Annotated in this window: 55 protein-coding genes and 1 pseudogene (2 of these 56 cut by a window edge); 38 read left to right on the top strand and 18 right to left on the bottom strand. The window is 64.8% G+C overall.

The genetic code is table 11. From position 1 onward, the window contains the following. The 5 genes from MTR72_RS31540 to MTR72_RS31560 all read left to right on the top strand — a co-directional run. Nucleotides 1-228, top strand: partial view of a potassium transporter Kup gene (locus tag MTR72_RS31540; protein WP_280964541.1) — the 3' portion only. Its footprint begins 1,671 nt before the window's first position; 228 of the gene's 1,899 nt are visible here — the last part of the coding sequence; its start codon lies beyond the left edge, outside the window; its stop codon occupies nt 226-228. Nucleotides 229-371: 143 nt separating this feature from the next. Continuing rightward, complete coding sequence (locus MTR72_RS31545) at nt 372-2,300, top strand: potassium transporter Kup (RefSeq protein WP_280964540.1); 1,929 nt, start codon at nt 372-374, stop codon at nt 2,298-2,300. 160 nt (nt 2,301-2,460) lie between these two features. After that, on the top strand, nt 2,461-2,787 hold the full coding sequence (locus MTR72_RS31550; RefSeq protein ID WP_280964539.1) for a rhodanese-like domain-containing protein: 327 nt from the start codon (nt 2,461-2,463) through the stop codon (nt 2,785-2,787). Between the two features lie 7 nt (nt 2,788-2,794). Beyond that, nucleotides 2,795-3,976 (top strand): aminotransferase, encoded by a 1,182-nt coding sequence (locus tag MTR72_RS31555; protein WP_280964538.1) that lies wholly within the window; start codon nt 2,795-2,797, stop codon nt 3,974-3,976. 5 nt (nt 3,977-3,981) lie between these two features. Then, nucleotides 3,982-5,094 (top strand): polyamine ABC transporter substrate-binding protein, encoded by a 1,113-nt coding sequence (locus tag MTR72_RS31560; RefSeq protein WP_341511761.1) that lies wholly within the window; start codon nt 3,982-3,984, stop codon nt 5,092-5,094. A 585-nt stretch (nt 5,095-5,679) separates the two neighbouring features. On the opposite strand, the gene MTR72_RS31565 is transcribed toward MTR72_RS31560, so the two are convergent. From MTR72_RS31565 to MTR72_RS31590, 6 genes are all read right to left on the bottom strand, one after another. Continuing rightward, nucleotides 5,680-6,612, bottom strand: a complete 933-nt coding sequence (locus tag MTR72_RS31565; RefSeq protein WP_280964536.1) for a lipid A biosynthesis lauroyl acyltransferase — start codon at nt 6,610-6,612, stop codon at nt 5,680-5,682. A gap of 8 nt (nt 6,613-6,620) precedes the next feature. Continuing rightward, the gene (locus tag MTR72_RS31570) at nt 6,621-7,898 is read right to left on the bottom strand and encodes a beta-ketoacyl-ACP synthase (protein WP_280964535.1); all 1,278 of its coding nucleotides are present in this window, start codon (nt 7,896-7,898) and stop codon (nt 6,621-6,623) included. Nucleotides 7,899-7,994: 96 nt separating this feature from the next. After that, the gene (locus tag MTR72_RS31575) at nt 7,995-9,203 is read right to left on the bottom strand and encodes a beta-ketoacyl-ACP synthase (protein ID WP_280964534.1); all 1,209 of its coding nucleotides are present in this window, start codon (nt 9,201-9,203) and stop codon (nt 7,995-7,997) included. Beyond that, on the bottom strand, nt 9,200-9,670 hold the full coding sequence (locus tag MTR72_RS31580) for a 3-hydroxyacyl-ACP dehydratase FabZ family protein (protein ID WP_280964533.1): 471 nt from the start codon (nt 9,668-9,670) through the stop codon (nt 9,200-9,202). Before MTR72_RS31580 ends, MTR72_RS31575 begins: the two co-directional genes overlap by 4 nt. Nucleotides 9,671-9,680: 10 nt before the next feature. Continuing rightward, nucleotides 9,681-9,968: an acyl carrier protein gene (locus MTR72_RS31585; RefSeq protein WP_007592476.1), complete on the bottom strand. Its 288-nt coding sequence runs from the start codon at nt 9,966-9,968 to the stop codon at nt 9,681-9,683. Nucleotides 9,969-10,194: 226 nt separating this feature from the next. Next, nucleotides 10,195-10,539, bottom strand: a complete 345-nt coding sequence (locus MTR72_RS31590) for a hypothetical protein (RefSeq protein ID WP_280964532.1) — start codon at nt 10,537-10,539, stop codon at nt 10,195-10,197. A 319-nt stretch (nt 10,540-10,858) separates the two neighbouring features. Here MTR72_RS31590 and MTR72_RS31595 point away from each other — a divergent pair, with 319 nt between their 5' ends. Further along, a complete protein-coding gene (locus MTR72_RS31595; protein ID WP_280971015.1) occupies nt 10,859-11,482 on the top strand; it encodes a ParB-like protein in 624 nt (207 codons plus the stop codon). A 90-nt stretch (nt 11,483-11,572) separates the two neighbouring features. Further along, nucleotides 11,573-13,276, top strand: coding sequence for a hypothetical protein (locus tag MTR72_RS31600; protein ID WP_280964531.1), 1,704 nt, complete (start codon nt 11,573-11,575; stop codon nt 13,274-13,276). A gap of 5 nt (nt 13,277-13,281) precedes the next feature. On the opposite strand, the gene MTR72_RS31605 is transcribed toward MTR72_RS31600, so the two are convergent. From MTR72_RS31605 to MTR72_RS31615, 3 genes are all read right to left on the bottom strand, one after another. Next, nucleotides 13,282-13,761, bottom strand: a complete 480-nt coding sequence (locus tag MTR72_RS31605; RefSeq protein WP_280964530.1) for an MgtC/SapB family protein — start codon at nt 13,759-13,761, stop codon at nt 13,282-13,284. Continuing rightward, nucleotides 13,758-14,333, bottom strand: a complete 576-nt coding sequence (locus MTR72_RS31610) for a peroxidase-related enzyme (protein WP_280964529.1) — start codon at nt 14,331-14,333, stop codon at nt 13,758-13,760. Before MTR72_RS31610 ends, MTR72_RS31605 begins: the two co-directional genes overlap by 4 nt. 271 nt (nt 14,334-14,604) lie before the next feature. Further along, the gene (locus tag MTR72_RS31615; RefSeq protein WP_280964528.1) at nt 14,605-16,344 is read right to left on the bottom strand and encodes an ATP-binding protein; all 1,740 of its coding nucleotides are present in this window, start codon (nt 16,342-16,344) and stop codon (nt 14,605-14,607) included. Between the two features lie 433 nt (nt 16,345-16,777). On the opposite strand from MTR72_RS31615, the gene MTR72_RS31620 reads away from it, so the two are divergent. Further along, the gene (locus MTR72_RS31620; RefSeq protein WP_280964527.1) at nt 16,778-17,746 is read left to right on the top strand and encodes a catechol 2,3-dioxygenase; all 969 of its coding nucleotides are present in this window, start codon (nt 16,778-16,780) and stop codon (nt 17,744-17,746) included. On the opposite strand, the gene MTR72_RS31625 is transcribed toward MTR72_RS31620, so the two are convergent. Next, nucleotides 17,743-21,270, bottom strand: coding sequence for a molybdopterin cofactor-binding domain-containing protein (locus MTR72_RS31625; protein WP_280964526.1), 3,528 nt, complete (start codon nt 21,268-21,270; stop codon nt 17,743-17,745). The genes MTR72_RS31620 and MTR72_RS31625 overlap by 4 nt on opposite strands. Then, nucleotides 21,270-21,752 carry a (2Fe-2S)-binding protein gene (locus tag MTR72_RS31630; protein ID WP_280964525.1) on the bottom strand — a complete coding sequence of 161 codons (483 nt, stop codon included), beginning with the start codon at nt 21,750-21,752 and terminating at the stop codon, nt 21,270-21,272. Before MTR72_RS31630 ends, MTR72_RS31625 begins: the two co-directional genes overlap by 1 nt. 254 nt (nt 21,753-22,006) lie before the next feature. Between MTR72_RS31630 and MTR72_RS31635 the strand changes: the two genes are divergently transcribed. From MTR72_RS31635 to MTR72_RS31670, 8 genes are all read left to right on the top strand, one after another. After that, on the top strand, nt 22,007-23,464 hold the full coding sequence (locus MTR72_RS31635) for a 6-hydroxynicotinate reductase (protein WP_280964524.1): 1,458 nt from the start codon (nt 22,007-22,009) through the stop codon (nt 23,462-23,464). Next, the gene (locus MTR72_RS31640) at nt 23,461-24,357 is read left to right on the top strand and encodes a UPF0280 family protein (RefSeq protein ID WP_280964523.1); all 897 of its coding nucleotides are present in this window, start codon (nt 23,461-23,463) and stop codon (nt 24,355-24,357) included. The genes MTR72_RS31635 and MTR72_RS31640 overlap by 4 nt, the downstream gene beginning before the upstream one ends. 15 nt (nt 24,358-24,372) lie before the next feature. Next, on the top strand, nt 24,373-24,957 hold the full coding sequence (locus MTR72_RS31645; protein ID WP_280964522.1) for an amino acid synthesis family protein: 585 nt from the start codon (nt 24,373-24,375) through the stop codon (nt 24,955-24,957). A gap of 21 nt (nt 24,958-24,978) precedes the next feature. Further along, a complete protein-coding gene (locus tag MTR72_RS31650) occupies nt 24,979-26,184 on the top strand; it encodes an ABC transporter substrate-binding protein (protein ID WP_280964521.1) in 1,206 nt (401 codons plus the stop codon). A 199-nt stretch (nt 26,185-26,383) separates the two neighbouring features. Beyond that, complete coding sequence (locus MTR72_RS31655; RefSeq protein WP_280971014.1) at nt 26,384-28,273, top strand: ABC transporter permease; 1,890 nt, start codon at nt 26,384-26,386, stop codon at nt 28,271-28,273. Beyond that, nucleotides 28,270-29,061: an ABC transporter ATP-binding protein gene (locus MTR72_RS31660; protein WP_280964520.1), complete on the top strand. Its 792-nt coding sequence runs from the start codon at nt 28,270-28,272 to the stop codon at nt 29,059-29,061. Before MTR72_RS31655 ends, MTR72_RS31660 begins: the two co-directional genes overlap by 4 nt. Beyond that, nucleotides 29,058-29,762 carry an ABC transporter ATP-binding protein gene (locus tag MTR72_RS31665; protein ID WP_280964519.1) on the top strand — a complete coding sequence of 235 codons (705 nt, stop codon included), beginning with the start codon at nt 29,058-29,060 and terminating at the stop codon, nt 29,760-29,762. Before MTR72_RS31660 ends, MTR72_RS31665 begins: the two co-directional genes overlap by 4 nt. Before the next feature lie 13 nt (nt 29,763-29,775). Next, nucleotides 29,776-30,231 (top strand): MarR family winged helix-turn-helix transcriptional regulator, encoded by a 456-nt coding sequence (locus MTR72_RS31670; RefSeq protein WP_280964518.1) that lies wholly within the window; start codon nt 29,776-29,778, stop codon nt 30,229-30,231. Between the two features lie 164 nt (nt 30,232-30,395). Here MTR72_RS31670 and MTR72_RS31675 read toward each other — a convergent pair whose 3' ends face one another. Next, complete coding sequence (locus MTR72_RS31675; protein WP_341511762.1) at nt 30,396-31,592, bottom strand: amidohydrolase family protein; 1,197 nt, start codon at nt 31,590-31,592, stop codon at nt 30,396-30,398. A 158-nt stretch (nt 31,593-31,750) separates the two neighbouring features. Here MTR72_RS31675 and MTR72_RS31680 point away from each other — a divergent pair, with 158 nt between their 5' ends. The 8 genes from MTR72_RS31680 (at nt 31,751) to MTR72_RS31715 (ending at nt 35,687) form a co-directional block, all read left to right on the top strand. After that, entirely contained in the window at nt 31,751-32,524 is a 774-nt protein-coding gene (locus MTR72_RS31680) for a ferredoxin--NADP reductase (RefSeq protein ID WP_280964516.1), read from the top strand. A 106-nt stretch (nt 32,525-32,630) separates the two neighbouring features. Next, on the top strand, nt 32,631-32,957 hold the full coding sequence (locus MTR72_RS31685) for a hypothetical protein (protein ID WP_280964515.1): 327 nt from the start codon (nt 32,631-32,633) through the stop codon (nt 32,955-32,957). Between the two features lie 113 nt (nt 32,958-33,070). Then, entirely contained in the window at nt 33,071-34,345 is a 1,275-nt protein-coding gene (locus tag MTR72_RS31690; protein ID WP_280964514.1) for a cytochrome P450 family protein, read from the top strand. A 150-nt stretch (nt 34,346-34,495) separates the two neighbouring features. Beyond that, nucleotides 34,496-34,681, top strand: coding sequence for a hypothetical protein (locus MTR72_RS31695; RefSeq protein WP_280964513.1), 186 nt, complete (start codon nt 34,496-34,498; stop codon nt 34,679-34,681). Between the two features lie 14 nt (nt 34,682-34,695). Continuing rightward, a complete protein-coding gene (locus tag MTR72_RS31700; protein WP_280964512.1) occupies nt 34,696-34,896 on the top strand; it encodes a hypothetical protein in 201 nt (66 codons plus the stop codon). A gap of 3 nt (nt 34,897-34,899) precedes the next feature. Then, nucleotides 34,900-35,127 carry a hypothetical protein gene (locus tag MTR72_RS31705; protein WP_280964511.1) on the top strand — a complete coding sequence of 76 codons (228 nt, stop codon included), beginning with the start codon at nt 34,900-34,902 and terminating at the stop codon, nt 35,125-35,127. Nucleotides 35,128-35,144: 17 nt separating this feature from the next. Then, the gene (locus MTR72_RS31710; protein ID WP_280964510.1) at nt 35,145-35,408 is read left to right on the top strand and encodes a hypothetical protein; all 264 of its coding nucleotides are present in this window, start codon (nt 35,145-35,147) and stop codon (nt 35,406-35,408) included. Nucleotides 35,409-35,441: 33 nt separating this feature from the next. Further along, nucleotides 35,442-35,687: a hypothetical protein gene (locus MTR72_RS31715; RefSeq protein ID WP_280964509.1), complete on the top strand. Its 246-nt coding sequence runs from the start codon at nt 35,442-35,444 to the stop codon at nt 35,685-35,687. Between the two features lie 44 nt (nt 35,688-35,731). Here MTR72_RS31715 and MTR72_RS31720 read toward each other — a convergent pair whose 3' ends face one another. Further along, entirely contained in the window at nt 35,732-36,976 is a 1,245-nt protein-coding gene (locus MTR72_RS31720) for a DUF763 domain-containing protein (protein ID WP_280964508.1), read from the bottom strand. Between the two features lie 127 nt (nt 36,977-37,103). On the opposite strand from MTR72_RS31720, the gene MTR72_RS31725 reads away from it, so the two are divergent. After that, nucleotides 37,104-38,246 (top strand): mechanosensitive ion channel family protein, encoded by a 1,143-nt coding sequence (locus tag MTR72_RS31725; protein ID WP_280964507.1) that lies wholly within the window; start codon nt 37,104-37,106, stop codon nt 38,244-38,246. Between the two features lie 14 nt (nt 38,247-38,260). Here MTR72_RS31725 and MTR72_RS31730 read toward each other — a convergent pair whose 3' ends face one another. Both MTR72_RS31730 and MTR72_RS31735 read right to left on the bottom strand, forming a co-directional pair. Then, on the bottom strand, nt 38,261-39,067 hold the full coding sequence (locus tag MTR72_RS31730) for an ABC transporter substrate-binding protein (RefSeq protein WP_280964506.1): 807 nt from the start codon (nt 39,065-39,067) through the stop codon (nt 38,261-38,263). Between the two features lie 13 nt (nt 39,068-39,080). Beyond that, complete coding sequence (locus MTR72_RS31735) at nt 39,081-40,058, bottom strand: tripartite tricarboxylate transporter substrate binding protein (RefSeq protein WP_280964505.1); 978 nt, start codon at nt 40,056-40,058, stop codon at nt 39,081-39,083. A 118-nt stretch (nt 40,059-40,176) separates the two neighbouring features. On the opposite strand from MTR72_RS31735, the gene MTR72_RS31740 reads away from it, so the two are divergent. From MTR72_RS31740 to MTR72_RS31775, 8 genes are all read left to right on the top strand, one after another. Continuing rightward, nucleotides 40,177-40,887 (top strand): TetR/AcrR family transcriptional regulator, encoded by a 711-nt coding sequence (locus tag MTR72_RS31740; RefSeq protein WP_280964504.1) that lies wholly within the window; start codon nt 40,177-40,179, stop codon nt 40,885-40,887. A gap of 72 nt (nt 40,888-40,959) precedes the next feature. Next, the gene (locus tag MTR72_RS31745; RefSeq protein WP_280964503.1) at nt 40,960-41,916 is read left to right on the top strand and encodes an amidohydrolase family protein; all 957 of its coding nucleotides are present in this window, start codon (nt 40,960-40,962) and stop codon (nt 41,914-41,916) included. After that, nucleotides 41,916-42,800 carry an amidohydrolase family protein gene (locus tag MTR72_RS31750; RefSeq protein WP_280964502.1) on the top strand — a complete coding sequence of 295 codons (885 nt, stop codon included), beginning with the start codon at nt 41,916-41,918 and terminating at the stop codon, nt 42,798-42,800. The genes MTR72_RS31745 and MTR72_RS31750 overlap by 1 nt, the downstream gene beginning before the upstream one ends. Beyond that, nucleotides 42,797-44,101, top strand: coding sequence for a C4-dicarboxylate transporter DctA (gene dctA / locus MTR72_RS31755; protein ID WP_280964501.1), 1,305 nt, complete (start codon nt 42,797-42,799; stop codon nt 44,099-44,101). The genes MTR72_RS31750 and dctA overlap by 4 nt, the downstream gene beginning before the upstream one ends. Nucleotides 44,102-44,165: 64 nt before the next feature. After that, a complete protein-coding gene (locus MTR72_RS31760) occupies nt 44,166-44,879 on the top strand; it encodes a PIG-L deacetylase family protein (protein ID WP_280964500.1) in 714 nt (237 codons plus the stop codon). Next, the gene (locus MTR72_RS31765; protein ID WP_280964499.1) at nt 44,876-45,559 is read left to right on the top strand and encodes a 4-carboxy-4-hydroxy-2-oxoadipate aldolase/oxaloacetate decarboxylase; all 684 of its coding nucleotides are present in this window, start codon (nt 44,876-44,878) and stop codon (nt 45,557-45,559) included. The genes MTR72_RS31760 and MTR72_RS31765 overlap by 4 nt, the downstream gene beginning before the upstream one ends. A 30-nt stretch (nt 45,560-45,589) precedes the next feature. After that, complete coding sequence (locus tag MTR72_RS31770) at nt 45,590-46,459, top strand: hypothetical protein (RefSeq protein WP_341511763.1); 870 nt, start codon at nt 45,590-45,592, stop codon at nt 46,457-46,459. Then, complete coding sequence (locus MTR72_RS31775; RefSeq protein ID WP_445819651.1) at nt 46,459-47,379, top strand: DUF1932 domain-containing protein; 921 nt, start codon at nt 46,459-46,461, stop codon at nt 47,377-47,379. The genes MTR72_RS31770 and MTR72_RS31775 overlap by 1 nt, the downstream gene beginning before the upstream one ends. A 32-nt stretch (nt 47,380-47,411) precedes the next feature. On the opposite strand, the gene MTR72_RS31780 is transcribed toward MTR72_RS31775, so the two are convergent. Together MTR72_RS31780 and MTR72_RS31785 are read right to left on the bottom strand one after the other, a co-directional pair. Next, on the bottom strand, nt 47,412-48,617 hold the full coding sequence (locus MTR72_RS31780; protein ID WP_280964497.1) for an amidohydrolase family protein: 1,206 nt from the start codon (nt 48,615-48,617) through the stop codon (nt 47,412-47,414). Nucleotides 48,618-48,689: 72 nt separating this feature from the next. Beyond that, on the bottom strand, nt 48,690-49,946 hold the full coding sequence (locus MTR72_RS31785; RefSeq protein ID WP_280964496.1) for an amidohydrolase family protein: 1,257 nt from the start codon (nt 49,944-49,946) through the stop codon (nt 48,690-48,692). A 99-nt stretch (nt 49,947-50,045) separates the two neighbouring features. On the opposite strand from MTR72_RS31785, the pseudogene MTR72_RS31790 reads away from it, so the two are divergent. Together MTR72_RS31790 and MTR72_RS31795 are read left to right on the top strand one after the other, a co-directional pair. Then, a pseudogene (locus tag MTR72_RS31790) lies at nt 50,046-50,195 on the top strand (amidohydrolase family protein); the annotation flags it as partial. A 113-nt stretch (nt 50,196-50,308) separates the two neighbouring features. Next, nucleotides 50,309-51,217, top strand: coding sequence for an amino acid ABC transporter substrate-binding protein (locus MTR72_RS31795; RefSeq protein ID WP_280964495.1), 909 nt, complete (start codon nt 50,309-50,311; stop codon nt 51,215-51,217). Nucleotides 51,218-51,227: 10 nt separating this feature from the next. Here MTR72_RS31795 and MTR72_RS31800 read toward each other — a convergent pair whose 3' ends face one another. Beyond that, nucleotides 51,228-52,454 carry an MFS transporter gene (locus tag MTR72_RS31800; RefSeq protein ID WP_280964494.1) on the bottom strand — a complete coding sequence of 409 codons (1,227 nt, stop codon included), beginning with the start codon at nt 52,452-52,454 and terminating at the stop codon, nt 51,228-51,230. A gap of 91 nt (nt 52,455-52,545) precedes the next feature. Here MTR72_RS31800 and MTR72_RS31805 point away from each other — a divergent pair, with 91 nt between their 5' ends. The 3 genes in view from MTR72_RS31805 to MTR72_RS31815 are tightly spaced (at most 2 nt apart) and all read left to right on the top strand, a layout consistent with a single transcriptional unit that may run on beyond the window. Then, nucleotides 52,546-53,019: a MarR family winged helix-turn-helix transcriptional regulator gene (locus MTR72_RS31805; RefSeq protein WP_280971012.1), complete on the top strand. Its 474-nt coding sequence runs from the start codon at nt 52,546-52,548 to the stop codon at nt 53,017-53,019. A gap of 2 nt (nt 53,020-53,021) precedes the next feature. Next, nucleotides 53,022-55,073, top strand: a complete 2,052-nt coding sequence (locus MTR72_RS31810) for an FUSC family protein (protein WP_280964493.1) — start codon at nt 53,022-53,024, stop codon at nt 55,071-55,073. Next, on the top strand, nt 55,070-55,217 hold the 5' portion of the coding sequence (locus MTR72_RS31815; RefSeq protein ID WP_280964492.1) for a DUF1656 domain-containing protein. It continues 59 nt past the right edge of the window; 148 of the gene's 207 nt are visible here — the first part of the coding sequence; its start codon is at nt 55,070-55,072; the stop codon falls past the right edge of the window. Before MTR72_RS31810 ends, MTR72_RS31815 begins: the two co-directional genes overlap by 4 nt.

Raw genomic sequence — 55,217 nt, forward strand, 5'->3', positions numbered from 1 at the left:
GTGCCCAAGGCTCTGGCGATCGCCCGCAAGCAGGGCTGGCAATTCGACATCATGTCGACGTCGTTCTTCGTGTCGCGCCGGTCACTGAAAGCCTCGGCGCAATCCGGCATGCCGCTCTGGCAGGACCATATGTTCATCGCGCTGAGTCGGTCCGCCAATGATGCGACCGACTATTTCCAAATTCCCACCGGCCGAGTGGTTGAAGTCGGCACGCAGGTCACTATTTGAACGCGATTGGCGGACTTATGCGATTTTTGCATGGCGAGGGCCCAAAATCGGGCTAGGCCATGCCGGCAGCGCAGGACTATAAGCCGCGCGCTCTCTTCCGCCATTGTGCAGTGAAGCATTTTTAGAGGCCACCAGTCTCTCCCATGACCAGTGACGTAGCAGTTCCCGCCCCGGCGACGGTGGCGGCCAATGGGCATGGCGAGGCCCATACCACCGCAGGGTTCGGCGCGCTGACGCTTGGCGGCATCGGCGTCGTCTATGGCGATATCGGCACCAGCCCGCTCTACGCGTTTCGCGAGGCGGTCATGGTGGCCTCGGGCGTGGAAGGGGCGCCCACGACCGCCGCTGTGCTCGGCGTGGTCTCGCTGATCCTGTGGGCGCTCATCGTCGTGGTGACGCTCAAATACGTCGTGATCCTGCTCCGCGCCGACAACAATGGCGAGGGCGGTACGCTTGCCCTGATGGCGCTGGCACAGCGCGCGGTCGGCACCCGCGGAGCGACGATCGTCCTGCTTGGCATCATTTCCGGCGCCCTGTTCTATGGCGATGCCGTGATCACGCCGGCGGTCTCGGTGCTATCGGCGATCGAAGGCATGAAGGACGTCACCTTGACGTTCGAGCCTTACATCGTCCCGCTGACCGTGGTGATCCTGCTCGGTCTGTTCGCCGTGCAATCGCACGGCACTGCCCGCGTCGCGGCGTTTTTCGGGCCGGTGATGTGCGTCTGGTTTGCGGTGATCGCGGTCGCAGCGGTCGGTCCGATCATCCAGCAGCCGCAGGTGCTGTACGCGCTGAACCCGCTCTACGCAGTGTCCTTCATGCTCCACCACGGCATCATCGGCTTCGTCACGCTGGGCGCGGTGTTCCTGGCGGTCACGGGCGCCGAGGCGCTCTACGCCGACCTCGGCCATTTCGGCAAGCGGCCGATCCAGACCGCCTGGCTGTTCATCGTGCTGCCGTCGCTGGCGCTGAACTATCTGGGGCAGGGGGCGCTGGTCCTGGATGATCCCGGGGCGATCGTGAGCCCGTTCTTCCAGTTGTTTCCGCAAGGCTGGTTCCGCGGGAGCATGGTCGTGCTGGCCACCATGGCGACCGTCATCGCGAGCCAAGCCGTCATCACCGGCGCCTATTCGCTGACGCGCCAGGCGATCCAGCTCGGGCTTTTGCCGCGATTTGAAATTCGTCATACCTCTGAGGCCCATTCCGGCCAGATCTTCATTCCGCGCATCAACCAGCTTCTGCTTGTCGCCGTGATGCTGATGGTGCTCCTGTTCCGCTCCTCCAGCGCACTGGCCTCTGCCTATGGCATCGCCGTCACCGGCACCATGGTGGTCACAGCGATGATGGGCTTTGTCGTGATCTGGAAGGTCTGGAGGTGGTCGCCGCTCGCCGCGGCCGCGCTGATCGCCCCCTTCCTCTTCCTCGACCTGACCTTCCTGACCGCGAACCTGCTCAAGGTGTTCGAGGGCGGCTGGGTGCCGCTGGCGCTCGGCTCGCTGATGATCCTCTTGATGTACACGTGGCGGCGCGGCAGCCGGCTGCTGTTCGACAAGTCGCGCAAGCTCGAATTTCCGCTCGCCGACCTCGTGGCGATGCTGGAGAAGCGGCCACCCCAGCGCGTGCCCGGAACCGCCGTATTCCTGACCAGCGACCCGCTCAGCGCGCCGACGGCGCTCATGCATAGTCTGAAGCACTACAAAGTGCTGCATGAGAAGAATGTCATTCTCACCATCGAAACCGCGCAGACCCCGCGCATCGATCCGGCCGAGCGCGTCAAGCTGGAGCAGATCAGCCCGACCTTCTCCAAGGTGACGCTGAAGTTCGGCTTCATGGAATCGCCCAACGTGCCGAAGGCGCTGGCGATCGCCCGCAAGCTCGGCTGGCAATTCGACATCATGTCAACCTCGTTCTTCCTGTCGCGCCGGGCGCTCAAGCCTGCCGCCCATTCCGGCATGCCGCGCTGGCAGGACCGGCTGTTCATCTCGCTCAGCCGCTCGGCCAACGACGCCACCGATTATTTCCAGATCCCCAGCGGCCGCGTGGTCGAGGTCGGAACGCAGGTGACGATCTGAGGCGCCCGTTCCGAAAGCTGCGCTTCAAGTCCGTGCGATTTAGCTTTAACTTGCAGGGCATCGCTCAAGCCTTTGTAGCGCTTGATTTTCGTGAGCCGAGAGGCGAGGTTGCCGCCGCCGGGATCGCTTTCCGGCGCGCGCTCGGACGTTGGAGGATGATTTGTCAAACCAGGTACAGGATCTCACCCCGGACGAGGTCTCCAAGGGTGTTTCGGAAGGGCGCTATCTGCTCGTCGACGTGCGCGAGCCCAACGAGGTCGCCGCTGAAGCCTATCCCTACGGCGTCGTGGTACCGCTCTCGACCTTCGACCCCAAGGCGATTCCCGATCCCCAAGGCAAAGAGGTCGTGTTCGCCTGCCGCTCCGGCAAGCGCTCGGTGACGGCCTCGCTGGCGGCGCAGGCGGCCGGCCTTGCCTACGACAAGCATCTGGCCGGCGGCATCCTCGGCTGGAAGGCGGCGGGTCTTCCCACCAAGGTCGGTGGCTGACCCCGTAATGACGACCAAGAGCTCCTCGCTGAACAAGGTCTTCGCCGACCTTCCCGTCACCATCTTCGAGGCGATGTCGCAGGCCGCACGCGACAATGCCGCCATCAATCTCGGCCAGGGCTTTCCCGACGATCCGGGTCCCGAGGACATCCGCCGCGCCGCGGCCGATGCCTCGCTCAACGGCTACAACCAGTATCCGTCGATGATGGGCATCCCGGAGCTGCGCCAGGCCATCGCGACGCATTACGGCCATTGGCACGGCCTCAAGCTCGATCCGATGAGCGAGGTGATGGTGACCTCCGGCGGCACCGAGGCCCTGACCTCAGCCATCCTGTCCGTGGTTCAGCCCGGCGATGAGGTCGTCTGCTTCCAGCCGGTCTATGATTCCTACTTGCCGATCATCCGCCAGGCCGGCGGTGTTCCGCGCCTCGTGCGGCTCGAGCCGCCGGGCTGGCGACTGAATGAGGACATGCTGAAAAGCGTCTTCAATTCAAAGACCAAGGCGGTGCTCTTCAACAATCCGCTGAATCCGTCCGCGGTGGTTTATCCACGCGAAGACCTCGAGCTGCTTGCCCGCTACTGCCAGGAGTTCGACGTCATCGCGATCTGCGACGAGGTCTGGGAGCACGTCACTTTCGACGAGCACAAGCACATCCCGCTGATCACCATCCCCGGCATGCGCGAGCGCACCATCAAGGTCGGCTCGGCCGGCAAGATCTTCTCGCTGACCGGCTGGAAGATCGGCTTCGTCTGCGCCGCGCCGCCGCTGCTCCGCGTTGCGGCCAAGGTGCATCAGTTCCTCACCTTCACCACCGCGCCGAACCTCCAGGCCGCCGTCGCCTACGGCCTCGGCAAGCCGGACGAGTACTTCCTGTCGATGCGCAAGGACCTGACGCGCAGCAGGGACCGCCTGACCAGGGGCCTGGAGAGCCTCGGCTTCCCCGTGCTGAAGTCGCAAGGCACCTACTTCCTCACCGTCGACCTCTCGCCGCTCGGGCTGAACGAGAGCGACGCCGAGTTCTGCTGGCGGATCGTCAGGGACTACAAGGTGGCGGCGATCCCGGTGTCGGCCTTCTACGAGCAAGACCCGGTGACTTCGGTGGTGCGTTTCTGCTTTGCCAAGAAGGACCAGACGCTCGACACCGCACTGGAGCGGCTGTCGGACGCGGTGCGCCGGCGCAAGGGTTAGATGAGATGACGAACGTCAGCCGCTCGGGGCTCTGCTTTGGTTTGGCCATCGCCGCAGCGCTGACGCTGCTCTCCCGGCCCTCGGTGGCCGAGGAGCGCGTCGTCAACTTCTACAACTGGTCCAACTACATGGCGCCGGGTGTCCTTGAAGACTTCACCAAAGAGACCGGCATCAAGGTGGTCTACGACACCTTCGACGCCAACGAGACGCTGGAGACGCGCCTGATGGCCGGCAAGTCCGGCTACGACGTCGTGGTGCCGACCGCCTATTTCCTGCAGCGCCAGATCAAGGCGAACATCTTCCAGAAGCTCGACAAGTCGAAGCTGCCGAACCTCGCCAACGCCTGGCCCTTCGTGACGCAGCACCTTGCGACCTACGATCCCGGCAACGTCTACGCTGCCAACTACATGTGGGGCACGACGGGCATCGGCTACAACGTCGCCAAGGTGAAGGCGATCTTGGGAGCGGACGCGAAGATCGATAGCTGGGACATCGTCTTCAAGCCGGAGAACCTCGCCAAGTTCAAAGACTGCGGCGTGCACATGCTCGACTCCGCCGACGACATCTTCCCGGCGGCGCTGAACTATCTCGGGCTCGATCCGAACTCGACCAAGCAGCCTGACCTCGAGAAGGCCGCGGACGTCGTAGCAAAGGTCCGCCCCTCCGTACGCAAGTTTCACTCGTCGGAATATCTGAGCGCGCTTGCGACCGGCGAGATCTGCCTGGTGGTCGGCTGGTCCGGCGACATCATGCAGGCGCGCGCCCGCGCCACTGAAGCCAAGAGCGGCATCGAAATCGGCTACGCCATCCCGAAGGAGGGCGCGCAGATGTTCTTCGACAATCTGGCGATCCCCGCGGATGCCAAGAACGTTGGGGAAGCCTACGAGCTGATCAACCATCTCTACCGCCCGGATGTCGCGGCGAAGAACTCGGACTTCCTGTCCTACGCGAGCGGCAACCTTGCCAGCCAGAAGCTGGTCGATCCGAAGATCCTGAACGACCGGAACATCTATCCGGACGAAGCGACGCTCGCAAAACTCTTCGTCATCACCGCCCGCGAACCCGCCACCCAGCGCATCATCAACCGGCTCTGGACCAAGGTGAAGACGGGAAGGTAGAGGGGGCCGCGATCCTTCCGGGGATCAACCCGGCAACTCAATTCCGTAAAACAACCCCATGCAAAGTAGAACCGCTACCGGCGCGTTGCCGGCGGTGACGGTGCTTAAGTCGGGATGCGGTTTGGTTTAATCGCCCCGCAGGCGCAAAAAACCTGAAGCACTTCGCAGGACGAGCCTGATGTCATCAGCCTCTGCTCGTTTGACTTGTCGGGCAAAACACCGGCAAAATTGCATCGTGGCAATGAGGGTCAATACCGCTCTCGATGCGTCAGGAGGGGCAAGCGGCTTCCTAACCCTCGCGGTCATGCCCCGCGACCCGGCTACGCCAAGGCTTCGCCGGGGTTTCGGTCTAGGGGCGCCGAAGCTTTAGCGTAGGCGGCAGGCGGGGCATCCAGTACGCCGCGGCTTCTCCGTATTCGTCGGCACCTCTGGAATACTGGATCGCCCGACCAAGTCGGGCGATGACAGTTGGGTGTTTGGCGCGCATCTGCCTCCACATCGTCATTGCGAGCGAAGCGAAGCAATCCAGAATCTCTCCGCGGAGGCAGACTGGATTGCTTCGATTCGCTCGCAATGACGGAGTAACTACCGCCATCTCCGGTGCAGCCACAGCCACTGCTCCGGATGCTCGCGCACCCAGCCTTCGACCACGCTCGTGATCGCCTGCGTCGTGCCCTGGATGTCGATCTTGCCGTCGGCGTCGCGCACCGGCTGGATCTCTTCGGTCAGCTCGCCGCGAAAGCGGCCACCGGGAAGGCGGATGATGCGCACGCCGTGGATGGGGCATTCGACCTGGCGCAAAAGCCGCGCCAGCATCGGATTGGCGCGGGTCTTGCGGCCGAAGAAAGTGACCTCAACGCCGGCGGTCAGATACTGGTCGATCAGCATGGCGACGTGCTTGCCGTCCTTCAGCGCCTGCGCAAGGCGGAGCGGCGCGTCGCGCCCCGCAGGGATCAGGGTGCCCATGTTGACCTGGCGCATCTGCTGGATGATGCGATCGGCGGAGGCGATGTTCGGCCGGCGGTAGAGGATCGCGGTGTCCAGCCCGTGCGCGACGGCGGCGAGTGCCGGCAGTTCCCAGTTGGCAAGATGCGCGGCGAAGATCAGCGCCGGCTTGCCGTCGTCCTTGATCTGGTCGAACAGCTCGATGCTGCGCGGCGTCAGCTCGATCCGGCTCTTCTCCGGATGGTCGCGGTCATAGTCCCAGACGTGGTCGATATGGGCGAATTCGGCACCGACGCGGCCGAGATTGTCCCAGACGCCCATCAGGATCTGTTCGATCTCCTCCGGCGACTTTTCCGGGAAGGCGGCGGTGAGATTGGCGCGGCCGATGCGGTGCTCGCGCAGGCGCGGGCCGATCAGGCGGGTGACGCGCGCGAAGAAATCCGATGTCTTGACCGGATCGAAATAGCGCGTGGTGCGCAGCATGCCGACGGTCGCAGCGCCAATCAGGCTCCCGCCCAGCGATTTGGCAGCCTCCCGCGCGCGGGCCTTCGTGCTCGCAGGAAGCAGTGCCATGCGTCCGGTCAGGCCGGTTCGCGGGTGAGGATCAGCGAGGCGTTCTGGCCGCCGAAGCCGAACGAGTTCGACATCACGGCAGTGACGCGGGCGTCGCGCGCCTTGTTGCCGACGACGTCGAACAGGATCGTGGGATCCGGGGTCTCGTAGTTGATCGTCGGCGGAATCCGTTGATGCTCGAGGGTGAGCAGCGAGAAGATCGCCTCGACCGCACCGGCCGCCGAGATGGTGTGGCCGACCATCGACTTGTTCGAGGTGACCGGGATCTTCTGCAGGAGCTCGCCGAACACGGCCGATGTCGTATTGTACTCCATCTTGTCGTTTTCGGGCGTCGAGGTGCCGTGGGCGTTGATGTGGTCGATCCGGTCCGGCTCCATGCCGGCATCGGCCAGCGTCTTCTTCATGCAGCCGATGATCGGCTTGCCGTCCGGCGAGGAGCGGGTGCGGTGGAAGGAATCGGTGAGCTCGCCGCAGCCGGCGAGCACGCCCAGGATCTTGGCGCCGCGCGCAGTCGCCGCCTCATAGCTTTCGAGCACCAGCGCGCCGGCGCCCTCGGCCATGACGAAGCCGTCACGATTCTTGGAGAAGGGGCGGGAAGCCGCCTGCGGCGGATCGTTCTGGGTCGACAGCGCCGAGAGCAGCGAGAAGCGCACCAGGGCTTCCGGATTCACGGTGCCGTCGGTCGCAACGCACAGCGCGGCATCGGTCTCGCCGCGGCGGATCGCCTCGACGCCGAGCTGGATCGAGGTCGCACCCGAGGCGCAGGCGGTCGACAGCGAGATCGGCGAACCTTTGGTGCCGAAGGTCTCGGCGAGGTGGGCGGCAACCGAGCCGAACATGAAGCGATGATGATAGGCGCTGTACTTGCCGCCGCCGGAGATGCGCAGGAGATCGTCGTAGTTGATATCGGGCTTGCCGACGGCGCGGCCGAGCTCGCTGCGCTGCGGCCACTCGACCTCGACAGGTGCGACCGCCAGGAACAGCGGACCCGGGAAATCGCCCTTGGCGCCGATCCCGGCCTGCTCAAGCGCTTCCTCCGTGACGATCTCCGCCATCCGCTCGGAGAGGGCGGTGGAGGAGAACGGTTCGACGCTGACGAAATCGACCGTGCCGGCCATCGTCGTCCTCAGGCCGTCGATCGGAAAGCGCGTGATGGTGCGGATGCCGGATTCGCCCGCGACGAGTTTTGACCAGTTGTCGGCCTTGCCGGTGCCGAGCGAGGTCATGATGCCCATGCCGGTGACGACGACGACGGGACGTCCGAATTTGTCGCGTGCTGCAGTCATGTTTCCCCCGCTAGCTAGAGCATGATCCGGAAAAGTGTGGCGCGGTTTTTCGAGAAGATCATGCTCAAACAATAACCCGCTAAAGCGCGACGCGCTTTAGCGAACCGCCTCCACCAGCGCCATGCCTTCGCCGCGCCAGTGTCCGGCTCCCACCACCACGATCTGGGTGGGGGCCCCCTGCATGTCAATCTCGGTTCCGGTGGAATCGTTCGGCGGGAACAGCGCGCCGCGCGAGATCGAGAGTGCGGCGAGCGCAATCCCCAGCGGGAATTGCGTTTCCATGGTGTGGCCGAACATCGTACCGGTCGCGCGTACTGGGAAATCGGTATGGCCCTGCAGGAAGCTTCGCTCCTCGGAGGTCGCCGGCTCCGCGCCGGTGGCGCCGGTGATGATCGCGCCCTTGCCCTCGCGTTTGGGCAGCTTCGCCCACAGCTTCTCGAGGGTTGCCGCCATGTCGCCCGACTGCTTGCGCTTGGCGAGATCGGCGACCACGCTCGTCAGCTTTGCGAACGGCTTTGCGCCGCGCGCCTCGGCGTGAGCCCTGGACTCCAGCACCAGGAATGCGCCGGCCGAGCCGAGCGCGAAGCCGGCGTGATCCTTCCGCGCCCAGACGGGTGCGAACTTGTCCCTCAGGTTGAAGTCGCCGAATTCGTAGAGGACCAGCAGGTCCTTGCGCTCGCCATTATGCGAACCGCCGACCAGGGCAATGTCGCTCTCGCCCGAGGCGATCCGCGCCAACGCGATGCGCGCGGCATCCGCGCCCGCCACCTCTTCACCCATGAAGGTGCGCGAGGTGCCGCCGAGACCATGCACGATGGCGATGTTGCCGGCGAGCAGGTTGGAGAGCTGGGCCAGGAACAGCGTCGGCCTGAGGTCACTCATCAGCCGCTCATTGAGGAAGCCGGGCGCATTGGCGCCCTTGGCTTCGGCCGTAAGCACGCCGGAATCGACGCTGAGATCGCGCTCGCCGCCGCCGGCGGCGATCACCATGTCGATCTTGGCGAGAATGTCTTTATTGCCCTTGATCCCGGCGGAATCGAGCGCCAGCCCCGCGGCATAGGTGCCGATGCGCTGCCAGGCTTCCATCTGGCGCTGGTCGCCCTTCTTGGGGATTTGGCTGTCGAAGCTGACCGGCATCAGCGGATGCACGATGTAAGGCGCAAAGCCCGTCTCGTCGACGTTGATGCGGCGCTCGCCGAGCGCGGCCCAGTTGGCGTCGAGCCCTTCGCCGAGCGAGGTGGCAAGACCAATGCCGGTGATCCAGACTTCCGTCTGGTCGGGCTTCGTAGCGGAATTCTCGGTCATGGCGAAACGGCCTGTTGCGGAAATCCGACGCGCTTGGCGATCGCGTCCATGTGTCCGCGCATATCCGCATTGGGGAAGGGGATCTGCGTGAAGGTGAGTGTCGAGTTGGCGCGCAGCTTGCCGCCGACCCGGATCTTGGCCTCGGTCACCGCATAGCCCGAGCCCTGATGGGTGAGGGTCGCCTCGATGCTCATGAGATCGCCGGGGAAGACCGAGCCGCGGACCTTGGCCTCCTTGACGGCGGCGAGGATCGGCATGCGCTCGAACTTCAGCACGCCGAGTTGCAGCCAGCCGGAGGCCTGCGCCATCGATTCGATCAGCAGCACGCCGGGCATCAGCGGATAGCCCGGGAAGTGCCCCTCGAAGATAGTGCTCGCGTTCGGAACCTGGGCCTCGACGACGATTCGCTTCTCGTCGACGTTGAGGTCGACGATGCGATCGATCATGTGGAAGTATTCGAGTTGCATGACCGCGCGATTAGGCGCTCGCCCCCTTGGCCGCAACCAGCTCGTCGATGCGCGCGCACAGGTTTTTCAGCACGAAATACTGCTCGGTGGTCGCTTTTCCGTCGTTGACTTCCTGGGTCCACTTTTCCAGCGGCAGCTTGATGCCGAACTGCTTGTCGATCGCGAACGCGATGTCCAGGAAATCGAGACTGTCGATGCCAAGGTCATCGATGGCATGGCTATCCGGCGTGATCGTGTCGCGCGGGATGTCGCAGGTTTCAGCGATGATCGTGGCGACCTGATCGAATGTGGAGGACATCACTAAGCCTTTGATATATTGTAGGTATTTGTCAGATTTTCCAGAGTGGCACGGTGGGCGGGCATCGCGCCCCAGATGACGCCCTCAAACCCCCCTCTGGCCGGGTCGATTGCCCGTATATCGGAGCGCCGCCCTGAGTTCAATGGAGCCGGACAGGGCCGAGGGCCACCCTGGGGATGCCTGTCGCACAGGGGTCGAAACGGAGGGCGGACCGGGACGCGGCTGCCTAGATATGCGGCGTCGTGATCTTGACGCAGTCGCGCCGGCCCATCAGCACGCAATCCTGGGTCCGGCGCAGGTCGGCGATGCTCACTGCGAGCCAGATTCCGATCGCCGTCAGTGCGATCGTGAAGGCGAGCGCCGCGATGTTGGCGAGCATGCGATGGCGGAAGTCGTCCGGCTCCTCGCGGGGCTGCTCGTAGCGCGACAGGTCGAGGGGCTCCGGGGTTACCGCGCGTAGCGGCTGCACCGTTCCGTTGCCTTGCCGGACCGACGGGGAGGGTGAGGTGCGCGGCCTGAACTGGAGCACCCGATGCTCCTCGTCCGAGCTTATGGGCCGCTGGGTTTTCATGGCGCGGTGGGATCACTCCGAAGCAGCGATTTTAGATAGCACAGGGACTTCAGGCGTTGCAGAAAATCTTCCGAGCGCGCACGCGCAATTGTGCTTTCGCATTATCTTTCATGGGTGTTTCGAACGCGCCCGGAACCGCCGCCGTCCCAGTGCCGCGCATGTACGGTTGCGTCGCAACAACCGCCGGGCTTGCGCCTGTCATTCCCATGAACATCGCCTTGTGATCTCTGGCGCAGCCCAATGCATTTTGCCGCCACCGGGCACGTGGCATAGTCCGGGTAGTCCTAAACTGCCATTGCAACCATCCGAGGGGCCTTCGATCATGACCACGCGCGAACCGAGAGTGCATCCCGTGCCGATCCTGTCACTGCGGCCGACGCAGATGACGGTCGGCATGCGCGAGGTCAAGGAGAAGCGCAAGCGCTGGCGCGAGCACGACAAGAAGAAGCAGGCCGATCTCCTCGGCAAGCACATGATCCCCGTGGTGTACGGGCCGGACGAGCGCTACTACGTCATCGACCACCACCATCTCGGCCGCGCACTGCATGACGAGGGCATCAAGGATGTGCTGGTAACGGTCGTTGGCGATCTCAGGATGGTCGAGCGCGAAGCCTTCTGGGGCGTGATGGACAACAAGCGCTGGGTCTATCCGTACGATGCCAAGGGCGAGCGGCGGCATTTCCGCGATCTGCCGAAATCGGTCGCCGACCTCAAGGACGATCCCTTCCGGAGCCTTGCCGGCGAGCTTCGCCGTATGGGCGGCTTCGCCAAGGACACCACGCCGTTTTCCGAATTCTTGTGGGCCGACTATTTGCGTCGAAAACTGTCGCGCAAGGCGGTGGATGCCGATTTTGACAAGGCGATCGAGAAAGCCATGGTCGCCGCCAAGAGCAAGGACGCAATCTATCTGCCCGGCTGGTGCGGGCCGGCGGCGGACGACTAGCGGTCCGCCCGCAAAACCTGCGCAACCAGATGGAAGTTTAGCCGGACCCTGCAACTGTTTCTCAATGTGTCTGCCGTACAAGCTCGCGGCATGGCGCATGAGGTATCAGCGGGGCCTTTGCCGGCGCTCGGGCGGAGCAATGCCAGGGCCCGTGCCGTCCCATTTCTGGGCAGCATCCTGCTCAGCGCGACGGTCACGGTGTGGGTGCTCTGGTTCGCGTGCCGCGGGCCCCTGACCTTCGACGATGCCTACATGTTTCACCGCTACGGCACGCATGTGCTGAGCGGGCTGGGCGTCGTCTGGAACGAAGGTGGTGCGCCGACCTACGGATTGACGAGCCAGCTCTGGCTCTTCCTGCTGCTGCCGCTGTTCATGCTGCCGTTGTCGGCCGCCAGCGCGCTGCAGCTTGCGTCCTGGCTGACGGGCGGACTGGCGGTTGCGGTGATGGGCCGTACCGTCGCGCGCGAGGCGCAAAGCCCGCTGCTTTCCGCTTCTGCGGCGGCCATCGGCGCTGTCGGGCTGCCGCTGCTGCTTCATCCGGCCTTCGCGGCGCAGCTCACGACCGGCATGGACACGATGCTGTCGCTGCTGCTCAACGCTGCGGTCATGCTGGTCGCCATGAGATACGCCAAGGTGCCGTCAACCGGCGCCGCGATCGTATCGGGTCTGGTGTCATTGGCCGCCATTCTGACCCGGCCGGAAAACGGCATCTGCGCGCTCGGCGTGCCGCTCCTTGCCTTCGCGGCACAAGCACCGGCGAAGCGCTGGCGCGATCTCGTCTATATCGTCGTGCTTCCGCTCCTGCTCCTAGTGGCCTCTCTGGCCCTCGCGCAGTTTTATTACGGCTCCGCGTTGCCGCTGAGCTTCTACGCGAAATCGGCGCACGGCTATGACGGCTTCCTCAATCCCGAGAGCGCGATCCGCTATCTCGCCGTGGCGCTGTCCTGCGCCATTCCCTTCATCGCGGCCCTGATCACGGGCATGCGCCACGGCATCCGCCCGCCCATGCTGGTGCTCGCGATGCCGGCCGGCCTGACGGTTTGCTACCTGCTCACGGTGCGCCAGATCATGGGCTGGGACGGCCGTTTCTTCATTCCGTTCCTGCCCTATCTCGTAATCCCGGGCCTGTTGTCGCTCGACGCGATGCTGGCGCGCGGGCTGAATTGGTCCGATCTCGGTCGCCCGCTGGCGCGCGGCATCGCGGGCGGCTTCGCTGTTCTCCTCGGCGTGCTCGTGTTGCAGTCCGGCATCGGCCGCCTCAACGTCGCGGCGCTTACGTCTCAGGCGGTCGCCGCGCCCAGGCTCGACTATCGCGCGGCGACGCCGCTGCCAGTGAAGTCGTGGTTCGCGGTCGTGCAGCAGATCGGCGATCACATCGTATCGCGATTGCCGGCGGGGGCCGTCGTTGCCGCCTCCGAGATCGGATACATCGGAAGCGTGGCGCCGCATGTCGCCATCGTCGATCTCGTCGGCCTCAACGACACCCAGATCGGCCGCAGCGGCCTCAGCATGGACTATCTGCTCGGCTTCAAGCCCGACGTCATCTGGTTTCCGCACGGCGACTACACCGGCCTGCGATCCAAAATGCTGTCCGATCCTCGTCTCTACGAGCACTACGTCGTGATCGCCGGCGCCTTCAACTACGGCCTCGCCATTCGTCGCGACAGCCCGCATCGCGCATCGATCGAGAGGGATGTGGCCGCCGCCTGGGCGCAGCTTTATCCCGACCGAGCCATGCCCGACTACGTTGTTACGAGGACAGGCGAGGTACAGGTCGGTCGTGGCAGCAGTTGATCAGATCAGTGCGGCTTATCGCCCTCACGCGCTTCGTCCTCGCCACCGAACAGGCGGTGCAGCCAACGCTCGACGGGACGACCGACCGTGAGCAGTATGAAGGCGAGCGCGAACGCGATCAGGACGATCTTCCATTGTCCGGCGCCGCAGGCGACGCCGAGGCACGCAGCGAGAAACGCGCAGGCTGCGCTCGTCAGTCCGTGGACGCGGAAACGGTGGCTCTCGCGCACGATGACGCCGGCACCGAGAAAGCCGATACCGGTGAGGATGCCCTGGATGACGCGGCTTGCCGCGTCCGACATCTTGCCCGGTTCCGTGAACTGCACGGCCAGCAGCACGACGGTGGCGGTGGAAAGGCTGACGATGCCAAGCGTCTTCGGCCCGATCGGCTTGCCGTGAATGTCGCGGTCCAGTCCGATCGCGCCGCCGGCAAGCGTCGCAACCGCGAGGCGCAGGAGGATATCGGACCAGTCGAGCTCGTTCATTGTTTGGGCAGGCGTCCCATCAAGTAGAACTCCTCGTTCGGCCGCATGCCGGTGAAATTGGCCAGCCGGTTCGACAGCGCGAAGAAGGCGGCGACCGCGGCGATGTCCCAGATGTCGTCGTCGCGGAAGCCGTGGGCTTGAAGCGCGGCGAAATCGTCCTCGGAGATCCGCTGTGCGTCGGCGGAAACCTTCATCGCGAAGTCGAGCATCGCCTTCTGCCGCGGCGTGATGTCCGCCTTGCGGTAGTTCACCGCGACCTGGTCGGCGATCAGCGGGTTCTTGGCGCGGATGCGCAGGATCGCCCCATGCGCGATCACGCAATACTGGCACTGATTGGCCGCCGACGTCGCCACCACGATCATCTCGCGCTCGGCCTTGGTGAGGCCCGAGTCCTTTTCCATCAGTGCGTCGTGATAGGCGAAGAACGCACGGAACTCGTCGGGGCGATAGGCCAGGGTCAGGAACACGTTCGGCACGAAGCCACTCTTCTCCTGCACGGCGAGGAGACGCGTGCGGATGTCCTCGGGCAGGCTGTCGAGAGCGGGGGCGGGAAAGCGTTGGGGCTTTGTCATTGGCATGTTTTTCCGGATATGGCGGCAAAGGATAGTCGATGCGGGCCCCGCGCTCAACGTGCTCTGACGATCGGGCTTGCGCTCGCAATGGCGGAATTGGGGAACGCGCGTGCCACGCTCTCAGTGTCATCGCCAGCCTTGTGCGCAATTGCGCACTGGGCGGGCGATCCAGTATTCCAGAGACGGTGATTGGATACGGCGACGCCACGGCGTACTGGATGCCCTGGTCAAGCCGGGGCACGACAGCGGAACGTGGGCGAACGCGGCGCTCTTACCGCAGCGGCTTCTTCAACAGCGAGAAGCGGTCCGGATCGAGCCCCATCGAGGGTTGCAGCATTGGGGCATCCACACTGGAGAACGATTTCGCAGGCGGTGCCGAGAACACCGGATCGTTCGGCACGTCGCGCTGCGAGGTCGCACCGCGCCAGCGTTCGAGCACGGCGCTGACGAAATGCATGTCGTGCCCGGAGGTAACGGAAGGCACGCTGCTGATGGTGGCTTCGCCGCGCGGCAACTGGTGCGGCGGCACCTCCTTGAAGCGCAGGCGGGTCGGCAGCGCGACGCCTTCGCCGAACGCCAGCACCTCGCGGGTGCCGAGCGAGGGGACGAAGGAGAGCAGGTTCGCGGCCGCATCCGACACCGCGGCGCGCAGCAGCGCCTGGTCGCGGTCGTTGGCAAGACGCATCGTGAACAGCGTGTTGCACTGGGAGATGATGGTGGCGTCGAGCTCGGCCGGACGCTGGGTGATGAGGCCGAGATAGACGCCGTATTTGCGGCCTTCCTTGGCGATGCGCGACACCGCCTTGCGGGTCGGCCCGAAGCCGACATTGCGGTCGGCGGACGCATAGCGGTGCGCTTCCTCGCAGACGAACAGCAGCGGCGAGACGCCATCGCTCCACAGGCCGAAGTCGAAGGCCATGCGGCAGAGCACCGAGACGACCGAATCGATGACTTCCGCCGGGAAGCCGGCAAGCTGCATCACCGTCATCGGCTTGCCGTTGGCGGGCAGGCGGAACAGATGGCTGATCACCTCGGCCATGGTGTCGCCGCCGACATTGGCGTTGTCGAACATGAAGGCGTAGCGCGGGTCGTTGCGCACCGCTTCGATGCGCGAGATCAGCTTGTGATAGACGATGCGCGAGGAGCGGTTCTCGAGCTTGCCCATGCGCTCGTCGATCAGCGAGATCAGGTCGACCAGGCGGTAGGGCACCGGGGTATCAGCGGTGTAGCCGACCTGCTTGGGATCGATGCGCTTCAAACCGAGGCGATCGGTGTTCTGATACTGGGTGTAGACGCCCTTCGCGATCGGGATGACCTCGGCGAGGATGTCGAGCTCCTCGGGCACGCCGGGGCGGCCCGCGAACAGCACGTCGACGATTTCCTCGAAGTTGAACAGCCAGAACGGCAGCTTGAGGTTTCGCGGATTGAGAACCAGCGCGCGGTCGCCGAAGCAGCGGCCATATTCGTTGTGCACGTCGAGCAGGAAGATGCGCAGGTTCGGGCGCGACTTCAGGATCTCGTTCAGCAGGAGCGACACGCCGGTCGATTTACCGACGCCGGTCGATCCCAGCACGGCGAAGTGCTTGGACAGCATCTCCTCGACGTCGACATAGGCGACGACGGAGCGGTCCTGCTGCAGGAAGCCGACATTGATCTGGTCCGATCCCGTCGGCGCGTAGATCGTACGCAGCTCCTGGCTGGTGATCAGGTCGACGGCGTCGCCGATGGTCGGATAGTTGGTGACGCCGCGCTGGAATTTCGGCTTGTCGCTGGCGTTGAGGATTTCGCCGAGAAGGTCGACCGAGGCGATCGCGATGTAATTGTCGGTGCTCGACAAGTTTTCGCAGGAAACCTCGGTGATCATGGCAACGATGACCGAGTTGCCGCAGCGGATGCTGACGAAACGGCCGACCGTCGCCCGCACCTCCGCGATCGGCATCCGGCCTTCAGCCAATAGCCCGACCCGGGCGAGCGATCCGCGAACCGAAATCACGCGTCCAAAGGATGTCACGATAGATGAACCTGGCAACAACGAGGGGTTTGTCCCGACTATGCGGGCCGTCGCTGGACAAACTGTTAAACGGCAGACGCGGCCGCTTTGTTAAATCCGCGACAATTCGGTCGAGACGTTTGTCCCCGATGTATACGCGTCGGCAGAATCGGCCGGAAAATGCTGGATTTCCGGGGCCGTCTGCCCCCCGAAAACGCTTAAGGAAGATTTTACCATTTGAGCAACCGACCGATGCCCCCTGCGGAACGAAGCCGATGCGACCGCCGAGAGGGTCCAGGACGTTCTGTTTGTTGACGGGACCTAATCATTTGTACATTAGTACAAATGAAACCCGCGTTCATCGGCACCGCGCCGGCCGTGCGCGCGTGTTGCGTACTGCGCCCGATTGCGCGATCCGAAGCAGAGGATTGCACGCCTTGCCCTGGAGAAAACCATGCAGCCCGAACCGATTTTCGATCTCGCCCACCTCGGTCACATGGAACTCCTGACGCCGAAGCCGGACGAGAGCCTCAAATTCTTCGTCGACGTCATGGGCATGACCGTCAGCGGACAGAAGGGCGAGTCGGTCTACCTGCGCGGCTGGGACGATTATGAGCGATATTCGCTGAAGCTCACGGCGTCGAAGACCTCGGGCATGGGCCACATGGCGCTGCGCGCGCGCAGCCAGCAGGCGCTGGAGCGCCGCGTCGCCGCGCTCAAAGGTTCCGGCTTCGACATCGGCTGGATTGACGGCGACATGGGGCAGGGGCCGACATTCCGCTGCCGCGATCCCGACGGCCATATCGTCGAGCTCTATTACGAGACCGAATGGTATCAGGCGCCGCCCGAGTTGCAGCCGGCGCTAAAGAACCAGGCGCAACGTTTTCCCGCGCGCGGTGTCAACGTCCGCCGCCTGGACCATCTCAATTGTCTCGCCGTCGACATCAAGGCCAACCGCGAGTTCTTCGAGAATTACCTCGGCTGCCGCCTCACCGAGCAGATCGTCCTCAACGACGGGCGTGAAGCTGCGATGTGGCTGACGATGTCGAACAAGAGCTACGACTTCGCCTATTCGCTCGACCATTCCGGCGTGCCCGGGCGCTTCCACCATGTCACCTACGCGCTCGACAGCCGCGAGGAAATCCTGCGCGCCGCCGACATCTTTCTCGAGAATGGCGTCTACATCGAGACCGGCCCGCACAAGCACGCAATCCAGCAGACCTTCTTCCTCTATGTCTACGAGCCCGGCGGCAACCGCGTCGAGGTCGCCAATGCCGGCGCGCGCCTGATCCTCGCGCCCGACTGGAAGCCGATCGTGTGGACCGAGGAGGAGCGCAAGAAGGGCCAGGCGTGGGGCCTGAAGACGATCGAATCCTTTCACACCCACGGCACGCCGCCGGTGGAGGTCAAGAAGCACGCCTAATTCGCAGACCCACGCACGCGCGCGATCGTCTCGCGCACGCCGGTCCAGGCCGGCTTGTCCGGCGCGAACTGCTTGCGCAGGAACGTGACGAGTTCTTCGATCTGCGCGTCGCTCATGCTGTGCTTGAAGGCCGGCATGTAGCCGAGATCGCTTGATGCCGGCTCGGCAATGCCGTGCAGGATCACCTGCACGAGATTGTCCGGCGCCTGGCTGTGAAGATTGCTGTTGAGCGCGAGCGAGGGCCGGCTGCCGAACAGCGGCAGGCCCCCGACCTCGTGGCAGACGGCGCAGGCGCCGAGATAAAGCCGCGCGCCGGCGGAGGCGCCGACGCTAACTTGTGTTGCGCTCTCGAGCTTCGCGGCAAGTGCATCCTGCGTCTGCGGATCGGTCGCGCTGTCGTTGAACGCGTTGAGATAGACCGCCATGGCGCGGATGTCCTGGTCGGGCAGGGCCGAAAGGTCCCTGACGATCGGCGCCATCGGGCCGGCGGCGACGCCGTGATAGCGCGAATGGCCGGTGCGCAAATAAGTGTAGAGCTCGTCCTCGCTCCATGGAATCGGCGCATGCGAGAGCGAGGTCAGCGGCGGCGCCTCCCAGCCTTCGGCAAAGCCGCCGGCGAGATAGGCCTCGCGCTGCTCGGCGCCGAGCGCATTACGCGGCGAATGGCAGGCGCTGCAATGGCCGAGACCTTCGACCAGATAGGCGCCGCGATTCCACAGCTCGGATTTCGCTGGATCAGGCTTGAACAAGCCGGTCTGATGAAACAACGCATTCCATCCCGCAAGCAGAGGGCGAAGATTGAACGGGAAGGCGAGTGTGTTCGCAGGCGCGCTCGCGCGCACCGAAGGCTGTGCCATCAGGTAGGCATAGAGCGCCTGGAGATCGGCATCGCTCGTTCGTGAGAAGTGCGTGTACGGGAAGGCGGGATAGAGCTGGCGTCCGTCGCGATGAAGCCCGTCGCGCATCGCGCGCTCGAAGGCGGGATACGACCAGGCACCGATGCCGGTCTCGACATCCGGCGTGATGTTGGTGCTGTAGATCGTGCCGAACGGCGTCTCCAGCGCGCGGCCGCCGGCATTGAGCGCGCCGCCGATATTGGTATGGCACTCCGCGCAATTGCCGAGCGCTGCGAGCTGCTGGCCACGCGCGATCGTCGCCGCCGAATAGACCGAGGCATCGGGCCGGGCGATCGGCGCGATCGCGCGCCCGGGCAGCAGCGCGGCGCCGATACCGATCGCGGCGGTGCAGAGGGCGGCCATCGTCGCGAACATGCCGGCGCGCTTGGCGAAAGGATTCTGCCAACTGCGTGACGGAGGCGCGGCAGCGGCTGCCGGCAAGGCTTGCGGCGGCGCCGCCGCTTCGCCGTATAGTCCCTTCAGGATGCGCTCCGGCGTGAACGGCGGCTCGCGAAAGCGCACGCCGGTGGCATCGAAGATCGCATTCGCAATTGCCGCCGCGCTCGGCACCGAAGCCGACTCGCCAACGCCGAGCGGCGGCTGGTCCGGCCGCGGCAGCATCAGGACGTCGATCTTCGGCACGTCCGGGAAGGGGATGATCGGATAGGCGCCCCATTCGCGCGCCGCCACCGTGCCGCGCTCGAAGGAGACCTCCTCCATCAGCGCGCGGCTGGTGGATTGGATGACGTTGCCCTGGATCTGGTGACGCACGCCATCCGGATTGATCATCAATCCGGAATCCTGGCCTGCGACGACGCGGGTGACGCTGACGTCGCCGGTCGTCTTGTTCACCGCGACATCGGCGATCCAGGCCGACCATGCCGCGCCATAGCCCGGGAACTTGCTGTGGACATAGAGCGCATAGGCAAAGCCGCGCCCATGCACGACCTCACCGTCCTTGTCCTGCCGCACCGGCCGCGGCGTCCAGCCGGCGCGCTCGGCGACCGCGTTGACGAGATCGATGGCGCGCTGGTCTTTCAGATAGCGCAGGCGATATTCGATCGGGTCGACGCCGGCCTCCGCCGCAAGCTCGTCGATATAGGATTCATGCGCGAAGGTGTTCGGCAGCGCCGAGACGCCGCGAAACCAGGAGGCGCGCGCGATCGGCGGCATGTCATGGGCGACGACGCGCATGTGGTCGTAGTCGTAAGGCGGGATCGCGGTGCGGTCGCCCATTTGCAGCACGGCCGGCTCCGGCGAAATCCGACCCGTGAGCAGCAGCGCCAACGTCGGCGCCGCGTTCGAAGGATAGCGCGTGGCGAGGTCGTAGCCGGCAACGCTGCCGTCGGCGTTCAAACCGCCATTGACGTCGATGAGCTGCGCGGTGCCCTTGGGCTCCCAGGCGTGCTCCTGCTCGCGCGTCAACTGCACGCGCACGGGCCGGCCGACCGCGCGCGACAGCAGCAGCGCGTCCGCCGTGACGTCGTCGGCGCAGTTGCGGCCGTAGCAGCCGGCCGCCTCCAGGCGGATGACTTCGATCTCGTTCTCCGGCTGGTCGATCAGCAGCGCGAGGTCGGCACGCAGCAGATGCGGATTTTGCGAGCCTGACCAGACGCGGACGCTGCCGTTCTTGAAATCGGCGACTGCGCAGGACGGGCCGATCGAGGCGTGCATCTGGTAGGGCCAGACGTAGGTGCGTTGCATCGTCTTTGTGGCGCCGGTGATGGCCGCGTCGACGTCGCCTTTGTCGATCAGCGTGCGTGGCGTCGATGGATTGGCGCGCAGTGCCGTCTCGATGTCTGCAAGGTCGGTCAGGGCAGGTGTCGGCTTCCAGCTCACTTTGAGCTGCGCGGCCGCGAGAATCGCATTCTCCTCGCGCTCGGCGACCACGCCGACGAAGTCGCCGATCCGCACGACGCCGACGAGGCCAGGGATATCGCGCACCAGGGATTCGTCGACCGCGATCAGGCTGGTGCCCACGAATGGGCCGGCATCGACACCGGCATAGGGCGGGCGCACCACGCGCCCATGCAGCATGCCGGGCACGCGGATGTCGTGCACGAAGGTCAGCTCGCCGCTCGCCTTCGCTGGAAGATCGACGCGGGGCACGGATTGACCGACGATGGTGTAATCGCCGACGGCCTTCACCTCTACGTCGTCCGCCAGCTCGAGACGAATCGTCTCATCGCCGATCAGCTCGCCATAGCTGACGCTGCGGTTATGCCCGCGAACCAGACCATCTTCGATCCTTAAATCCGCGGCCGGCAGCTCCAGCCGTTCGGCAGCGCGCGCGATCAAGAAGTGTCGCGCTTGCGCGGCGGCCTTGCGCAGGGGCACGGCGGTGATCTGGATGGTTTCGCTGGCGATCGTCGGGCCCTGGTTGGGTACCACTGCGGTGTCGCCGAGCACCACCACGACCCGCGCAAAGGAGACGTCCAGCTCTTCGGCGACGATCTGGCCGAGCGCGGTGCGGATGCCGGTGCCGAGATCGACATGGCCGTTATAGCCGGTGACCGAGCCATCCGCGGTGATCCGGATGAACGTCTCGGATGCGCCCTCATCGAGCGTGCGGACGACGACGAGCGAACCGGATTGCCGCTCAGCTCCATTCGGAACAGGGCAGGCCATCAATCACCGGCCTCGGCTAGCTGGCTCGATGCACGCATCACCGCGCGCAGGATTTCGACATGCGTGCCGCAGCGGCAGAGATTGTAGCGCAGCGCCGCCATCGCTTCCTGCTCGGTCGGGTGCGGGTTGATGGCGAGCAGCGCCTTGGTGGTCATGATCATGCCGTTGAGGCAGTAGCCGCATTGCGCCGCCTGCTCGTCGATGAAGGCTTGTTGCACGGGATCAGGCCGCTCGCGCGTGCTTAACCCTTCGAGTGTCACGATGTCGCGGCCTTCACAGCCGCTGATCGGGATGACGCAGGAACGTGCGGCGCTGCCGTCGATCAGGACAGTACAGGTGCCGCATTCACCGAGGCCGCAACCATATTTCGGGCCGTTGAGCGCGAGATCGTTGCGCAGCACATAGAGCAGCGGCGTCTGCGGCGCCGCGGTGACGTCGTGGATCCCGCCGTTCACGGTGAGGCGGATCGGTGTCTGCGTCATCCTCGTTCCCAACCTTGCGACCACGCGTCGCAAAAATTCTATGTCGCCGACGATACCGTTTGTACACAAACGTGCAAGCGGCGCATGCCGCAGTGCAGCGTGGTTGCCCGCTTTGTGGACAGAGGCGGCAGGCAAATGAGGTTTTATTCGGCAGTGGCACTTTTTCGCCCGCGCCGCCGCTTGACAGCTATCAATGTCGCGCGCAACATCGTTCGTATACGAATGATAACCCGTCGTGACCCGCTGGCTTTGACATGGTGACTGAAACGACGAGCGCCGTCTCCGACAAGATCCGCTGCGATGCCTGTCCGGTGATGTGCTACATCAAGCCGGGCGCGGCGGGAGCCTGCGACCGCTATGCCAATCACGACGGCAAGCTCGTCCGTGTCGATCCGCACATCATTCTCGAACGCACGGTCTCGCAGGGCGGCAAGCTGGTGCCGTTCAGCCGCACGGAAGATTGGGACGGCAAGATCGTCCACGAACCCTCGACCTTCGTAACCGCGATCGGCGCCGGCACCACCTATCCCGACTACAAGCCCGCGCCGTTCATCGTTTCCGCCGAGGTCGATGGCGTCGACATGGTGACCGTGGTTACCGAGGGCATCTTCTCCTATTGCGGCATCAAGGTGAAGATCGACACCGACCGCTATCTCGGCCCGGAGACCGCGACCGTCCGCGCGCAGGGCGAGGCGGTGGGGCATGTTACTACCAGCGAATACGGTTCGCAGATGCTCTCGCTCGGCGGGGTCCATCATCTGACCGGCGGCTCCAAGAAGGAAGGTCGCGTCACCTGCGACACGCTGATGGATCTCGCCAATTGCAAGGCGGTTGAGCTCACGATCGACGGCGGTGCGAGCGTGGTGGTGCAGGCCGGCCAGCCGCCGATCGTCAACGGCGTCAAGGAAGAGCGCATGCGCGTCGGCTGCGGCTCGGCGACCATCGGTATGTTCGCAAAGCAATGGCACGGCAAGGTGGATGAGGTCGTCGTCGTCGACGACCACATCACCGGAGTGCTCTCGGAGCACCAGGCCGGCAAGCTGCTCGACATCGCCGACACCGGCATCAAGATGAAGGGCCGCCGCTCGACCCCCGGCCGCTATTTCCAGGTCGCCGATCCCGGCACGGGCTGGGGCGGCACCAACATCTCCGATCCCCTGGCGATTCTCGGGCCGTTCGATGCCAAGGAGGCGAAGCCCGGTCTGAGCATGCTGATGGTCTCCACCACCGGCGAGCACTCATCTTATTACGTGCTCGACGAGGCCTTGAAGCCGGTCGAGACCGAGATGCCGGCCGATCTGAAGTTTTCGGTCGAGCGCATCCAGGAGAATTGCGAGCCGGCGCTGTGCACGGTGCTGTTCATGGCTGGTGCCGGCGGCTCGCTGCGCGCGGGCGTCACCGACAATCCGGTGCGGCTGACGCGCTCGGTGAAGGATGCGCTGACGCGCGTCACCAGCGGCGGCGCGCCGGTCTATGTCTGGCCCGGCGGCGGCATCACTTACATGGTCGATGTGACGCAGATGCCCGCCGGGGCGTTCGGCTATGTGCCGACCCCGGCGCTGGTCGCGCCGATCGAGTTCACCATGAAACTGTCGGACTATGCCGCGCTCGGCGGCCACATGGATTACGTAAAGCCGCTGTCCGAGGTGAAGGGCGGCGATGATGTCCGCCAGTTGCCCTGGCAAAATCCCATCCCGGGAAGGCGCGCATGAGGCTTCCGCAAGTCGCATTGCTGTCTGATGGCCGGCGGCTGCATTTGCAGGATGGTCCGATTGATCTGATCGTGGAGGCGAGGGGAGATGTGCGCGAGGTGCACGCTTCCTATGAGGCGGCGGCGCGGCGGCTCGCCGGCCTGCTCGACGAGCTCTGCGCCGAGCTGACGGAGCTGCGCAGAGCTGCCGATCCGGCGCGAACGTCGCTGAACGGCGTCGTTGCACGTCGCATGCATGCTGCCGTCGCGCCCTATGCCGCGGAATGCTTCATCACGCCGATGGCTGCGGTCGCCGGCAGCGTGGCGGAAGAAATTCTGGGCGCGATGCTGAACGCTGCGACGCTCGACCGGGTCTACGTCAACAATGGCGGCGATATCGCGCTGCATCTCGATCGCGGTGAGCATTTTTCGATCGGCCTGATGGACCGGCCCGACCGTGACGGCGTGATGCGGACCATGACGGTCGATGCGGACGATCCCGTGCGGGGCATCGCGACCAGCGGCCGGCATGGCCGCAGCTTCTCGCTCGGCATTGCCGATGCGGTCACGGTGCTGGCCGGGGCGGCGTCGCAGGCCGATGCGGCCGCGACGGTCATCGCCAATGCGGTCGATCTGCCCGGTCACCCCGCCATCATCCGGAAGCCGGCCAACGAGCTTCAGCCCGATAGCGACCTCGGCGCGCGCCTCGTCACCTGTGACGTCGGTCGATTGTCGCGGGCCGAGATTGCGACGGCGCTCGAATCTGGCGCGGAATGTGCACGGCAATTGTTCGATCGCGGATTGATCGAAGGGGCTGTCTTGCAGCTTTGTGGTGATATGCTTGTCATCGGAACCAAGGATATAGAACGGCAACGATCGCGCCCGCTTGTGCTGGAGAACGCGGTCCATGCCTGAACAGGGAAGCGAAACATGAGCGCGATCATCCGCAAGATCGTCACCGTGGTCGAGGAGACGCAGATGGAGATGGGCCGGCAGGTATCGCCGCCGACCCGGCGCGCCGCGGCGATCGCCGTGATCGAAAATCCCTTTGCCGGAAAATATGTCGAAGACCTCTCGCCGCTGATTGCGATCGGCGAGGAGCTTGGCGACCTCCTGTCGAAGCGCGCGGTGGCCGCACTCGGTATCGAGGGGTCGAAAGTGCAGAGCTATGGCAAGGCGGCGGCCGTCGGCGAGAACGGCGAGCTGGAGCACGCGGCCGCTATCCTCCATCCCAAGATGGGGGCGCCGGTGCGGAAGGTGCTGAGCAAGGGCGCAGCGCTGATCCCGTCGTCGAAGAAGCGCAGCGGTCCGGGCACGACGCTCGACATTCCCTTGGGGCACAAGGATGCGGCCTTCGTGCGCAGTCATTTCGACGGGATGGAAGTGCAGATCAACGATGCGCCGCGCGCCAACGAGATCATGGTCGCGGTCGCCGTCACCGACAGCGGCCGTCCGCTGCCGCGCGTCGGCGGGCTCACGGTTGCGGAGATCAAGGGCGAAGACGGCCTGCGTTAATTTTTCACAGTGGAGGTTGGGATGCGAGCTAAGAATTATTTCGTTGGCGCTGCGTTCGCGCTGCTGGCCGGCGGCATGGCCAGTTCGGCGATGGCGCAGGCTGAGATCAAGATCGGCGAGATCAACAGCTATTCGTTGCTGCCAGCCTTCACCGAACCTTACCGCAAGGGCTGGCAGCTCGCGGTCGAAGAGATCAATGCGAGCGGCGGCATCAACGGTAAGAAGCTCGTCGTCATCTCCAAGGACGACGGCGGCAAGCCGGCGGACGCGCAGACCGCGGCCAACGAGCTCGTGTCGAGCGAGGGCGTTGCGATGCTTGCCGGCACATTCCTGTCCAACATCGGCCTTGCGGTCAGCGACTTCGCCAACCAGAAGAAAGTGTTTTTCCTCGCGGCCGAGCCGCTGACGGACGCCGTCACCTGGTCGAAGGGCAACAAGTACACTTTCCGTCTGCGTCCCTCCAACTACATGCAGGCGGCGATGCTGGTGGAAGCAGCCAGCAAGCTGCCGGCAAAGCGCTGGGCGACGATCGCGCCGAACTATGAGTACGGCCAGTCCGCAGTCGCGGTGTTCAAGAAGCTGATGTCGGAGAAGCGCCCGGACATCCAGTGGGTCGACGAGCAGTGGCCGCCGCAGGGCAAGATCGACGCGGGCCCGGTGGTGCAGGCGGTGGCCCAAGCTAATCCGGAGGCGATCCTCAACGTCACCTTCGGCGCCGATCTCGTCAAACTCGTGCGCGAGGGCAACACGCGAGGCCTGTTCAAGGGACGCGAAGTCGTCTCCTTCCTGACCGGCGAGCCCGAATATCTCGATCCGCTCAAGGACGAGACGCCGGAGGGGTGGATCGTCACCGGCTATCCCTGGTACTCGATCAAGACGCCCGAGCATGATGCGTTCCTGAAGGCGTACCAGGCCAAGTACAACGACTATCCGCGGCTCGGCTCGATCGTCGGCTACCAGACCATCAAGTCGGCGGCGGCGATCCTTGCGAAGGCAGGCTCGACCGATCCGGAGAAGCTGATCGCCGCGGCCGAAGGCCTGTCGCTCGGCTCGCCCTTCGGCGAGATCACCTTCCGCAAGATCGACCACCAGTCGACGCTGGGCGCCTATGTCGGCAAGACCTCGGTCAAGGACGGCAAAGGCATCATGGTGGACTCGTCCTACAAGAAGGGTGCGGACTACCTGCCGAGCGATGCCGAAGTCGAGAAGCTGCGGCCGAAGGATTGATGTTTCGTCTCCCTCTCCCCGCTAGCGGGGAGAGGGTTGGGGTGAGGGGGAGTCTCCGCGAGGGCGGTGACAGACGTTTTCGCGGAGGCTCCCCTCACCCGATGCGCTTCGCGCGTCGACCTCTCCCCGCAGGTGGGGAGAGGTGAACCAAGATCTCGCTGCCGCACATCACGGCATGCAAACCGAACCCGGACCGCCGATGGCCTTTTATGTCGTACAGTTTCTGACCGGTCTCGCCAGCGCAGCGTCGCTGTTCCTGGTGGCCTCGGGCCTGTCGATCATCTTCGGCGTGACGCGGATCGTGAATTTCGCGCATGGCGCCTTCTATATGATCGGCGCCTACATCGCCTTTACGCTGACGGATCGCTTCGCCGGGGCGTTCGGCTTCTGGGGCGGCATCGTCGCGGCGGCGCTGGCGGTGGCGCTGATCGGCGTCGTCGTGGAGATGGTGCTGCTCCGGCGCATCTATCATGCACCCGAACTGTTCCAGCTTCTCGCGACGTTCGGCCTGACGCTGATGGTCGAGGACCTCGTGGTCCTGATCTGGGGCCCCGACGATCTGCTCGGCCGGCGCGCGCCGGGCTTCAAGGGCGCGGTCGATTTCTTCGGCCAGAACATCCCGAGCTACGACCTGTTCCTGATCGTGCTCGGCCCGGTCGTGCTTGGCGTTCTCTGGCTCCTGTTCCAGCGCACGCGCTGGGGCGTGCTGGTGCGCGCCGCGACGCAGGACCGCGACATGGTCGCGGCCCTCGGCGTCAATCAGAAATGGCTGTTCACCAGTGTGTTTGCAGTCGGTGTGTTCCTGGCCGCGCTCGGCGGCGCGCTCCAGATCCCGCGTGATGCCGTCCATCACGCGATGGATTTGCGCATCATCGTCGAGGTGTTCGTGGTGGTCGTGATCGGCGGCCTCGGCAGCATCGTCGGCGCCTTCGTCGCGGCGGTGCTGGTCTCCGAGCTCAACGCGTTCGGCATCCTGATCTTCCCGAAGATCTCGATCATCCTGGTCTTCCTGGTGATGGCGGTGGTGCTGATCGTGCGGCCCTGGGGGTTGTTCGGCAGGCCCGAGGCGCCGGCGCGCAAGACGCCCGGTCTCACCGTCAACCCTTGGCGGCCGCTGACGTCGAATGAGCGGCTGGCTGCGCTTGCCGCGCTCGTCGTCGCGGCGATGCTGCCGCTGTTTGCCGGCAACTACGCGCTGACCGTCGGCTCCGAGATCGCGATCTTCGTGATCTTTGCCGTGAGCCTGCATTTCCTGATGTCGGTCGGCGGTCTCGCGTCCTTCGGCCACGCGGCGTATTTCGGCCTCGGGGCCTACGGCATTGCCTTCCTCGCCAAGATGGCGGGGCTGCCGATGATCGTGTGTCTTCTGCTCGGACCGCTGCTCGGCTGCTTGGGTGCTGCCGTGTTCGGCTTCTTCGCGGTACAGCTCTCAGGCGTCTATTTCGCCATGCTGACGCTCGCCTTCGCGCAGATCGTCTGGTCGATTGCGTTCCAGTGGGTCAGCGTGACCGGCGGCGACAACGGCATTTTGGGCGTCTGGCCTTCGAGCTGGGCCGCGAGTCCCTCGCACTTCTACTGGCTGGCGCTCGGCGTCGCGGCACTTGTGACGATCGCCCTGCGGATCGCGGTGTTCTCGCCATTCGGCTACGCGCTCCGGGCCACGCGCGACTCAGGCCTGCGCAGCGAGGCGATCGGCATCAACGCCAAGCGCATCCAGTGGACCGCGTTCGTGATCGCGGGGACGACGGCCGGCATCGGCGGCGCGCTGTTCGCCTATCTCAAGGGCAGCGTCTTCCCAGACAATCTCGGCATATCGCTTTCGGTCGATGCACTGGTCATGGTGCTGCTCGGCGGCGTCGAAACGGTGTCGGGCGCGGTGATCGGCGCCATCGTCTACAAGGCGCTCAACATCTGGCTGGTCAGCCAGACCGATCTGTCGAAGCTGGTGCTCGGCGCGTTCATCGTTCTGATCGTGGTCGTCTTCCCCAAGGGCATCGTCGGGATGCTGGAGATGCTCGCGCAGCGGCGCAGGAACGCGTCGCCGCCGGGATCAGCCCTGCTTGCCAAGCCGATCGAGTCCGCCGAATGAGCGTCGCACCCCCACTTCTCGCGGTCGAAGGCCTGACCAAATCCTATGGCGGCATCCACGCCGTGCGCGGCGTCTCGTTCTCGCTGCGTGCCGGCGAAATTCTGGCGCTGATCGGGCCGAACGGCGCCGGCAAGAGCACCTGCTTCGACATGCTCAACGGCCAGAACAAGCCGGACTCAGGGTACGTCCGCCTCAACGGCGAGGACACCACCGGAAAGAAGCCGCGCGAGATCTGGCGGCTCGGGGTCGGGCGCACCTTCCAGATCACCGCGACCTTTGCGACCATGACCGTGCGCGAGAATGTGCAGGTCGCGCTGATCTCGCACCAAAAGCAGTTGTTCAACCTCTGGGGCTCGGCGCCGCGCTTCGATCGCGACGAGGCCGGCCGACTACTGGAGCTGGTCGGCATGAGCGGCTATGCGGACCGGCCCTGCGGCGAGCTCGCCTATGGCGATCTCAAGCGGCTCGAGCTTGCGGTGGCGCTCGCCAACCAACCGAGACTTCTGCTCATGGATGAGCCGACCGCCGGCATGGCGCCGCGCGAGCGGGTCGACCTGATGCGGCTCACGGCCAATATCGCGCGGGAGAAGTCGATCGGCGTGCTCTTCACAGAGCATGACATGGACGTGGTGTTCGAGCATGCCGACCGCATCATCGTGCTGAACCGCGGCACGCTGATCGCCGAGGGTTCGCCGGCCGAAGTGCGCGGCAATCCGCAGGTGCAGGCGGTCTATCTCGGCGAGGGCCTCGTCTACGATGCCCGCCACCGCGAGGGAGCCGCGACATGAAGCTCACGGTGCAGGACCTCAACAGCCACTATGGCCCGGCGCACATCCTGTTCGACATCGGCTTCGAGGTCGGCGAGGGCGAGGTGGTGGCGCTGCTCGGCCGCAATGGTGCCGGCAAGTCGACGACGTTCCGCTCGATCGTCGGCCTCGTGGCGCAGCGCTCGGGCCGCATCATGTTCGAGGGCAAGGACGTCACGGCGCTGCCGACGCATGAGATCGTGCGCGGCGGCCTCGGCTATGTGCCGGAAGAGCGGCGCATCTTCACCGACCTGACGGTCGAGGAGAATCTCGAGGTCGGCCGCCAGCCGAAGCGGACGAACGCGCCATACTGGACGCGCGAGAAGCTGTTCGCGCTGTTCCCGAACCTGAGCGAGATGCGCAATCGTCCGGGCGGCCGCATGAGCGGCGGCGAGCAGCAGATGCTGACGATCGCGCGCACGCTGATGGGCAATCCGTCGCTGGTGCTGCTGGACGAGCCCTCGGAAGGCCTGTCACCCAAGATCGTCGAGCAGATGGTCGATGCGATCCTGACCATGAAGAAGGAGGGCGTCAGCATCGTCGTCTCCGAGCAGAATTTGCACTTTGCGCGGCTGATCTCCGATCGTGCCTACATCATCGAGCGCGGCCGCATCTGCTTTGGCGGCACGATGGCCGAGCTCGACGCGCGTCCGGATATCCGCGACGCGCATCTGTCGTTGTGAGGGGTGGGGGCGGATGGCGAGAAGCGTCGCGGCCAAGAAGAGCGTCAAGCCGGCCAAACCGTCTTACGTGCTCGACGAGCAGGTCGGGTTCATCCTGCGCCAGGTCTGGCAGCGCCACAGCGCGATCTTCGCGCGTGACATCGGCACCAATCTCACGCCGACGCAATGGGCGGCGCTGTCGAAGCTCGCCGAGACCGGCCCGTGCTCGCAGAACCAGCTCGGGCGGCTCACGGCCATGGACGTCGCGACCATCAAGGGCGTGATCGATCGTCTCAGCGCGCGCGGATTGACGGAGACGAGCCAGGATCCCGAAGACGGACGGCGGCTGGTGGTCAGCCTGACGCGCGCCGGTCAGCAGCTTGCGGAGAAGGTCGCGCCGAACGCACTCGCAATCACCCGCGAGACGCTTGCTCCGCTCGATGCCAAGGAGCGCGAGACGCTGATGGCGCTACTGAACAAGCTGCGATGAACCCGTCATTCCGGGGCGCGACGAAGTCGCGAGCCATGATGCGCAATTGCGCATCTGAGAATCCATAACCACGAGCCGGGGTTATGGATTCCGGGCCTGCGCCTTGCGGCGCATCCCCATTGCGCAATTGCGCAATGTGGAATGACGACGGTGTGTGGGGCGGCTTACTTCGCCACCACCTCCGGCACCTTGCCCGCCGGCGGCGTATTGCGGCTGCGCTGCGTCCGGACGATGCCGTCGATGATGGTCATGCCGATGCCGGGAAGGTCGCCGAGCTGGACGCTCTCCAGAATGTTCTTGCCGGGCGAGTGCTGCGCCTTGTCCATGATGACGAAGTCGGCGGAGCGGCCGACCTCGATCAGGCCGCAATCGAGCGCGCGCATCCGTGCGGTGTTGCCGGTGGCAAGGCAGAACGCGATTTCGGCCGGCAACTCGCCGAGCGAGGATAGCATCGAGACCATGCGCAAAATGCCGAGCGGCTGCACGCCGGAGCCGGCGGGTGCATCGGTGCCGAGGATGACGCGATGCAGGTCGCCCATCTCGCGCGCGGTGCGCAGCGTGAACAACGCCGAGCGCTCGTTGCCGTTGTGCACGAGCTCGAGCCCGCGCTTGCAGCCCTCGCAGATACAGCGGATCTGGTCATCGGGCAGGGCGGTGTGGCCGCCGTTGATGTGGCCGACCACATCGGTGTCGGCCTCCAGCACCACATCCTTGTCGATCAGTCCGGAGCCGGGGATTGAGGGGCCGCCGGTGTGGATCGTGCTCTGGATGCCGTATTTGCGCGCCCAGCCGACCATTTTCCGCGCGGTTGGGCCGTCTTTCACGCCGCCGAGGCCGACTTCGCCGAGCAGTTTCACGCCGGCGGCGGCCATCTCCTTGAAATCTTCTTCGACCATCTCGCATTCGATCACGGGGGCGCCGGCGTGAACCTTCACGCCGCCGGGCCGCAGCGTCCAGAACGCGCGCTGCGCGAACACCGCCATGGCCTTCAGGCCGACGACGTCGCGGGGGCGGCCGGGCATGTGCACTTCGCCGGCGGAGATCATGGTGGTGACGCCGCCATGAAGATAGCTGTCGATCCAGTTGGTCTGGTTCTGACGCGGCGTCCAGTCGCCGGCGACGGGATGGACGTGGCTGTCGATCAGGCCCGGCGCCACCGTGGTGCCGTTGGCGTCGACGATGGTGGTCGCGCCTTCGGTGTTGACGTCCTTGAAGCGGCCGATCGCGGTGATCTTGCCGTTCTCGGCGACGATGGTGTCGCCATCCAGGATCGGCTTTTCCAGGGCGCCGGACAGGATCAGGCCGATATTGCGGATCACGAGCTTCGACGGTCCGGCGGCCTGGGGTGCGTCATGCGCCATGGAAGGGCTCCTCATTCCTAACTGCAACGCTTTCGATCTTGGGCAGCCTTGACCGCGGGATCAAGCGGGATTATTCATTAGTATACGAATGATCGTGTACAAACGACGCATAGCTGACAATCGCCTCGGAACCGCTCGGCAGCGACAGGGAAGGTGAGATGAGCAATTTCAATCAGGAAAGCGTTTTGAGCGTCCACCACTGGACCGACACGCTGTTCAGCTTCAAGACCACCCGCAGCCCGACCTTCCGCTTCCGCAACGGCGAGTTCACCATGATCGGGCTCAAGGTCGGCGAGAAGCCGCTGCTGCGGGCCTACAGCGTCGCCAGCGCCAATTACGAGGACACGCTGGAGTTCTTCTCGATCAAGGTGCCGGACGGCCCGCTGACCTCGCGCCTTCAGCATCTGAAGGAAGGCGACGAGATCATCGTCAGCCGCAAGGCCACCGGCACGCTGGTGATCGACAATCTGGAGGAGGGCCGCAACCTCTACCTGGTCGGCACCGGCACGGGGCTCGCGCCGTTCCTGAGCGTGATCAAGGACCCCGAGACCTACGAGCGCTTCGAGAAGGTGGTGCTGCTGCACGGCTGCCGGCACGTCAGGGAGCTCGCCTATGGCGAGATGATCACCGAGACGCTGCCGAACGACGAATTGCTGGGCGAGTACATCCGGGGCCAGCTCATCTACTATCCGACCGTGACCCGCGATCCCTTCCGCAACCGCGGCCGCATCACTGACCTCATCACCTCGGGCAAGCTGTTCAGCGATATCGGTCTGCCGCCGCTGGAAGCAGCGCACGACCGCGTCATGATCTGCGGCAGCCCGGCGCTGGTCGCGGACACCCGCGTCCTCCTGGCCGAGCGCGGTTTCGTCGAGGGCAATCACGGCGAGCCGGCCCAGTTCGTGGTCGAAAAGGCCTTCGCGGAGCGGTAGGCACGGAATTCCTGCGCAATAAGGCCGCATTTTCGCCGCCCGGCGCCCGTTGCGGCGCCGATTCAGCGCGCGATACTATGTGGGAGCGAATCAGCGGAGTTCCCATATGGTTGCGGACAGCGACAGCAACATCGCCTGGCACCGGGTTCAGTTGAAGAAGAATCGCGCTGAGTTGAAGGCGTTCGAGACCGCGCGCTTCACGATGGGCGAGATCGCCACGTCGAAGCGGAACGGGCAGACCCAGAAGGCGATCATCGAACTCAAGCGCAAGATCGCGCAGTCCGAGCGCTTGATCGCCGACTACGAGAAGCGCACGCGCCGTCCGCTCGCCACCGACCTGCAAAGTCTCAGCAACGGAAGCTGGAGTCATTGGGACGCCTACACCAATCAGCAGCAGCGCAAGACCGGCTCGCGCTCGACGGGGCGCGGGTAGGTTTTCTTCTCGCTCTCCCCGCAAGCGGGGCGAGGTAAGCAACGGCGGCCCACTTGCGGCGGCAGCGCTGCGCACCATCTGGGTGAGGCGCCACCAACCATCCCGGTGATCCCATGACACTGCGCCTCGATTTCACCAGCGAGGCCTTCTTTTTTCGCGATCCGCCCAAGGCCATCGCGGAATTGCGAGCTTTGGGGCCCGTGGTCGCGACGCGATTTCCGCTCGTCGGCGACGTCTGGATCACCACGACCCATGATGCGACCGCGCAGGTGCTGAAGGACAGCACGACCTTCACGCTGCGCAAGGAGGATGGCGACGTCGCGGGTCTGCGCTGGTGGATGCCGAGACTGGTCAGGACCATCGCCAACAACATGCTGACCATGGACGAGCCGGACCACACCCGGCTGCGCAGCATCGTGGACGAGGCCTTTCGCCGCCGTGCGATCGTCGCGATGGAGCCGCGCATTCGCGCCATCGCCGATGGTCTGGCCGATGAGCTGTTCGCGCAGGGAAGCCCGGCCGATCTCGTCCAGCGCTACGCGCGCATCCTGCCGCTATCGGTTATCTCCGAACTGCTTGGCCTGCCGCCGGCCGATCGCCCGCGCTTCATTGCCTGGGCCAATGCGATGTCCTCGTTGACCAACGTGGCCAGCTTCTTTCGGCTGCTGTTCGCGTTCCGGAAGATGCGGAGCTATCTCGAAGAGCAATTGCAGGCCGCGCGCGTGCGGGGCGGCGAAGGGCTGATTGCCGAACTGGTCCAGGTCGAACGCGAGGGCGGCCAGATCACGCCGGACGAAATGGTGTCGATGGTGTTTCTGCTGCTCGCGGCCGGCTCCGAGACCACCACCCATCTCATCAGCGGCTCGGCTTACGAGCTTCTCAAAAACCCCGGCCTCCGCGATTGGCTGGAACAGGATTGGAGCCGCGTCGGGCTCGCGGTCGAAGAGTTCTTGCGCTTCGTCTCGCCGGTGCAATTCTCCAAGCCCCGCTATGTTCGGCGGGATGTCGAGCTTGAAGGCGTGCGCCTGAAGAGGGGCGACCGCGTCATGGTGATGCTCGCCGCCGCGAACATGGATCCGGCGGTGCATGAGCATCCCGACGAGCTTGATCTCGAGCGCAAGCCAAACCGTCACATCTCCTTCGGAACGGGAATCCATTTCTGCCTCGGCCATCAGCTTGCGCGCATCGAGGGGGCCTGTGCACTTGAAGCGTTGTTCACGCGCTGGCCGCAGCTTGGTCTCGCTGTCGAGCCTTCGCAAATTCATTGGCGCAAGCGCCCGGGGATTCGCGCGATCAAGCAGCTCCCCGTCACGGCAGAGTCTCGGGGAACACCTGCGACATCTGCCGCGTCGGCGATGGTCGATCGTTCCCTCGCTCGGGCGAACTGATATTTCCTGTCCTTCGGAAAATCTTTGTTCCCGTGATCGACCAGGAACGGTGCGCGGTGACGGCTGTTGTCCTTGAGACCTCGCAGCGATGAAGGTCGGCACGGGTTCCGTGCTCACCGCGAGCGTCTCATCTTTGCAGGAGGCAGCATCATGACCAGAAAAATGCCACCTGTTCCGCCGGACAACCAGAGCCACAAGGGAACTGGCGACACCAAGCAAATGCCGACCGATCAGACTCGGCATGGCCAACAACGCGCGGAAAATCCGGAGCAGCAGGGGCAACAAGGCAACATCAAGCAGAACACGACCAATCAGGGATACCAGCAAGATCGCTGAGGAAGGTGACGTTCATGTCGACATCCACCAAGACACCGAACAGCATTCGCCAGGGCGGACCCGGCGCATCGCACGAGAATGCGAAGGCGCCGCTCGAGGTCAAGAAGCCGCCGGCTGACGATCCGCAGCGCAGCCACAGCCGGGTCTCCGGCGGCGGTGGCGAGCACGATTCCCATCACCGGCACGATGCGGCCGGCAAGGGCGGAGGCAGGTAAATCATGAGCAGCAAGCAACCGAAACTGTACGCTCCGTCCGGCAAGGATTTGCGCGACAATCCCCTGATCGGCGGATCGAAGGGGGCGTCGATGGCCGGCGCGTCGCCTGACGACGTCGAGGATGCCTTCGGCGAGAACACGATCGAGGGCGACTTCGAGAACGACGTGAACGTTGCCGGTGGCATCGACAAGGACGTCGCGCGCAGCGGCTCGCACCGAAGAGGCCGGTGACAATCGGGAGATATCGGATGCAAGGCAGAAAAACCCACGAACAGCAGGTGCGCATTCTCCAACGCGAACCGGATGTGCCGGATACGCGGCAGCTCGAACAGGCCTCCGGCCACAATCCGCAGGATGCGGCCGTTCATCGCGCCAAGCCGGAGGCGCGACAGAGCGAGTTTCCGGTGAGCCGCGGCGGCCTCAACCAGGAGAGCGACCACAACAAGCACAACAATCCCGGCCAGAGCGGGCACAAGCCGCCCAAACCGACGGCACAACAGCAAAAGCACTGAGTTTCGAGGCGATCATTCAAACAGGAGAGATCGATGCCAGGCGGGAATGGCAGCAAGATGCACTTCAGATCCGGGATGCACGGCAAGAGCGACGGCACCGGCGCGTTCGCCGACGTGCCCAAGGACAAGATCGGCGACAACATGGTCCTGTCCAACCGCGACAAGGCCCAGCACTCGGACATCCGCGGCATGGACGGCAAGTTCATCCAGACCGAGCAGTATCAGGACCACGCGGCCAACCGGCTCGGAGCCGAGGACACGGAGACTGACGAAAGCTGAGGAGAAGGGTCGTTTCCTCCCGACCTTAACTCGCGGACCGGTGCTTAGCCGGTCCGCTTTTTTGTCGAGACGAGATCGCGCTCCCAGCCGAATACGGATCGGCCGTCGAGGTCCGGAGATGCCGCGCGTTCGCCCCCGATGAAAGATTCGACCGAAGGCCCGCGCGCGGTTCGCTCCAGCCGTCGCGCCTGATCGTCGAGGCGCTTGATCGCCTGCATCTCCTCCTCACGCCCGAGCCTCGCGTTCTGGATTGCGCCTTTCAGCACGCGGATGGTTTCGTCATAAACCTTGATCGGGACGGGGTAGGGGTGGCGATCCTTGCCGCCATGGGCGAGCGAAAAGCGCGCGGGGTCCCTGAAGCGGTAGGGCGCGCCGTGCACGACCTCGGCGACCATCGCGAGCGAGCGTACGGTGCGCGCGCCGACGCCGGGCGTCAGCAACAGCTCGGGGAAATCGATCGGGCCGCGCTCGGCTGCTGCTGCGAGCGTGCCGTGCAGGCGCCGTGCGAACACGTCCTTTGGCCGGACATCGTGATGCGAGGGCATGATCAGATGCGGCAGCAGGGCCTGCGCCGGTTCGGTCCCGTTGATCCGCTCGAACTCCGAAACGACGCGGTCGGGGCCGAGATCCGTCAGCAGCTCGAGCTGGGCGGCGCGCGAGGGTTCGGCGCGATGGTCGGTGAGATTGACGATCTCGCCCTGCTCGGGTCCGTCGATCGCGCTGTGCGGGGTATCGACAAAGCTCTTCAGCGCTTCCGAATGCCAGTGATAGCGCCGGGCCTGGCGCTTGTCGCCGTTCATGCCTTGCTGCACCACCGTCCATTTGCCGTCGGCGGTGACGAAGAAGCCGTGAAGATAAAGGTCGAAACCGTCCTGGACCGCGGCGCTGTCGACTTTCGCCACCAGACGGCTGGCGCGGGTCAGTTTCACGCCATCGAAGCCGACGCGCTCGCCGAGCTGCAACAGCTCGTCCGGTGTCCTGCGCGAATGCTGTCCGCGGCCGCCGCAGACATAGACGCCGAGCTCGTCCTGGAGCGGACCGAGCCCGCGCTTCAGCGCCCCGATCACGGAGGTGGTGATGCCGGAGGAGTGCCAGTCCATCCCCATCACCGCGCCGAACGACTGGAACCAGAACGGGTGCGAGAGCCTTTGCAGGAACGCGTCGCGCCCGTAATGGTGCACGATCGCCTGCGTGACGATCGCGCCGAGCGACGCCATGCGGGTCGCAAGCCACGGCGGAACCCGTCCACTGTGCAAGGGAAGATCGGCGCTGCCGGTACGTCGAGTCATGACCGCCCCAAACTAGCGTAGTTCGCCGACGGTTGCACCGAGGGAATACCGCGTTGCATGGGGCGGGGGAGCAGAGGCTGGCTGGGCCGCGTTGAGCGGCAGTTGCGAATGGAATGCGGGGACAGGGATGAATCGGCAGGCTTTGATGGCTGACATCGAGGAGATGCTTGGCGGGGTGCCCTCTTGGGTCATCGGACTCGGCTTGATCGCCGGTGCGGTCGTGCTGGCCTTGTCTGCCTATCGGCTCGCGGTCTGGCTGCTCAATCGCGCGTTCGGGGTGCGTTTCCCTCTCGTGCGCATGTTCGTCGAGCGCACGGCGGGGCCGGCTCGCATGGCACTGTGTCTCGCTGCGGTCGCACTGGTCCTGCCGCTCGCGCCGCTCAACGAGTCGATCCGGACGCCGCTGACGCGCCTGTTCGTGGTGGCTTTCATCGCCCTGATCGGTTGGATATCGACCCGGGTCGTCGACATGAGCGCGGCACGCTATCTCCAGAATTTCCGCGACGTCACGGAAAACTTCATCGCCCGCAAGCACGTTACACAAGTCCGCGTGTTCAAGCGGGTGACCGATACGATTATTGTCATCATCACGGTCTCCACTGCGCTGACCACGTTCGACTCGGTAAGACAGTACGGGGTCAGCCTGTTCGCCTCCGCCGGTGCCGCCGGCATCATCGTCGGTCTTGCCGCCAGGCCCCTGCTCAGCAATTTGATCGCCGGCGTACAGATCGCGATCACCCAGCCGATCCGGATCGAGGACGCAGTAATCATCGAGAATGAGTGGGGCTGGATCGAGGACATCGCCTCGACCTATGTCGTGATCCGGCTGTGGGACTGGCGCCGCATGGTGGTGCCGCTGTCGTATTTCATCGAAAGGCCGTTTCAGAACTGGACGCGCGATACCGCATCGCTGATCGGCGTGATCGCGCTTCATGTCGACTACCGGGCCGACGTGCCGCGCATCCGGCGCTGGCTGGAAGATGCGGTGAAGCAGTCCAAACTCTGGGATGGCTCGGTGGTCAATCTCCAGGTGATCGACGCGGACTCACGCACCATCGAGCTTCGGGCGCTGGTCAGCGCCAGGAACGCGCCACAGTCCTGGGACCTGCGCTGCGAGATCAGAGAGAGGCTCATCGCCTTCATTCGCGACGAGATGCCGGAAGCCCTGCCGCGCGAGCGTGCGATCCTGATCCCGTCAGGCGACGACGACACCGAACTCTGGCGGCGCGCCGTTTCCAAGAAGAACAAGCGGGTCGGCGCCCACAATTAACCCGCGAGCAGGTGCTATTCGCGCGTGGCCTTGCTCGCGCCGCGCAAGCCCGCCTGCTGCTGGATGGCATCCAGCGCGCCGGACGACTGCTCCTCCGTTACGAAGCGGTTGAGCAGGGGGAGCGCCTCCTCGCGCCCCTTCGGAATTGCGATCGCCATGTGCTCCAGGCCCCAATTGCCCTCGAGAATCCGCGCGCCCGGCATCTGGTCGGACATCTCGAACAGCGTCGGCTTGTTGGTCGCGTAGAGATCGATCTCGCCGCGGCCGAACATCGCGATCGCAACCTTGACGCTTTCGGCGGGAACGATGGTCGCATTCTTGAATTTCGCCGGGAGAGTGCGTTCGGAGGTCGAGCCTTTGGTGACGCCGATCTTCACGCCGGGCCGGTCGATGTCGCTGACCGCGTTGATTACCGAGTTCGCCGGAACGAGATAGCCGAGTTCGATCGTCAGTACCGGCTGGCTGAAGCTGACGTCGTTGGCACGGGCCGGCGTGGCGTTGGTCACGGTGAAGTCGACCTGGCCGTCATGAATCGCACTGACGATGTCGGCCACGCGCTGAAACCTGACGTAGTCGACGGCAACGCCGAGCCGCTTCGCCAGCTCGCCTCCGAGATCGTAGCTCAGGCCGTGCGGCTTGCCGCTCGCGTCGGTCACCATCGAAGTCGGACTGCCCGGATAGACGCCGACGCGCAAGCTGCCGCTCGGCGCCAGGATTTTCGCTTCGCCATCGGCCTTCGCGGGAGCGCCGAGCTGGCCTACAAATGCAAGCGCGATCAGGGCCGCGCCTGCAAGGCGCCGCGGATGAGACAAGGTCGTCATGTCAGAGCCCGTCTCATTGCGCGCGAATGTTGGCGGCCTTCAATACCGGCTCCCACTTGATCGCCTCGGCGTGCATGTAGGCGTCAAAATCCTTGGCGGAGGAGCCGACCGGGGCGGCGCCGATCTTGCTGAGCGTCGATTGCACGGCCGGATCCTGCAGCGCCGCCTTCAAGTCGGTCTCGAGCTTTGAGACGATCTCCGGCGGCATCTTCGCAGGGCCAAGGACGCCCCACCAGACGGAGACGTCGTAACCCGGCACGCCGGACTCGGCGACGGTCGGAACATCGGGCAGCGCCTTGGAGCGCTGGGCGGACGTCACGGCGAGCGCGCGCACCGGGCCGCCTTCGAGCTGGCCGATGGCTTCCGCGAGCGGATTGATGCTGAGCGGGATTTCGCCGGCAATGACGGCGGTCAGCGCCGGCGCGCCGCCCTTGTAGGGGATCGCGACGATCTTGGTGCCGGACATGTATTTCAGGAGCTCGCCGGCGAGATGGGCCGAGGTGCCATTGCCGGACATGCCGTAGGAGAGCTTGTCCGGCTCCTTCTTCGCCGCGGCAAGGAGATCGCCAAGCGTCTTGTACGGGCTGTCCTTGGCGACGACGATCGCGAGCGGGGACGAGGCGACCTCGGTGATCGCGGTAAAATCCTTGAACGTGTCGTAGGGCACGCTCGGATAGATGAACTGGTTGAGCGGATGGCCGCTGGCGACCAGGATCAGCGTGTAGCCATCCGGAGCTGCCTGCGTCAGCGCCTGCGAGGCGACGATGCCGCCGGCGCCGGGACGGTTGTCGACCACGGGCTGCTGGCCCCAGGTCTTTGCCAGCGCCTGGCCGAGCGTGCGGGCGAGCACATCGACCGCGCCGCCGGCCGCGTAGGGCACGAGGATGTGGACCGGCTTGCTCGGATAGTTGTCGGCCTGCGCGGCGCTGCCGGCCAGCAGCAAACCGGCACCGAGCAGCAAACCGCCGATCTTCTTGTTCAAACCCAGCATTTTCCCAGCACTCCTTAAGGGCATTTGCGTCCTAGCGGCGGTCTTTTCTAGCCGTCCCGGACGTTGCCCATGGTTTTTGTTGACGAGACCTGATCTTTTGTACGATAGTACAAATCACATGGTACGCAAACCCACAAGCAAGGAAACGGCCCGCAAGCCGAACATGCGCGAGGCGATCCTCGCGGCGGCCGAGGAGCTGTTCGCCACCAACGGCTTCAACGCCGTGTCGGTGCGCGACATCGCACACGCCGCCGGGGCCAATCCCGGCAGCGTGACCTATCATTTCAAGACTAAGGACGGCCTGCTGCTGGAGATCTACCGGCGTCATTGCGGGCCGATGAACCTGCGTCGTTCCGAGCTGTTGGCGGCCGCCAAGCGCGTGCGCGATCTGCAGGACCGGCTCGAGGCGATCGTGCGGGCCTATGTGGTGCCGGCCTTCACCTCGGGCAGCGATCTTGCCGGCGGCGGTGCGCGCTTCACGCGCCTGCGCGCCGTGATGTCGGCCGAAGGCAACGAGGTCGCGCGGCGGATCATCGCGCAGACCTTCGACGACACCAGCCATGCCTTCATCGATGCGATCCACGAGAGCCTGCCCCACATTCCGCGCACCGAGATCGTCTGGCGCAGCCACTTCCTGCTCGGCGCGCTCTATTATTCGCTGGTGACACCGGAGCGCGTCTCGCGCCTGTCGCGCGGCGAGGCCGACGGCAGCGATGCCGCGAGTGCCATCGAGCAGCTCGTGCGGGCCACAGTCGCCGCGTTACAGGCGCCGGCGCTCGATCAGACCGCGCCGGTCCGACGGCGCACGGTCGCAAGCAGCAAGACTTGAAAGAAACCGTCGAGGGGAAGCGCGGGTCGCGTTTCGGCTCGCAAGCGGACCATGTGACTGGGTGTTGAGGACATGAACAGGCGGGAGTGCTTGCATCTATTGACCGGGATCGCCGGCGCCGCTTGGGCGAGTGAGGCGTGCGCGCAAGGCGCCGAGAAGGTGATCCCGACGATCAACCCGCCCGATCCTGATCCCAAGACGCCGTCGTTCAAACTGCCGCCGAAATCCTGCGACGCCCATACCCATATCTTCGGACCCGTAGCCCGCTATCCCTTTGCGCCGAACCGGCCCTACAACACCGCCGACGCACCGCTGGAGGCGTTCCGCAGCGTTCACGAGAAGGTCGGCGTCGAGCGCTGCGTGATCGTCAATGCGACCGTGCACGGCACCGACAATCGCGTCGTCACCGACGCCATCGCGCAGAGCGAGGGCGCCTATAAGGGCATTGCCAACGTCAATGACGAGATGTCCGATCACGAACTCGCGGCGCTGGACAAGGGCGGCATCTGCGGTTGCCGCTTTGCGTTCCTGAAGCGCCTCGGCGGCGTCGGCGACATGGCCAAGTTCCAGCGCATCGTGCATCGCGTTGCCGAACTCGGCTGGCACGTCGACGTCTATTTCGAGCCGGGAACGATCGCCGAATTCGCGCCTATCCTGACCGCGCTGCCGACGCCCTATGTGATCGACCACATGGGAACGGTCCAGGCCGGCAAGGGGCTCGACGATCCCGGCTTTACCGCATTGCTTGACCTTCAGAAGAAGGACGAGAAGTGCTGGGTCAAGATCACCGGCCTCGAGCGCGCCTCCAGCGCCGGCAAGCCGTTCCACGACGCGGTTCCGTTCGCCAAGGCGCTGATCGACAACGCGCCCGATCGCGTGCTGTGGGGCACCGACTGGCCGCATCCCAACGTCAAGGTCATGCCGAATGACGGCGAAATCGTCGACCTGATCCCCCTCTATGCGCGCGATGCGAAAGTCCAGCAGAAGCTGCTGGTCGACAATCCGGCGCGACTATTCAAGTTCACCTGATGACGATGATGTACACGCCGACCATTCCGCCGCCCGATCCGAACACGCGCACGCCGAAGTTCAAGCTGCCAAAACTGTCTTGCGACGCGCATTGCCATATCTTCGGGCCCGGCGCGAAATATCCGTATGCACCGGACCGCTCCTACACGCCGCCCGACGCGCCGCTCGAGGATTTCAGGGCGCTGCATGCCAAGCTCGGCGTGGAGCGCGCCGTCATCGTCAATGCCAGCGTGCACGGCACCGATAATACGGTCGCGCTCGATGCCATTGCGCAGAGCAATGGGGCCTATCGCGCGGTCGCCAATATCGACGACACCATCACCGAGCGGGGCTTGCGTGAGCTGCACGAGGGCGGCTTTCGCGGCTGCCGCTTCAATTTCGTCCGTCATCTCGGCGGCGTTCCCGACAAGCGCGTGTTCGACCGCGTCATCGCCATGGTGGCGCCGCTCGGCTGGCACATCGACCTGCATTTCGATGCGATCGATCTGCCCGAATATGCCGACCTGCTGGCCCGGCTGCCGCTGAGCTACACCATTGATCACATGGGCCGGGTGAAGGCCTCCGACGGGCTCGACCAGCTTCCGTTCAAGGTTCTGATCGAGCTGATGCAGCGCGACGAGAAGTGCTGGGTCAAGATCTGCGGCTCGGAGCGAGTGTCGTCGACTGGTCCGCCGTTCACGGATGCCGTGCCCTTCGCGCGAAAGATCGTCGAGACTGCGCCCGACCGCGTCATCTGGGGCACGGACTGGCCGCATCCCAACGTCAAGGTCATGCCGAACGACGGCGACCTCGTCGACCTGATCCCGCTGTTCGCGCCGGAGGCCGAATTCCAGCAGAAGATCCTTGTCAGCAATCCCGCACGCCTGTTCGGGTTCGACGCATGACGGCGCTTGCGATCGACAAGCCGCGCGGCCGCGCCTGGTGGAAGGAGCTCTGGATCCAGGTGCTCATCGCCATGGCGGCCGGCATCGCGCTTGGGATCGTTAATCCCGAAGCGGGTGCGAAGATGCAGCCGCTCGGCGACGCCTTCATCAAGGCGATCCGGATGCTGATCGCGCCGATCATCTTCTGCACCGTCGTGCACGGCATCGCCCATATGGCAGACATGGCACGTGTGGGGCGCGTCGCCGTCAAGGCCATCGTCTATTTCGAGATCATGACCACGATCGCGCTGGTGATCGGCCTCATCGCCGTCAACCTGCTGAGGCCCGGCGTCGGCATGAACATCGATCCGGCGACCATCAACGCCAGCGCGATCGAGCCTTACGTCAAGCAGACCGGCGCCATCGGCTTCGTGCCGTTCCTGATGAACATTGTGCCGTCGACGTTTATCGGCGCCTTTGCCGAAGGCAACATCCTCCAGGTCCTGTTCATCTCCGTCCTCTGCGGCTTCGCGCTGGTGCAGCTCGGCGAGCGTGCGGCGCCGCTGGTCAATCTGATCGATGTCGCCGCCAAGATGGTGTTTGCCGTCGTCGGCTTCGTGATGTGGGCCGCGCCTATCGGCGCGTTCGGCGCCATCGCGTTTACCGTCGGCAAGTTCGGCGTCGGCTCACTGGCTTCCCTCGGCAAGCTGCTGGGCGGCTTCTATCTGACCTGCGTGGTCTTCATCGTCGTGGCGCTCGGCCCGGTGGCGCGGCTGTGCGGCTTCAGCCTGTTCAAGCTGATCCGCTACATCTGGGAAGAGCTGTTGATCTGCATTGCCACGACCTCCTCGGAAACCGTGCTGCCGCGCATGCTGTCGAAGCTGGAGAAGGCCGGCTGCGAGCGCAGCGTCGTCGGGCTCGTGATCCCGACCGGCTATTCCTTCAACCTCGACGGCACCTGCCTTTACCTCGCCGCCGCCTCGGTGTTCCTGGCGCAGGCGACCAACACGCCGTTCGGGCTCGCCGAACAGATCGAGTTGCTTTTGATCCTGCTCGTCACCTCGAAGGGCGCGGCGGGGATCGCGGGGGCCGCGTTCGTCGTGCTGGCGGCGACGCTCTCGGCCACCGGCACCATTCCCGTTGCCAGCGTCGCGCTCGTGCTCGGCATCCATCGCCTGATGTCACAGGGGCTGACGCCGACCAATCTGATCGGGAACGCGGTTGCGACCATCGCGATTGCCAAATGGGAGGGCGCGCTCGACCGCGAGCGCTTGCAGCGCGTGCTCGACGGAGAGGAACCTGCAGTCGCCGCGGCCCGATGAACCTGCTGCCTGCCCAAAGCAGGGAGCCTATGATGCCAAGGAATGAAAGAGGGGAGTTTGTCCCATGAAGACAGGTCTCGTGATCACCGCCCATCCGGGCGACTTCGTCTGGCGCGCCGGCGGCGCCATCGCGCTGCACGCCAAGAAGGGCTACCGGATGAAGATCGTCTGCATGTCCTTCGGCGAGCGCGGTGAGAGCCAGTTTGCCTGGAAGGAGAAGGGTGCGACGCTGGAATCGGTCAAGGCCGGCCGCAAGGACGAGGCTGAGCGGGCGGCCAAACTGCTCGGCGCGGAGATCGAGTTCTTCGACTGCGGGGACTATCCGCTGAAGCTCAACGAGACGCATTTCGATCGCATGGTCGACATCTACCGCGAGCTCAATCCGAGCTTCGTGCTGACGCACGCGCTGGAAGACCCCTATAATTTCGATCATCCGAGCGCGGCGCATTTCGCGCAGGAGACCCGCGTCGTGGCGCAGGCCATGGGTCACAAGCCCGGCGCGCAGTACAAATACGCAGCGCCGCCGGTCTTCCTGTTCGAGCCGCATCAGCCGGAGATGTGCAACTTCAAGCCGAACCTGATCCTCAAGATCGACGAGGTCTGGAAAGAGAAGTACGAGGCGTTCCAGATCCTCGCCGCGCAAAAGCATCTCTGGGGCTATTACGAGCGCGTCGCGCTCAACCGCGGCATCCAGGGCAGCCGCAACACCGGCGTGCCCATGACCTATGGCGAGGCCTATCAGCGCCTGTTCCCGACCGTCGAGGAGGTCCTGGCATGAAGCCGGTCGTCGTTCGTAACATCGAGCGCGCTGATCCCGCCGGAATGGCGGAGTACGGCGTCTCCACCGTGCACGAGGCCTACGGACGCTTCGGTCTGATGAAGCCTTATCTTCGGCCGGTCTGGCCGGGCGCGGCGATTGCCGGCCCCGCCGTCACCGTGCTGGCGCAGCCCGGCGACAACTGGATGATCCATGTCGCCGTCGAGCAGTGCAGGAAGGGCGACGTTCTCGTCGTCGGCTGCACCACCGACAATACCGACGGCATGTTCGGCGAATTGCTCGCGACCTCGCTCCAGGCGCGCGGCGTGCAGGGGCTGATCATCGATGCCGGCTGCCGCGACGTCAAAGCGCTGCACGAGATGAAGTTTCCCGTGTGGTCGCGCGCCGTTTCGGCCAAGGGCACGGTCAAGGCCACGCTCGGCTCGGTCAATGTTCCCGTGGTCTGCGCCGGCGTCAACGTCGAACCCGGCGACATCGTCGTGGCCGATGATGACGGCGTCGTGGTGGTGCCGAAGCGCTACGCGGCCGAAGTCGCCGAAAAGGCGAAGAGGCGGGACGCCGACGAGGGCGGCAAGCGCAAGCGCCTCGCCTCGGGTGAGCTCGGCCTCGACATGTACAACATGCGCGAGGCTCTGGCGAAAGCCGGGCTCGTCTATGTCGACAATCCCGAGGATGCCTGAGCGGCTAGGCAAGAGAAGCGGAGCGGACGGATGGATCGTCTCAAGCTTAAGGCCGTGCTCGGCAGTCACGCGCATGTCAAGGCGGTGAGGAGCGGCGAGCTCCGCTCCGACCGCTTCGATCTCGACTTCATCGAGTACACGCCGACCAACACGGCGTTCAAGCCGATGGTGCGCGAGCAGGCGTTCGACGTCTGCGAGATGGCGATCGTCACCTATCTGATGGCGAAGGCGCACGGCAAGCCGCTGGTGCTGCTGCCCGCGACCATGTTAGGCCGCTTCCAACATTCGTACGCACTGTACAATCCGGAGCGCGGAATGCTCGGGCCTTCCGACCTCGATGGCAAGCGCGTCGGCATCCGCTCGTTCACGACGACGACGGGCGCCTGGATCAGGGGCATCCTCGCCAACGACTACGGCGTCAACCTCGACAGCATCCGTTGGGTGACGTTCGAGGATCCGCATGTCGCCGAATATGTCGACACCACGGAGCGGACGCCGAAGGACAAGAAGATCCTGCAGATGCTGCTCGATGGCGAGCTCGACGCCGTTCTCGGCGAGACCTCGAACGATCCGCGCCTCAAGCCGCTATTCCCTGATCCGGCTGCGGAGGCCGCGAAGTGGTACGCGCGCCGGGGCGTCGTTCCGGTCAACCATCTCGTGGTCGTGACCGAGCGGCTCGCAAAATCGCACCCGGACGTCGTCGCAGGGATCTATGATCTTCTCAAGCAGAGCAAGACGCAGATCGGACCCGCCGCGGTGCCCGATCTCGTTCCGTTCGGGGTCGAGGCCAATCGCAAGCCGCTGGAGCTGATCATCGACTACGCGTTCCAGCAGGCGCTGATCCCGCATCGCCTTGCCGTCGACGAGCTCTTTGACGACACCACTGGAAGGCTGAACTGATGACGGATCCGAGGCGATGGCAGATTGGGCTGGTCGGCTACGGGGAGGTCGGCAGGATCCTCGCCGAGGATCTGCGCCAGCAGGGCATCAAGGTCTCAGCCTATGACATCAAGCTCGGCGGCGAGCAGGGCGTGCCGCTCAGGGATCATGCAGCGAAATTCGGCGTGACGCTTGCAAGTTCGCATGCCGAGCTGACCGCGAAATCGGACTTCATCGTCTCCGCCGTCACGGCAAGTCAGGCCGTTCCGGTGGCCAAGGCGTGCGCTGCCGCGGTCAACCAGGGCACCTGGTTCCTCGATTTCAACTCGGCTTCGCCCGGCGCCAAGCAGTGCGCAGCCGCGCTGATCGATGGCGCCGGCGGGCGCTATGTCGAGGGCGCGGTGATGACCTCGGTGCCGCCCTATCGCATCAAGGTACCGCTTTTGCTCGGCGGCCCCGGCGCGAAGGAGCTGGAGCCGCTGCTGAATGCGATCGGTTTTGCGGCCAAGGTCGCGAGCGACAAACTTGGCGTTTCATCGGCGGTCAAGATGTGCCGTAGCATTATGATCAAGGGCCTGGAGGCCATGGTCATCGAGAGCTTTACGACTGCGCGCGCCTATGGCGTCGAGGATGCCGTGCTGGCTTCGCTGGCCGAGACCTTTCCCGGCATCAATTGGGAGAAGCAGGGCGCCTATTTCTTCCAGCGCGTGATCGAGCACGGTCGCCGCCGCGCTGAGGAGGTGCGGGAAGTTGCCGAGACCGTGCGCGAGGCGGGGCTGACCCCATGGTCGGCGCAGGGCACCGCCGAGCGACAAGCCTGGGTCGCCGATCTTGCCGACGAAGGTCTGTTCGGCATGAAAGGAACACAGGAGTTCGCCCGCAGCGCCGATTGGCGTACCGAGGCGGACCGCATCCTGGCGAAGATCGAGCGAAAGACGTGACGCGCCTCAACGCCCTGCCGTTAGCCCGACCGTCACTTGCGCTTCCCGACAATCTTACCGTTCGATGCGACGAGCTTGCCTTCCTTGTAGACGGAGCGCGGCTGCGGCGAAGCGACGACCGCCTCGGGGACGTGCTCCGCATTCAACGTCACGAAATCGGCCTTGGCGCCGACCTTCAGGCCATAGCCTTCGAGCCGTAGCGCTCTTGCGCCGGCTTCGGTGACGAGATCGAAGGCGAGGCGCAGCTCTTCGTCGATATTGAACCCCGAGCGATATCCGATCGTTGCCGCGCGGCGCAGCATGTCGCCGTCGCCATATGGCCACCAGGAATCGCGAATGTTGTCGTTGCCGCTGAAGACGGTCACGCCGGCCCTGCGCAGGGTAAGGACCGGCGGGAAGGGACGAGCCCCCGGCGCATTCGTCATGATGGCGACGCCGGAGCGGGCGAGGGTGTCGGCGATCTTCTTAAGATGATCGGGCGTGATGTCGCCGAGCCCGTAGGCATGGCTGACGGCAACATGGCCCTCCATGCCGAGTGCGCGCGTGCGCGCCGCAATCTGCTCGATCTCGAAAGCGCCCAGCGTGCCGCTGTCGTGCAGGTGAATGTCGACATCGACGCCGTGCTTCCCCGCCACGCCGAAGACGACATCGAGATGCTTCTCGACGTCGCGGTCGAAGCTTGCGGGATCGAGCCCACCGACGACGTTGGCGCCGAGCCCGACGGCCTCGTCCAGCAATTGCGGCGTCCCGGGGCTCGCCAGAATGCCGCTCTGCGGAAAGGCGACGAGCTGGATGTCGATCAGGCCCCGGTATTCCTCGCGCACGCGCAAAATCGTCTCGAGTGACTTCAGGCCGACTGAGCCGTCGACCATGACATGGCTGCGCATTTGCGTGGAGCCGTGCCCGATGCAGAGGTCGAGCTGATTGCGGGCGCGAACGTCCATTGGAGCCGCGTCCGCCATATTCTGGGCCTGAAAGGCCACGCGCTCGCGCACGTCGAAGCCGTTGGTGCATGGCTTGTGCGGCCGCCAGGCGTCGCCATAGAAACTGGTATCGAGATGGATATGACCCTCGACGAAGCCGGGGACGACCAAGGCATTGCCGAGGTCGACCGTCTCCGTCGCGGCGGGATGATCGTTGGCGGTCGTGATCGCGGCGATGCGGCCACTCTCGACCGCGATGTGATGCGTGGTGCCGCCGTCGAAGCGGGCATTCAGGAAGATCGTGTCAAAGGCCATCCTGTTCGTCCTCATTTTGTCGATCGCTGCAATAGTCGCGCGGCCTTGGCTGCTGCGCAATGCGCCTCGCAATCAGGCGCAGCGGCTCGGGCCGGAGGGACCAAACAGGATCACCTGGGGCCGCTCAAACGTCTTCCGGCCGTTCTTGAACCCCATCACGATGTCCGGAAGCTCGGCGATGGCGAAGCTGCTATCCTGTGTATCGAGCACGACGAGGTCGGCGGGATTGCCGAGCTTGATGCCGTAGTCCGTCAGATTCATCAGGCGCGCGGGCAGCTCGGTGACGAGATCGAGACACGTATCGAAGTCGGCGACGGATGCGTGCGCGACATTGGCGTAGAAATTCGCCATCCGCAGCAGCGAGGCATCGCCGAACGGCGTGAAAGGGTTGAGCACGTTGTTGGTTGCGACCGAGCACACGACGCCGTCGCCCGCGAGTTTGTGAGCGAGCGTCAGTCCGCGCGGCGCGTTGTGGCTGGCCTCGCGCCCCATCAGGTAGAGATCGGTGGCCGGGAGCACGGTGACGGCGACACCGGCTTTCGCCAATTGTGCGGTGGCCGATCTCAGACGTTCCGGCGGCAGCGCCGAGAGCTTTGTGGCATGGCCGATCGCAACGCGCCCCCCGTAGTTGCGCCGCTCGGTCTGCCGGCAGACTTCGTCGAGGTGCCACCAGGATGGATCGAGATCGAAGTCGAGATGAAGGTCGACATCGACGTCGAACTCCTGGGCAAGATCGAAGATGCGTTCGAGATGCGTGTTTGGGTCGGCGTCGGTATAGGGGCAGCCGCCGATAACCTCGCCACCGTCGCGCAGCGCCTGGATCAAGAGCTCCTCGGTGCCGGGATCGTTGGTCAGGCCCTCCTGCGGAAAGACGCAGAGCGAAAGATCGAGTGCCCAGGCGTAGTCGCGCTTGAGCGCCTTCACCGCCTCGAAGCTGCGCAAGGAAATGCGCGGATCGATCTCGACATGCGTGCGCATGCGCGTCGTGCCATGCACGATCGCGCGCTCGATCACCTTGGCGCCGCGCGCATAGACATCCTCGGCGGTGAAGTCGCGCTTCATCGCCGATACGGCGCGGATGGCATCGCCGAGACTGCCATGATCGTGCCCGCAGCGGCCGAGCAGGCAGGCCTTGTCGAGATGGATATGGGTATCGACGAAGCCGGGCAGCGCGATCCGGCCGCCGACATCGATTTCGACGGCCTCGCAGGCGAGCCTGGGCGCAATGGCGGCGATCCGGCCGCTCTTCACGCCGATATCGACCGGCGCGGCGGATGATCGCAACAGGGCGTTGCGGAAGATCAGGTCGAGAGGGGGCTCGGTGGTCATGGAGTCGGATTTAGGTGGGGCAGCCTAGTGCAGGCTGCGCGTGAAGGCAGCACCAGATTGTGTGCAATCATATCGCAGAATTGTCCAAAAAACATGCATGCAGTGCGCTGGCTCCGCGACATCGGCCTTCTCTCGGAGCGGCTGACGCTCGCACATTGCATTCACGCGCGCCCTGATGAGCTTGAGATGATCGCGGCCTCGGGCGCGCGCATCGTCACCAATTTCAGCTCGAACATACATAGAAAATCGCGATAGCTGGTAGACGTAACCTCGTCTGGCGATTGTCCCGGTGCTGGGCTATCACCTCCGTGCCCGCGCTTCGATACCATGGCGCGAGTCCATGCCCCCTTTAGGAGCAATCGATGCGATTACCCACCGTTGTCCTGGCCGTGACATGTCTTGTGAGCGCCGCCTCGGCCGAAGACCTTTCGGGCACGCTCCAGAAGGTCAAGGAGACGAAGAAGATCACGCTCGGCTACCAGGAGGCGTCCGTTCCCTTCAGCTATCTCGACGGCAACCAGAAGCCGGTCGGCTTTGCCATGGATATCTGCCTCAAGATCGTGGATGCCGTGAAGAAGCAGCTCGGCATGCCCGACATCGCGGTGGACACCATCGCGGTGACGTCGTCGAACCGCATTCCGCTGATGGTCAACGGCACTCTCGATCTGCACTGCTCGGCGACCACCAACAACGCCGATCGACAGAAACAGGTGGCTTTCACCAACACGCATTTCCTGAGCGCAACGCGGTTCGCCGCCAAGAAGGCTGCAAAGATCAACACCATCGACGATCTCAAGGGCAAGTCGGTCACGGCGGTGGCGGGATCGGTCAACCTGACGCAACTCGCCAAGGTCAACACCGAGCGCAATCTCGGCATCAACATCCTGCCGGCCAAGGACCAGGCCGAGGCCTTCCTGATGCTGGAGACCGACCGCGCACAGGCCTACGCGCTGGACGACGTGCAGCTTGCGGTCGCCATCGCCCGGTCGAAGGAGCCGGCGCTGTTCATGATCAGCGAGGAAACCTTCTCCAAGCCGGAGCCGTACGGGATCATGCTGCGCAGGGAGGACGCTCCGTTCAAGGCGCTGGCCGATCGCGCAACCGCAGAACTCTATGCGAGCCCCGAGATCGAGGTGCTCTACAAGAAGTGGCTGCAATCGCCGACGCCACCGAACGGCCTCAACTACAATGTCCCGATGTCGCCGTCCCTACGCAACGCCTTCAAGAAGCCGAGCTCGAGCTTCGATCCGGACGTGTACGCGGTGAACTGAGGCAGGAGCGCTAGCGTGTCCGCGGGGTGTCGAGCAACTGTCCCGCGAGCGCAGCGCCAATCGCCGCGATCGCGGCCATCCCCAGCGCCCAGGCGACGAAGAGCCGATGGCCGATCAGCGCGCCGCTCACGAGAGGGGCGCTGATATTTGCGCCCGACATCAAGGATTGATTGAGGCCCATGATCATGCCCTGGCGGTTGATCGCGGTGCTGCGCGACAATTCTGCCGTCAGCGTGCTGCGGGCGAACATGGTGCCGACGATGATCAGCGTCAGCTCGATCGCGAGCAGGCCGATGCTGCTCGCCGCCGCAAGGCCGGCAAATCCAAGCCCCATGCCGGCGAAGGCAGCGATGACGAGGCTGCGGTCGGAAGCGATCAGGTTCGCGCGGGTGATCAGAAGGCCCTGAACGACCATGTTGATGAAGCCGGCATAGGCGAACATCCAGCCGAGCTCGCGCGCGCCGAAGGGATGTCCGTCCCAGGTGAACCGCGCCGACAGGAACAGGCCGATCTGCGACAGGAACATCGAGTTGACGAAGAAGAACACGATGAGCAGGCCGAGCAGGCGCCAGGCGTAGCGCACGCCGAGCACGGAGCGGGTTAGCGTCGGCTCGGGCACACGGTGCTGATAGAGCGGCTCGGAGGCCGGATGGTCCGGCGGAAGCAGGGCGATCGTCGCGAGAATGCTGATCAAGGAGAGCGCGGCTGCGGCCCATACCGGCGCAGTTTCCCCGTAGTGGACGAGGAGGCTCGACAGCGCAGGACCGACCAGCAGCCCCGTTCCGATCGCGCCGCTGGTCATGCCAAGCGCCTGCTTGCGCGTTGCGGGCGGGCTGTGCTCGGCGGCATAGGCGTGGGCGACCGAAATGTTGCCTGAGGTCAAGCCGTCGATGATGCGCGCCAAAAACACCAGCGTCAGGTTGCCGGCGAGCGCGAGCAGGACGAAGCCGACGAAGGTCCCGATCTGGCTCACGACCAGAACGTTCCGGCGGCCATAGCGGTCCGAGAGCATGCCGACCACGGGGCCGGCGATGAGCTGGCAGACGGCATAGGCCGAGATCAGCGCGCCGATCATGAATGGCGTGGCGCCGAGCCGCTGCGAATAGAACGGCAGCAGCGGCAGAATGATGCCCATCCCCGTGGCATCCACGGCCACGACGACGAAGGTCGGGACGAGCGTCAGCGCGCTTTCGCCCGCAACCGCCTCCCGCGCCGCTGCCGTGGAACTCGCGTCCATACCGTGCTGCCTCGTTCGCTTTCGCGTGATCGTCCGACCTATGCTGCGCTATATAGTTGCAAGCTAATAGTTCGTGTCCTATCTAATTTGCATGGCTCCCTCGCAGGCTCATATCCACGCCGAGATCGGCCGGCTGATCACGCGCCTCGGCCGTGTCTGGCGCCGCGAGTCGGACCAGGCGCTGTCCGATCACGGCCTGTCCTATGCGACCGCGATTCCGCTGCTGGTGCTGTCACGCCAGGGCGAAAACGTCCGGCAGGGCGTACTCGCCGACGAATTGGGCATCGAGGGACCTTCGCTGGTCCGCCTGATCGACCTGCTCGAGGCTGAAGGGCTGGTGGAGCGCCGCGAGGATCCGACCGATCGGCGTGCCAAAACGCTACATCTCACGAAGGCGGGCGAGGCCAAGGTGGAGGAGACCAACCGGGTGCTGCGCCGGGTGCGGGCGAGCCTGTTGAAAGATATCGGAGCCGAGGAACTTGCGGTAACCTTCGAGACACTCCAGCGCATCGAGCAGCGGGCCAATCGCCTGTATGCCGCGAAGACCGTTCCAGAGGCAAAATAGCCATGCGCGCGGAAGAGCCGTTCCTGGTCCGCCACGCGGACCTCATTTTTGCTTTGAAGACGTTCGCTGCGTCGATGCTGGCGCTCGTCATTGCCCTGGCGATGGATCTGCCGCGGCCCTATTGGGCGATGGCGACCGTCTACATCACATCCCAGCCGCTGGCGGGGGCGACCAGCTCGAAAGCGTTCTTCCGCGTGATGGGGACGCTGGTCGGCGCGACGATGACGGTCGCGCTGGTGCCCAATCTCATCGATGCCCCCGAACTCCTGTGCCTGGCGATCGCGCTCTGGGTCGGGCTCTGTCTTTATCTGTCGCTGCTCGACGGCACGCCACGCAGCTATGTCTTCATGCTGGCCGGGTACACGGTCGCGCTGATCGGCTTCCCCTCCGTATCCGAGCCCGGCAACATCTTTGATACGGCCGTGGCGCGGGTCGAGGAAATCTCGCTCGGCATCATCTGCGCCAGCCTCGTCTCCACCATCGTCTTCCCGCGCAGCGTCGCGCCTGCCGTAGCTGGCCGTGTCGATGCCTGGCTATCGGATGCACGCCGCCTCAGCCAGGTCGTGCTGCTGCGTCAAGGCACCGGCGATACGCGCCGCGGCAGCCGCCTCAAGCTCGCGACCGACATCGTCGAGATCGACACGCTCTCGACCCATCTCGCCTATGACCGGCTGACCGACAGCAACGCCGTGCGTGGTCTCGGCGAGATCCGCCTGCGCATGCTGATGCTGCTGCCGGTGATCGCCTCGCTCGAGGACCGGCTGGCCGCGCTCGGGGAGGAGGCGTTGCGCCGGCAACCCGAGTTGAGGCAACTTCTCGAAGATCTGGCGCAATGGATCACCAGCGACGTCAGTGCACGGCAACCGGCCGATCGGATCCGCGCGAAGATCGCCGAGCGGCAGGCGGTTCTCGATGACAGCGCATCCTGGGAGCGGATCATCACCACCAGTCTGTTGTCGCGGCTGCGGGAACTGGTCGACCTCTCGCGCGACTGCCGTGCGCTGAGCGAGGCGATCGCGGAAAGCCGCAACATTTCCACCGTCGATCTGGCCTTCCATTCCGAGGCCGGAGCCGCTGCCGTGCGTCATCGGGATCGCGGCTTGGCCCTGTGGTCGGCGGCCGGTGCGGCCATCGCCATCCTGATCTGCTGCGCGTTCTGGATCGGGACCGGTTGGCCGGACGGCGCGTCAGCGCCGATGATGGCCGCGGTCGCCTGCTCGTTCTTCGCTGCGCAGGACGAGCCCGCACGCTTCATCCGCAGCTTCGGCCTGTGGTCGCTGGTCGCCATCGTGGTCGTCGCGATCTATCTGTTCGCACTGGTGCCCGCGATCTCCCATCTCGAGGTTCTGGTCATCGCGCTGGCGCCGACCTTCCTGCTCTATGGCTTCTTGATCGCACGGCCGGCGACGGCGGGAACCGGCATGGCGCTCGCGGCCAATACCGCGACGTTGCTCGCGCTGCAGTCGACCTACAGCGCGGATTTCGCCTCTTACGCCAATTCCGCCGTTGCTTTCTTCGTCGGCGTGGTCTTCGCCGAGCTCGTGACCCGGATCGCGCGTGGCGTGGGCGCGGAATGGATCGCCAATCGTCTCGTGCTGTCGAGCTGGAAGACGCTCGCGGTCGCCGCTGAACGTCGCGGCAGGCGTGACCGCGCCGAATTCGCAGGCCTGATGCTGCATCGGCTCGGGCTGCTCGTGCAGCGCATCGCCTTTCTCTCCGAGAGCGACCGCCGCGACGCCGACAGCCTGGCCCAGCTTCGCATCGGGATCAACATTATCGACCTGCGGCGCGCCCGCTATGGGCTTGCGGCCTCCACCATTCACGTCATCGACGACATGCTCGATCAGCTCGCCATCGCCTGCCGCAGCTATGCGGGCCGCGGAATGCCGGCCGAGCTGCTGACGAGCGTCGATCGGGCCTTGGCCCGGGCGGTGAAGGACCCCAATGACAAGGCGCGCGAAGATGCCCTGATCGGCCTCGTCGGCATCCGGCGCGGCCTGTTTCCGGATGCGCCGGCGTATCGGCCGCGCGCAGGGGAGAGTGTAGCGGCATGAGATATCAGATTGACATCTACGGTGTGCTCGTGCCCGCGCTGCTGGTGTGGATCATCATCGCCTATGTGCTGAGCGCCTTGCTTCGCCGGCTCATGCAGCGCTTCGACCTCTACCGGCTGGTCTGGCATCGCGCGCTGTTTGATT

This window comes from Bradyrhizobium sp. ISRA442, assembly GCF_038085055.1.
Lineage (GTDB): Bacteria > Pseudomonadota > Alphaproteobacteria > Rhizobiales > Xanthobacteraceae > Bradyrhizobium.

What these genes read in the sequence shown, in the direction of transcription:
- MTR72_RS31545 (WP_280964540.1), top strand. Translation starts at nt 372, where the DNA reads ATGACCAGTGACGTAGCAGTTCCCGCCCCGGCGACGGTGGCGGCCAAT.
- MTR72_RS31555 (WP_280964538.1), top strand. Translation starts at nt 2,795, where the DNA reads ATGACGACCAAGAGCTCCTCGCTGAACAAGGTCTTCGCCGACCTTCCC.
- MTR72_RS31560 (WP_341511761.1), top strand. Translation starts at nt 3,982, where the DNA reads ATGACGAACGTCAGCCGCTCGGGGCTCTGCTTTGGTTTGGCCATCGCC.
- MTR72_RS31565 (WP_280964536.1), bottom strand. Translation starts at nt 6,612, where the DNA reads ATGGCACTGCTTCCTGCGAGCACGAAGGCCCGCGCGCGGGAGGCTGCC.
- MTR72_RS31570 (WP_280964535.1), bottom strand. Translation starts at nt 7,898, where the DNA reads ATGACTGCAGCACGCGACAAATTCGGACGTCCCGTCGTCGTCGTCACC.
- MTR72_RS31575 (WP_280964534.1), bottom strand. Translation starts at nt 9,203, where the DNA reads ATGACCGAGAATTCCGCTACGAAGCCCGACCAGACGGAAGTCTGGATC.
- MTR72_RS31580 (WP_280964533.1), bottom strand. Translation starts at nt 9,670, where the DNA reads ATGCAACTCGAATACTTCCACATGATCGATCGCATCGTCGACCTCAAC.
- MTR72_RS31585 (WP_007592476.1), bottom strand. Translation starts at nt 9,968, where the DNA reads ATGTCCTCCACATTCGATCAGGTCGCCACGATCATCGCTGAAACCTGC.
- MTR72_RS31590 (WP_280964532.1), bottom strand. Translation starts at nt 10,539, where the DNA reads ATGAAAACCCAGCGGCCCATAAGCTCGGACGAGGAGCATCGGGTGCTC.
- MTR72_RS31600 (WP_280964531.1), top strand. Translation starts at nt 11,573, where the DNA reads ATGGCGCATGAGGTATCAGCGGGGCCTTTGCCGGCGCTCGGGCGGAGC.
- MTR72_RS31605 (WP_280964530.1), bottom strand. Translation starts at nt 13,761, where the DNA reads ATGAACGAGCTCGACTGGTCCGATATCCTCCTGCGCCTCGCGGTTGCG.
- MTR72_RS31610 (WP_280964529.1), bottom strand. Translation starts at nt 14,333, where the DNA reads ATGACAAAGCCCCAACGCTTTCCCGCCCCCGCTCTCGACAGCCTGCCC.
- MTR72_RS31620 (WP_280964527.1), top strand. Translation starts at nt 16,778, where the DNA reads ATGCAGCCCGAACCGATTTTCGATCTCGCCCACCTCGGTCACATGGAA.
- MTR72_RS31625 (WP_280964526.1), bottom strand. Translation starts at nt 21,270, where the DNA reads ATGGCCTGCCCTGTTCCGAATGGAGCTGAGCGGCAATCCGGTTCGCTC.
- MTR72_RS31630 (WP_280964525.1), bottom strand. Translation starts at nt 21,752, where the DNA reads ATGACGCAGACACCGATCCGCCTCACCGTGAACGGCGGGATCCACGAC.
- MTR72_RS31635 (WP_280964524.1), top strand. Translation starts at nt 22,007, where the DNA reads ATGGTGACTGAAACGACGAGCGCCGTCTCCGACAAGATCCGCTGCGAT.
- MTR72_RS31640 (WP_280964523.1), top strand. Translation starts at nt 23,461, where the DNA reads ATGAGGCTTCCGCAAGTCGCATTGCTGTCTGATGGCCGGCGGCTGCAT.
- MTR72_RS31645 (WP_280964522.1), top strand. Translation starts at nt 24,373, where the DNA reads ATGAGCGCGATCATCCGCAAGATCGTCACCGTGGTCGAGGAGACGCAG.
- MTR72_RS31650 (WP_280964521.1), top strand. Translation starts at nt 24,979, where the DNA reads ATGCGAGCTAAGAATTATTTCGTTGGCGCTGCGTTCGCGCTGCTGGCC.
- MTR72_RS31655 (WP_280971014.1), top strand. Translation starts at nt 26,384, where the DNA reads ATGGCCTTTTATGTCGTACAGTTTCTGACCGGTCTCGCCAGCGCAGCG.
- MTR72_RS31660 (WP_280964520.1), top strand. Translation starts at nt 28,270, where the DNA reads ATGAGCGTCGCACCCCCACTTCTCGCGGTCGAAGGCCTGACCAAATCC.
- MTR72_RS31665 (WP_280964519.1), top strand. Translation starts at nt 29,058, where the DNA reads ATGAAGCTCACGGTGCAGGACCTCAACAGCCACTATGGCCCGGCGCAC.
- MTR72_RS31670 (WP_280964518.1), top strand. Translation starts at nt 29,776, where the DNA reads ATGGCGAGAAGCGTCGCGGCCAAGAAGAGCGTCAAGCCGGCCAAACCG.
- MTR72_RS31675 (WP_341511762.1), bottom strand. Translation starts at nt 31,592, where the DNA reads ATGGCGCATGACGCACCCCAGGCCGCCGGACCGTCGAAGCTCGTGATC.
- MTR72_RS31680 (WP_280964516.1), top strand. Translation starts at nt 31,751, where the DNA reads ATGAGCAATTTCAATCAGGAAAGCGTTTTGAGCGTCCACCACTGGACC.
- MTR72_RS31685 (WP_280964515.1), top strand. Translation starts at nt 32,631, where the DNA reads ATGGTTGCGGACAGCGACAGCAACATCGCCTGGCACCGGGTTCAGTTG.
- MTR72_RS31690 (WP_280964514.1), top strand. Translation starts at nt 33,071, where the DNA reads ATGACACTGCGCCTCGATTTCACCAGCGAGGCCTTCTTTTTTCGCGAT.
- MTR72_RS31695 (WP_280964513.1), top strand. Translation starts at nt 34,496, where the DNA reads ATGACCAGAAAAATGCCACCTGTTCCGCCGGACAACCAGAGCCACAAG.
- MTR72_RS31700 (WP_280964512.1), top strand. Translation starts at nt 34,696, where the DNA reads ATGTCGACATCCACCAAGACACCGAACAGCATTCGCCAGGGCGGACCC.
- MTR72_RS31705 (WP_280964511.1), top strand. Translation starts at nt 34,900, where the DNA reads ATGAGCAGCAAGCAACCGAAACTGTACGCTCCGTCCGGCAAGGATTTG.
- MTR72_RS31710 (WP_280964510.1), top strand. Translation starts at nt 35,145, where the DNA reads ATGCAAGGCAGAAAAACCCACGAACAGCAGGTGCGCATTCTCCAACGC.
- MTR72_RS31715 (WP_280964509.1), top strand. Translation starts at nt 35,442, where the DNA reads ATGCCAGGCGGGAATGGCAGCAAGATGCACTTCAGATCCGGGATGCAC.
- MTR72_RS31720 (WP_280964508.1), bottom strand. Translation starts at nt 36,976, where the DNA reads ATGACTCGACGTACCGGCAGCGCCGATCTTCCCTTGCACAGTGGACGG.
- MTR72_RS31725 (WP_280964507.1), top strand. Translation starts at nt 37,104, where the DNA reads ATGAATCGGCAGGCTTTGATGGCTGACATCGAGGAGATGCTTGGCGGG.
- MTR72_RS31730 (WP_280964506.1), bottom strand. Translation starts at nt 39,067, where the DNA reads ATGACGACCTTGTCTCATCCGCGGCGCCTTGCAGGCGCGGCCCTGATC.
- MTR72_RS31735 (WP_280964505.1), bottom strand. Translation starts at nt 40,058, where the DNA reads ATGCTGGGTTTGAACAAGAAGATCGGCGGTTTGCTGCTCGGTGCCGGT.
- MTR72_RS31740 (WP_280964504.1), top strand. Translation starts at nt 40,177, where the DNA reads ATGGTACGCAAACCCACAAGCAAGGAAACGGCCCGCAAGCCGAACATG.
- MTR72_RS31745 (WP_280964503.1), top strand. Translation starts at nt 40,960, where the DNA reads ATGAACAGGCGGGAGTGCTTGCATCTATTGACCGGGATCGCCGGCGCC.
- MTR72_RS31750 (WP_280964502.1), top strand. Translation starts at nt 41,916, where the DNA reads ATGACGATGATGTACACGCCGACCATTCCGCCGCCCGATCCGAACACG.
- dctA (WP_280964501.1), top strand. Translation starts at nt 42,797, where the DNA reads ATGACGGCGCTTGCGATCGACAAGCCGCGCGGCCGCGCCTGGTGGAAG.
- MTR72_RS31760 (WP_280964500.1), top strand. Translation starts at nt 44,166, where the DNA reads ATGAAGACAGGTCTCGTGATCACCGCCCATCCGGGCGACTTCGTCTGG.
- MTR72_RS31765 (WP_280964499.1), top strand. Translation starts at nt 44,876, where the DNA reads ATGAAGCCGGTCGTCGTTCGTAACATCGAGCGCGCTGATCCCGCCGGA.
- MTR72_RS31770 (WP_341511763.1), top strand. Translation starts at nt 45,590, where the DNA reads ATGGATCGTCTCAAGCTTAAGGCCGTGCTCGGCAGTCACGCGCATGTC.
- MTR72_RS31775 (WP_445819651.1), top strand. Translation starts at nt 46,459, where the DNA reads ATGACGGATCCGAGGCGATGGCAGATTGGGCTGGTCGGCTACGGGGAG.
- MTR72_RS31780 (WP_280964497.1), bottom strand. Translation starts at nt 48,617, where the DNA reads ATGGCCTTTGACACGATCTTCCTGAATGCCCGCTTCGACGGCGGCACC.
- MTR72_RS31785 (WP_280964496.1), bottom strand. Translation starts at nt 49,946, where the DNA reads ATGACCACCGAGCCCCCTCTCGACCTGATCTTCCGCAACGCCCTGTTG.
- MTR72_RS31795 (WP_280964495.1), top strand. Translation starts at nt 50,309, where the DNA reads ATGCGATTACCCACCGTTGTCCTGGCCGTGACATGTCTTGTGAGCGCC.
- MTR72_RS31800 (WP_280964494.1), bottom strand. Translation starts at nt 52,454, where the DNA reads ATGGACGCGAGTTCCACGGCAGCGGCGCGGGAGGCGGTTGCGGGCGAA.
- MTR72_RS31805 (WP_280971012.1), top strand. Translation starts at nt 52,546, where the DNA reads ATGGCTCCCTCGCAGGCTCATATCCACGCCGAGATCGGCCGGCTGATC.
- MTR72_RS31810 (WP_280964493.1), top strand. Translation starts at nt 53,022, where the DNA reads ATGCGCGCGGAAGAGCCGTTCCTGGTCCGCCACGCGGACCTCATTTTT.